Source organism: Polaribacter batillariae (genome assembly GCF_017498485.1).
In the GTDB taxonomy this organism is placed as follows: domain Bacteria; phylum Bacteroidota; class Bacteroidia; order Flavobacteriales; family Flavobacteriaceae; genus Polaribacter; species Polaribacter batillariae.
In genome coordinates this window covers 691660-749330 of the sequence record NZ_CP071795.1, presented here as the reverse complement: position 1 = coordinate 749330, position 57671 = coordinate 691660, and the positions used below count along the sequence as shown (strand labels likewise).

The 57671-nt window shown below is 31.9% G+C and carries 42 protein-coding genes and 1 pseudogene (2 of these 43 only partly in view); 16 read left to right on the top strand and 27 right to left on the bottom strand.

Annotation, left to right across the window (positions count from 1 at the left end; genetic code table 11):
- The 9 genes from JL193_RS03380 to JL193_RS03340 form a co-directional block, all read right to left on the bottom strand.
- Window positions 1-2 carry a 2-nt sliver of a DUF8202 domain-containing protein gene (locus tag JL193_RS03380; RefSeq protein ID WP_207972489.1) on the bottom strand. It extends 3823 nt beyond the left edge of the window, so just 2 of its 3825 coding nucleotides fall inside the window; the start codon is cut by the window's left edge — 2 of its three bases fall inside, at window positions 1-2; its stop codon lies off the left edge, out of view.
- A 266-nt stretch (window positions 3-268) separates the two neighbouring features.
- Window positions 269-4909: a beta strand repeat-containing protein gene (locus JL193_RS03375; RefSeq protein WP_207972488.1), complete on the bottom strand. Its 4641-nt coding sequence runs from the start codon at window positions 4907-4909 to the stop codon at window positions 269-271.
- 260 nt (window positions 4910-5169) lie between these two features.
- Entirely contained in the window at window positions 5170-5349 is a 180-nt protein-coding gene (locus tag JL193_RS03370; RefSeq protein ID WP_207972487.1) for a hypothetical protein, read from the bottom strand.
- A gap of 25 nt (window positions 5350-5374) precedes the next feature.
- A complete protein-coding gene (locus JL193_RS03365) occupies window positions 5375-7513 on the bottom strand; it encodes a T9SS type A sorting domain-containing protein (RefSeq protein ID WP_207972486.1) in 2139 nt (712 codons plus the stop codon).
- 16 nt (window positions 7514-7529) lie between these two features.
- Entirely contained in the window at window positions 7530-10421 is a 2892-nt protein-coding gene (locus tag JL193_RS03360; protein WP_207972485.1) for an alpha-amylase family glycosyl hydrolase, read from the bottom strand.
- Window positions 10422-10490: 69 nt separating this feature from the next.
- Complete coding sequence (locus JL193_RS03355) at window positions 10491-12323, bottom strand: SusE domain-containing protein (RefSeq protein WP_207972484.1); 1833 nt, start codon at window positions 12321-12323, stop codon at window positions 10491-10493.
- A gap of 28 nt (window positions 12324-12351) precedes the next feature.
- Complete coding sequence (locus tag JL193_RS03350) at window positions 12352-13449, bottom strand: SusE domain-containing protein (protein WP_207972483.1); 1098 nt, start codon at window positions 13447-13449, stop codon at window positions 12352-12354.
- A 21-nt stretch (window positions 13450-13470) separates the two neighbouring features.
- The gene (locus JL193_RS03345) at window positions 13471-15087 is read right to left on the bottom strand and encodes a RagB/SusD family nutrient uptake outer membrane protein (RefSeq protein ID WP_207972482.1); all 1617 of its coding nucleotides are present in this window, start codon (window positions 15085-15087) and stop codon (window positions 13471-13473) included.
- 11 nt (window positions 15088-15098) lie between these two features.
- A complete protein-coding gene (locus tag JL193_RS03340; RefSeq protein ID WP_207972481.1) occupies window positions 15099-18023 on the bottom strand; it encodes a SusC/RagA family TonB-linked outer membrane protein in 2925 nt (974 codons plus the stop codon).
- 199 nt (window positions 18024-18222) lie between these two features.
- Here JL193_RS03340 and JL193_RS03335 point away from each other — a divergent pair, with 199 nt between their 5' ends.
- The 8 genes from JL193_RS03335 (at window position 18223) to JL193_RS03300 (ending at window position 32093) form a co-directional block, all read left to right on the top strand.
- Window positions 18223-19245, top strand: coding sequence for a LacI family DNA-binding transcriptional regulator (locus tag JL193_RS03335; protein WP_207972480.1), 1023 nt, complete (start codon window positions 18223-18225; stop codon window positions 19243-19245).
- A 145-nt stretch (window positions 19246-19390) separates the two neighbouring features.
- Window positions 19391-20737, top strand: a complete 1347-nt coding sequence (locus JL193_RS03330; RefSeq protein ID WP_207972479.1) for an MFS transporter — start codon at window positions 19391-19393, stop codon at window positions 20735-20737.
- 6 nt (window positions 20738-20743) lie between these two features.
- The gene (gene pgmB / locus JL193_RS03325) at window positions 20744-21400 is read left to right on the top strand and encodes a beta-phosphoglucomutase (RefSeq protein WP_207972478.1); all 657 of its coding nucleotides are present in this window, start codon (window positions 20744-20746) and stop codon (window positions 21398-21400) included.
- Between the two features lie 146 nt (window positions 21401-21546).
- A complete protein-coding gene (locus JL193_RS03320) occupies window positions 21547-23853 on the top strand; it encodes a glycoside hydrolase family 65 protein (protein ID WP_207972477.1) in 2307 nt (768 codons plus the stop codon).
- Window positions 23854-23913: 60 nt separating this feature from the next.
- Entirely contained in the window at window positions 23914-25869 is a 1956-nt protein-coding gene (locus JL193_RS03315) for a glycoside hydrolase family 13 protein (RefSeq protein WP_207972476.1), read from the top strand.
- Window positions 25870-26069: 200 nt separating this feature from the next.
- A complete protein-coding gene (locus JL193_RS03310; protein WP_207972475.1) occupies window positions 26070-28490 on the top strand; it encodes a glycoside hydrolase family 31 protein in 2421 nt (806 codons plus the stop codon).
- 9 nt (window positions 28491-28499) lie between these two features.
- A complete protein-coding gene (locus JL193_RS03305; protein WP_207972474.1) occupies window positions 28500-30374 on the top strand; it encodes an alpha-amylase family glycosyl hydrolase in 1875 nt (624 codons plus the stop codon).
- A gap of 63 nt (window positions 30375-30437) precedes the next feature.
- Complete coding sequence (locus JL193_RS03300) at window positions 30438-32093, top strand: alpha-amylase family glycosyl hydrolase (protein WP_207972473.1); 1656 nt, start codon at window positions 30438-30440, stop codon at window positions 32091-32093.
- An 83-nt stretch (window positions 32094-32176) separates the two neighbouring features.
- On the opposite strand, the gene JL193_RS03295 is transcribed toward JL193_RS03300, so the two are convergent.
- The 7 genes from JL193_RS03295 to JL193_RS03265 form a co-directional block, all read right to left on the bottom strand.
- Window positions 32177-34390 (bottom strand): M1 family metallopeptidase, encoded by a 2214-nt coding sequence (locus tag JL193_RS03295; protein ID WP_207972472.1) that lies wholly within the window; start codon window positions 34388-34390, stop codon window positions 32177-32179.
- Between the two features lie 141 nt (window positions 34391-34531).
- Window positions 34532-36661, bottom strand: a complete 2130-nt coding sequence (locus JL193_RS03290) for a M1 family metallopeptidase (protein ID WP_207972471.1) — start codon at window positions 36659-36661, stop codon at window positions 34532-34534.
- A gap of 31 nt (window positions 36662-36692) precedes the next feature.
- Window positions 36693-37190, bottom strand: a complete 498-nt coding sequence (locus JL193_RS03285; RefSeq protein ID WP_207972470.1) for a DUF6702 family protein — start codon at window positions 37188-37190, stop codon at window positions 36693-36695.
- Between the two features lie 29 nt (window positions 37191-37219).
- Entirely contained in the window at window positions 37220-38026 is an 807-nt protein-coding gene (locus tag JL193_RS03280; RefSeq protein WP_207972469.1) for a peptidase associated/transthyretin-like domain-containing protein, read from the bottom strand.
- Window positions 38027-38119: 93 nt separating this feature from the next.
- Window positions 38120-38524 (bottom strand): hypothetical protein, encoded by a 405-nt coding sequence (locus tag JL193_RS03275; RefSeq protein WP_207972468.1) that lies wholly within the window; start codon window positions 38522-38524, stop codon window positions 38120-38122.
- Between the two features lie 119 nt (window positions 38525-38643).
- Window positions 38644-38916 (bottom strand): carboxypeptidase-like regulatory domain-containing protein, encoded by a 273-nt coding sequence (locus JL193_RS03270; protein ID WP_207972467.1) that lies wholly within the window; start codon window positions 38914-38916, stop codon window positions 38644-38646.
- 151 nt (window positions 38917-39067) lie between these two features.
- Window positions 39068-39610 carry a lipocalin-like domain-containing protein gene (locus JL193_RS03265; RefSeq protein ID WP_207972466.1) on the bottom strand — a complete coding sequence of 181 codons (543 nt, stop codon included), beginning with the start codon at window positions 39608-39610 and terminating at the stop codon, window positions 39068-39070.
- 66 nt (window positions 39611-39676) lie between these two features.
- Between JL193_RS03265 and pepE the strand changes: the two genes are divergently transcribed.
- Window positions 39677-40378, top strand: a complete 702-nt coding sequence (pepE, locus tag JL193_RS03260) for a dipeptidase PepE (protein ID WP_207972465.1) — start codon at window positions 39677-39679, stop codon at window positions 40376-40378.
- A 72-nt stretch (window positions 40379-40450) separates the two neighbouring features.
- Here the strand turns inward: pepE and ribB are convergent, their stop codons facing one another.
- From ribB to tpx, 6 genes are read right to left on the bottom strand one after another with little or no spacing between them, the layout of a single operon-like run.
- Window positions 40451-41596 (bottom strand): 3,4-dihydroxy-2-butanone-4-phosphate synthase, encoded by a 1146-nt coding sequence (gene ribB / locus JL193_RS03255; RefSeq protein ID WP_207972464.1) that lies wholly within the window; start codon window positions 41594-41596, stop codon window positions 40451-40453.
- On the bottom strand, window positions 41593-43044 hold the full coding sequence (locus tag JL193_RS03250; RefSeq protein ID WP_207972463.1) for an LptF/LptG family permease: 1452 nt from the start codon (window positions 43042-43044) through the stop codon (window positions 41593-41595). Before JL193_RS03250 ends, ribB begins: the two co-directional genes overlap by 4 nt.
- A gap of 60 nt (window positions 43045-43104) precedes the next feature.
- Window positions 43105-43761 (bottom strand): outer membrane lipoprotein periplasmic chaperone LolA1, encoded by a 657-nt coding sequence (gene lolA1 / locus JL193_RS03245; RefSeq protein WP_207972462.1) that lies wholly within the window; start codon window positions 43759-43761, stop codon window positions 43105-43107.
- A 29-nt stretch (window positions 43762-43790) separates the two neighbouring features.
- Window positions 43791-46250, bottom strand: a complete 2460-nt coding sequence (locus tag JL193_RS03240) for an FtsK/SpoIIIE family DNA translocase (RefSeq protein ID WP_207972461.1) — start codon at window positions 46248-46250, stop codon at window positions 43791-43793.
- 40 nt (window positions 46251-46290) lie between these two features.
- On the bottom strand, window positions 46291-46671 hold the full coding sequence (locus JL193_RS03235; protein ID WP_207972460.1) for a diacylglycerol kinase family protein: 381 nt from the start codon (window positions 46669-46671) through the stop codon (window positions 46291-46293).
- Between the two features lie 4 nt (window positions 46672-46675).
- Window positions 46676-47173: a thiol peroxidase gene (gene tpx, locus JL193_RS03230; protein WP_207973372.1), complete on the bottom strand. Its 498-nt coding sequence runs from the start codon at window positions 47171-47173 to the stop codon at window positions 46676-46678.
- 128 nt (window positions 47174-47301) lie between these two features.
- Here tpx and JL193_RS03225 point away from each other — a divergent pair, with 128 nt between their 5' ends.
- Window positions 47302-48684, top strand: a complete 1383-nt coding sequence (locus JL193_RS03225; RefSeq protein WP_207972459.1) for an MATE family efflux transporter — start codon at window positions 47302-47304, stop codon at window positions 48682-48684.
- Between the two features lie 53 nt (window positions 48685-48737).
- Window positions 48738-48962 (top strand): DUF8828 family protein, encoded by a 225-nt coding sequence (locus JL193_RS03220; protein WP_207972458.1) that lies wholly within the window; start codon window positions 48738-48740, stop codon window positions 48960-48962.
- Window positions 48963-49080: 118 nt separating this feature from the next.
- Here JL193_RS03220 and JL193_RS03215 read toward each other — a convergent pair whose 3' ends face one another.
- The 3 genes from JL193_RS03215 to JL193_RS03205 are packed head-to-tail and all read right to left on the bottom strand — an operon-like array spanning window position 49081 to window position 51171.
- A complete protein-coding gene (locus JL193_RS03215; protein WP_207972457.1) occupies window positions 49081-49638 on the bottom strand; it encodes an RsmD family RNA methyltransferase in 558 nt (185 codons plus the stop codon).
- Window positions 49635-50429: a DUF3822 family protein gene (locus JL193_RS03210; RefSeq protein ID WP_243456820.1), complete on the bottom strand. Its 795-nt coding sequence runs from the start codon at window positions 50427-50429 to the stop codon at window positions 49635-49637. The genes JL193_RS03215 and JL193_RS03210 overlap by 4 nt, the downstream gene beginning before the upstream one ends.
- A 10-nt stretch (window positions 50430-50439) precedes the next feature.
- Entirely contained in the window at window positions 50440-51171 is a 732-nt protein-coding gene (locus tag JL193_RS03205) for a hypothetical protein (RefSeq protein WP_207972455.1), read from the bottom strand.
- A gap of 103 nt (window positions 51172-51274) precedes the next feature.
- Between JL193_RS03205 and JL193_RS03200 the strand changes: the two are divergent.
- A pseudogene (locus JL193_RS03200) lies at window positions 51275-52700 on the top strand (ATP-dependent DNA helicase).
- Window positions 52701-52811: 111 nt separating this feature from the next.
- Here JL193_RS03200 and JL193_RS03195 read toward each other — a convergent pair.
- Window positions 52812-53762 (bottom strand): lipid A deacylase LpxR family protein, encoded by a 951-nt coding sequence (locus JL193_RS03195; protein ID WP_207972454.1) that lies wholly within the window; start codon window positions 53760-53762, stop codon window positions 52812-52814.
- A 105-nt stretch (window positions 53763-53867) separates the two neighbouring features.
- Here JL193_RS03195 and ppk2 (JL193_RS03190) point away from each other — a divergent pair, with 105 nt between their 5' ends.
- Window positions 53868-54725 carry a polyphosphate kinase 2 gene (gene ppk2 / locus JL193_RS03190; protein WP_207972453.1) on the top strand — a complete coding sequence of 286 codons (858 nt, stop codon included), beginning with the start codon at window positions 53868-53870 and terminating at the stop codon, window positions 54723-54725.
- Window positions 54726-54730: 5 nt separating this feature from the next.
- Complete coding sequence (gene ppk2, locus JL193_RS03185; RefSeq protein WP_207972452.1) at window positions 54731-55516, top strand: polyphosphate kinase 2; 786 nt, start codon at window positions 54731-54733, stop codon at window positions 55514-55516.
- Here the strand turns inward: ppk2 (JL193_RS03185) and JL193_RS03180 are convergent.
- Window positions 55513-56145: a low molecular weight phosphatase family protein gene (locus tag JL193_RS03180; protein ID WP_207972451.1), complete on the bottom strand. Its 633-nt coding sequence runs from the start codon at window positions 56143-56145 to the stop codon at window positions 55513-55515. The two genes, ppk2 (JL193_RS03185) and JL193_RS03180, sit on opposite strands and share 4 nt — an antisense overlap.
- Before the next feature lie 63 nt (window positions 56146-56208).
- Between JL193_RS03180 and JL193_RS03175 the strand changes: the two genes are divergently transcribed.
- On the top strand, window positions 56209-56757 hold the full coding sequence (locus JL193_RS03175; RefSeq protein WP_207972450.1) for a DUF8465 domain-containing protein: 549 nt from the start codon (window positions 56209-56211) through the stop codon (window positions 56755-56757).
- 23 nt (window positions 56758-56780) lie between these two features.
- Window positions 56781-57671, top strand: the 5' portion of a protein-coding gene (locus JL193_RS03170; protein ID WP_207972449.1) for a cysteine desulfurase family protein. Its footprint extends 243 nt past the window's final position; only the first 891 of its 1134 coding nucleotides appear in the window; the start codon lies at window positions 56781-56783; its stop codon lies off the right edge, out of view.

Sequence of the window (57671 nt, the reverse complement as noted above, 5' to 3'; positions counted from 1 at the left end):
ATTGCAGAGATGTCTGTTCCAACAGTGCTACTTGTACCACAAGGACTGCCTAGTGTACAATCTGTATCGTAAGCATCATTTAAACCATCGTTATCTGCATCGTTATCTATATCTGTTGAAGGCGCAACGTAACCTAATGTAGGTTGAGCTTCGACATTGTCTGGGATACCATCATTGTCTGCATCGATATCTAAATGGTTTGGTACGCCGTCACCATCGAAGTCATATACATCTGGAATGCCATCGCTATTTGAATCTGTATAGTTTGTTAAACTGCCGTCTCCACTATCTCCATCATCAGAATTATCTCTGTAGTTAGGAATTCCATCTCCATCTTCATCTCCATCAGGATTATTTCCCCACTTTCTGCAATATCTAAGATTCCATCGTTATCGTCATCGATATCTATATTGTTTGCTATACCATCATTATCTGTATCTACACCTACAACCGTATCTCTATAATCTAAATCTCCGCCAATGTTTACGTCTCCATCGCTATCTATAAAGTTGTCATTTACTGTATTGTCGAAACTACCATTTACATCGTTGTAAGCGTCTCCATTGTCTAAAGTATTTAATAGACCATTTGAACCAACAGGTCCTGTAGCCCTTCCTCCGGAGTTTGGTGTAATTGTTGTTAAACCAGATTCTAAAATATCGAAAACTCCATCTCCGTCTGAATCTAAATCTAAATAATCTGGAACTGTATCTGCGCCAGTAATGGCTGTTGCATCTGTGTTTTGAGGTGTTATTCCGGTTCCGTAGGCTAAGTCGATACCAGTACTGCTAAAACTACCTGTTGGTGCTATATAACCGTTAGTAGGTTGTGCTTCGAAGTTGTCTGGAATACCATCATTATCTGAGTCTAAGTCGATATAATCGAAAACTCCATCGTTGTCGCTATCTAAAGGTGTACAGAAATTTAAGTCTCCTAAAGCGATATCTTGGTGGCCTGTAATTATTCCTGTTCCAGTATTCTTATAAATAATTTGCATTTTTATAATCCAAGCAGGAATAGGGTTAATGGTTAGGTTAGATGTGGCACCAGTACCTGCTGTTGTTCCTACAAAATTTCTTGTAGCGGCGTTAAATGTATGTGTTGTACCTAAAGTGTAGTCGGCTGGTTGTAGTAAATACCTTGTTCCATCTTGTTTTGTTAAAAAGATTTCTACGTTGTCTATTGTTTGTGCGTTGTCTATATTTAAATCGTAAATTGTAAAAGTTAAATTATAAACAGGATCGCTAAAATCGAAGTAATTTCTCGACAAACCAGTAGCAATACCTTTTTGATGAAAGTTAAGAGAACTGTTTGTTGTTATGTTATCGTTTACTCTGTAATTACTATCACTAGAAACGTTTGAAGTTCTTGATAATGTAATATTTACATTGTTTACAGTTTTGGTAGGTACTGAGATTGGATCGTCTCCGTCTGTAACCAATGTTCCGTTTGGTGAAGTAACTTGGTATAGGTTTTCCCAAACATAGGCAGTGCTTCCAGGAAGTGTACAAGAACCAATTTCTATTGTGTCTAATATACCGTCGTTATCGTCGTCTAAATCTACTTGATCGCTGATACCATCTCCATCTTTGTCGTTTGTAAAAGTATCGTCTCTATAATCGACATCTCCTCCTGTAAAAACGTCACCATCTTCATCTGGAAAATTGTTTGTTTGTGAATTATCGAAACTTCCGTTTACATCTGCATAATTATCTCCATTATCGTAGTTGTTGTCTAAACCATTTGTGCCATAAATTCCAGATAAAAGAAGACCTGCTTCTGCAGTATCTAAAATACCATCGTTATCTGAATCGTTTTCTAGATAGTCTTTTAAACCATCTCCATCTGTATCTTGTGGTGTTAAGCCTCCTGTATAGGCTGTATCTACGCCATTCGCGTCAAAAACTCCATTTGGTATTACATAACCTACTGTAGATTGTGCTTCTATATTATCTGGAATTCCATCGTTGTCGGAATCGAGATCAAATGAGTTTGGAATGCCATCTCCATCTGTATCTTTTAATTGTGGTGAACATGAGATATCCATGGTGTATTCTAGGGCTAAATCTGCTGTGACTTGCCCTCCATCCTCATCACAAAAATTACCCACACCTGGTAAAGTAGTTGCTCTAACTCTAATTCCTGGTACTCCAGAACCAATATCTACTACTGCCAAGGTTTGGTTTACTGCTGGCGCGACAGCATTTAGTGTTCCGCTACACTGAATTCCTGCTGTTAGTAAAGTTGATGTGTTTATAGAGTTGTTGAATCTTAAAGTAAAGCCTTCATTATCAGGAGCAGAATCTATATCTCCTCTTGCTCTAACATTGCTTACGGTTATAAAGTCTCCAATAACCACCCCTAAAGACGAAAGGTTTATTTGTCTTGTTGTTTCTGAGCCACCACCATTTACAGTTAATCTACTTACTGCTGTTGTTATGCTTCCAGAACAACTATTTGCATTTTCTACTGTATCTAAAATACCATCGTTATCGTCGTCTAAATCTACAGAGTCTGGGATTCCGTCGTTATCGTTGTCTCTAAAGGAAGAATCTGCATCTCTGTAATCTACATCTCCACCCGTATTTACATCGCTATCTGCATCAGGAAAATTATCGGCTTGGGTGTTATCGAAAGTACCATTTATATCTGAATAATTGTCTGCTACTTCGTAATTTTCATCTAAACCGTTATTTCCAAAAACTCCACTAAGAGAGTTGTTTGCTTCAATTCTGTCTAATACGCCATCATTATCTGAGTCCGTATCTAAATAATCTGGAATGGTATCGTTTGCGCTATCTGTATTAATTAAACCTGTTCCTCCAGCACCACCTAAACCAGTTGCTCCTAAAGTGTCGTTATTTTCATAAATACTGTACAATCCGTTTGCTCCAACAGGTCCTGAAGGTGCAACATAACCTAATGTAGATTGTGCTTCTATATTGTCTGGAATCCCATCATTGTCTGAATCTAAATCGATAATATTAGGGATGCCATCTCCATCGCTATCGCATATTTCTGTAAAGCCTTGATAAAGAACATTGTCGATTTGTAATTCTCCACCACCTGCGCCTGCAAATTCTAAATTTATTCTTATATACCTTGCACTTGTAGAAAGTTTGTATTGTTTATTTTGTTCTGTGTTTATAGCCACCCAATTATAAACCTTAGGGTTGGTAAAACTAGTGGCAGTTGTAGTTAAAGATTGCTGCACTTTCATCACATGATCTATATTGTTGGTAACACGTGATTCTATTTCTATAATTGTATTTTTGGCAACAACTCTACCCAAATCTACAACTAAAACATCTGTTACAGCATTTAAACCAGCTCTAGAATTATTAGAGCCAATTGCAAATGTTGGGTTTGTAACGCCTACACTGCTTTGTATTGCAGAGGCATTGCTTGTGCTAACATTTGATGTTGCACATTCTACTGTATCTATAATACCATCGTTATCGTCGTCTATATCTACAGAGTCTGGTATGCCGTCTAAATCGGTATCTTTTCCAGAAGATGTTGTTGCGTCTCTCCAGTTAACATCATCTGGAGAATCTGCTACATTTGTATTTGGAAAGTTGTTTAATTGAGTATTGTCAAAGCTTCCATTGGGGTCTGTATAACTATCTGCATTGTCGTAAGCGTTATCTAAACCATTAATACCTACTTCTCCTGTAAGGGTTATATTGGCTTCCATAGTGTCTGAAACTCCATCTCCATCTGAATCTAAATCTAAATAGTCTGGATTTCCACTGCCCTCAAAATTAATGAGACCTGCGCCTCCAACACCGCCTAAACCATTTGCACTCGCTGTATCATCTCCACTTTCGTAAGCACTATCTAAACCATTTGCGCCAACCACTCCATTTGGAGCGATGTAACCAGTTGTAGATTGGGCTTCTATAATATCTGGAATTCCATCACCGTCTGCATCTAAATCTAAATGGTTTGGAATTCCATCATTATCAAAATCGAAAATATTGGGTATGCCATCTCCATTAATATCATCATAATTTGTGTTGCTTCCATCACCTGTGCCATTGTCGTCTTTACTATCTAAATAGTTTGGTAATTTATCTCCATCTTCATCGCCTAATGGATCGTAAGTAATGCCGCCTACAGTTGTTTCTACAGTATCTATAATTCCGTCATTATCATCATCTATATCTATTGTATCTGGAATACCATCTTTGTCTGTATCTACTTCATCTACTGCATTAACTCCTACCGCAATATTTACCACTTCTAATAACTCAGTGTTTAGGTTTGCAGCAGTGTAGCCTCCATCACTTCTTGGGTATAGTGTAATACTAACCTCTCCATTTGCATCTGGTGTACCAATAAAAAAAGTTTTTGCAACACCCCATTTTTCTTTAGAAATAGATGTAATTGTTTGTCTTGGATTAGTGTCTATCTGATAATCGAACTTATCCATATAAGTGCCGGCATAATATTGATTGTTACCAGGACCTCCATCTTGATTGGATAAGTTTGTCATTGCATAAATAGTAACTTCGTAATATTTGTTTGCGATTAAACCTCCTATTTTTGTTGTTACAGATTCTTCTGGGAAATCTGGACCAATATCTCTAAGTGTAATCCAAGTAGAGTGCCCTAATGGAGGAAGAGGAAGAGGTGCGTTTGCCCAAGTTGCTTGCCCACCAGTAGAACCTAAACCACCTGTTATAGTTCTGTTCGAAATATCTGGAGTACCTCCAGTATCGAACCAACCTGTAGGTGTACAATCTCCACAAGTTGTTGCAGAAGACCCAGTACTTGGAATGGTTTGCGATTGAATGTTAAAGCTTAAAAGAGTTAAAATGGCAAAAAAACAAATAGCTCTTGTGCTTTTTTTAAATGAGTTTTGAATTTCCCCAAATTCAAATACTGATAAAAAAGTATTTTTCATAATGAATGACTATTAATTTTATTAGGTTTTGGGGGAGATTGCAAAGATAATAATAAATTATTTAATACTTACAAGAATATAAACTCTCCCCAAAAAAATTAGAAACATATTTTACAGATTGGTCACATATTAAAAATAGTACAGATTTACTTGAAATATTTTTTGGTATTATTATTTTGAATGGGCACTAGTGATGCTATTTAACATAAAAACCCAAAAATGTGCATTTTTGGGTTTAAAATAAAATATGAACAATGTAACTAAAATCCTGTTCCTGGTGCTTCAGGACTTTGTGCCTGTGCCTTTTGTGGATTTAAAATCATATAAGTTCCAAGTGCAGTTAATGCTACGTATTTTCCGTAATTACCTATTTTTTTCAGAGCATCTTTACGAGAAATTTCTTGAGTATTTTCTACTTTATTTTTGATATTTTTTTTCATCTTTTAAAAATTTTAATTCTCGTATTTATTCTAAAATTATTTTTTTGTTTAGTTTACCATTTTCAGTTTCTAAGTTTACTAAATAAACTCCAGTAGCCAATTTTGGTAAATTCACCTCATTTGAGTCGCTAGAATTAAAAGTTGTATTTACTAACTTTTTACCTAGTAAATTATATAGTGATAAAGTAGTTTTTCCTTCAGGTAAACCAGAAATTTTTAATGTAGAATTATTCGTTTTAAAAATTTTAATAGAATTTAATAATAAATCATTATCTGTACTTAATACTGCTGATGTTTTTGTGTGTAAAAAGAACCTTCCTGTACCATCAACTTTTTCAGATAACGTTAATTTGTATTTAGAGTTTACTTCATCTAAACGAGTTATGGTATTTGTAGTTTTATCTTCTAAGTAAACTTTTAAACCTGTTGGTAAATTTAAAGCCTCTGCAGTAAATGTAATTTCTTTACCAGCTTCTGCAGTTACACCTACTGGAATAATCATAGATTCAAAATCTTTATTTGGTAATGCTTGACGAACGAAATTAATTCCATTATTACCTTCTAATAACTGTGTAAATACTGCTAGATTATTTTTGCCATTATTAGAAACTCCAGTAAAACTACCGATATCAAATCTACGATCTAAACCTTTTGTTTTGTTTGCAAAATAATTTATTTCGGTGTTTGCATTTTTAGTACCATCAGATATTTTTAAGTTGATAGAGGTATTAACGCTTTTGTAAAAAGTAACACCAGTTTGATGACTTTGCATTGCTTCTGTAATGCTAATGTTATCAGTTAAACTTATCACGTCAGAATTTACAAAAAAGGCTTGTCCAGGATGTATGTAGCCTGTTGTTAATGGTGCAAATGAAGTACCATTATAAACATAAATAGATTCATTTGGACCACTTAGTTGAGAGGCGTTTGCTGTTAAAAATGCATCAATATCAATATAAGAAGGATAAGGATTTCCAATTAAATTCCACTTGTTTGCTCCAGAAAAACCTTGAGTGATCGTTAAAGGAGTATCATCAGTTTTTAAAGTTCCTGTAAAAGTATAAGTACCAGAAGCGCTTCTTAACATAGAATATCCTAAACCTGATGCAAATGGTGTATCTGCACCACCAGTTGTATAATATACCCAATTTCCATTAGCATCAACATCATTATCGTAAGTAGAAATACCTCTGTTAGTTGCTACTGAAACACCTGAGGCTATTGAGTTTGAAGCTATCCAAGCATCATTATATTCTTCACCAATAACTGGAGAAGAAATTAAATGCCAATTTGTGTCTGCAATGTTTAAATTGTAAGAAATGTTTCCTGTTGATGTACCATTTACAATTAATGAAGCACCAGAGTTAATATTAAAAGAAGTTCCATTATTAACTAAATTATTTAAAATAGTAAGTGACTTATCAGAATCAATAATTACACTACCACCAGCAGCAATTGTTAACGATTTAATTGTTACATTTTCAGAAACTTGTAAACTACCATTAGCTCCAACACTTACATCACTGTTTGTTAAATCACCTTCTAATACTAGTTGTCCGTTATTTATGTTAGTAGCTCCAGAGTATGTATTGTCTGCTTTGTATATAAGAGAAATATTTACATTTTCTTTCGTAACTCCTCCTGTACCACTTATCACTCCATTAAATATAGTAGATGAAGCTGTTGCTGTACTTCCATTAATATCTAACCATCCTTGATTATTTATCGTTCCACCAAAAGTTAATCCACCAGTTCCATCAATTAAAACTTTTAAAGGATCTGTTGCATCTGGGTCACCAATAATAGCATTATTTATTATATGAGTTGCAGAAGATTGATTTAATATTTGTGGGTCATCTCCACTAAAATCAAAAAAACTTATTTGATTCCCTGTAAAAGTATGAGGATCTGAGGCTCCTGCTTTATATAGGAACCTCCAAGTGCTGATATCTGAAGAGTTAACTTGCTCAGGCAAATGATTGTTGTCCCATTCTTGTTGTCCAAATACAATAGGTGAAGGGTTTGGGAAATTCCACCAATTTACTGAGTTTTGCCATGAATTATCTCCTGTGCCAGAATCGTCTCTCCAAGTTTGAAATGTTTGAGCTTGGAAAGCATAGCAAAAAAGTACACTAGCAATTGTTAAAATATAATTTTTTTTCATGCTTTAAAATTTTAAGTTAGTTAATAATTAATTTTTTGGTAATAATTTTGTTTAAATCTTGTTTAATTCTAACAAAATAAATACCTGTATTTAAGTCATTTACTAAAAACACGTTTTTTTGAATCGTATTATTCGTAAATTCTTTTACTTTTTTGCCAGTAATATCAAAAATTGAAACATTTTCTACACTTTTTGATAAAGAGAATTTTTTACTGGTTGGATTTGGATATAAACGAACCAAATTATTTTCTAAACGATTGTCTTCAGTAGATAATGTTGCTAGTTGATTACCAAATATTTTAAATTCTCCAGGTTGCAATGTAATAGAACTAGCTGAATAGGTTGTGTTATTTGTTGGGTCCATTAAGTCAATCCAATCTCCAGCAAAAGGGAAATTTGTATTTATAGTTTGTACAACAACATCAAAATTTGCCAATATAACTACATTTCTTAGTGATGTTGTAGGAATACTTGTATCGAAGATATCAATTCTTGGTGTTAATGAACCAGAAGTAATTGTATAATCTCCTTCAAAAACAGGTTCGTTTATTTTTAGTGCATTCATTCTTGCCCAATCATCATAAATTTTCTTTCGATTTACGTTTGAAATCCAATTTTCAGACCATTGTGGTTGAGGTTTTGTGTCTAATTTACAGTCTCCATCTGTTCCTCCTGGTTCATTTACAATTCCGTTGTTACAAGTAAAAATTGAATTTTGCATTCCTAAATCTGCAAAATGCCATAACATTTTTGGTCCTGGAATTGTTATGCTAAAAGCACCAATTGCAGACATTCTAGATAACGCTGTATTTAAGTCTTTTACATTATGGCTAGATACTGCACTATTACCAAAGTTAACAGCTCTGTACATGATTCTTTCTTCGTCATGACTTTCAGGGTAGCCAATAAGTCTTGGTCCGTTAAATTGCGAACGAGATTTATGTCCAATTCCGCTAATGTTAGAGTTTGAGCTATAACCCATTAATAATTGACTGTAAGAGTCTGTCATTTTTCCCCACATCATAATTCCTTTTCCTTCTGCAAGACGATAATTTGCCCACTCTTTTTCTTCATTTTGTCCACCTAAATGTTCAAAAATAACATAATGTTCTGGGTCTAAAGACCATGAATAATCTGCATAAGATTTTAAGACATCTACACGATCTTGTTGATAAGCGTTTGTACAAGTTTCATCACTTCCTGAGCAGTTTTGTGTAAAACCTTTGGTAAGATCCCATCTAAAACCATCAATATTAAAATTTTCTATCCAGTGTTTTACCACTCTTTTTGTATATTCTTGTGTTAGAGCACTTTGATGATTAAAATCACTACCAACATTGTAGCTATGTCTTGCGGTTTCATTAAAATATGGGTTTTCACTACTTGGATCTCCCCAACCATCGTTATCTGGATCATTCATCCACATTCTAACTAATGGATTTCTACCAAATGCATGGTTTAAGGCAACGTCTAAAATAACTGCAATTCCGTTTTGATGACAAACATCAATAAATTCTTTAAACTTAGCTTCAGTTCCATAAAATTTATCCAATGCCATATGAAATGACGTATTATAACCCCAACTTTCATTTCCCTCATATTCCATTACTGGCATTAGTTGAATAGCATTGATGTTTAAATTCTTAAAATAATCGATTCTATCTATTAAATCTTGATAATTTCTGTTTGCATCAAAATCTCTAACTAAAACTTCGTAAATAATTAAATCTTCTTCTTTTGGCGCGTTAAAGTTAGTTACTTGCCAATTGTAAGGTGTTTGACCAGTTTGTAAAACAGTAACCTCTCTTTCTTGACCAGAAGGATAACTTGGTATGTTTGGATATGAATTTGAAGAAATTCCAGGGTCATCAAAAGGTGATAAAACTAAAGTTGAATATGGGTCTGCAGTTTTTACAATAGAAGGTGAATTTGCAATTGGTGTTTTGTCAAAAACCCAATATTGATAGGTTTCTATTTTTCCTGAAGTTAAACCGTTAATTTCTAACCAATATTTTCCTGTACTTGGATCTCTTTTCATTACATCTGCAGCAGTAGGAGCGTAGTTGTTAAAACTACCAGCGACTTGTACAAAATCTTTATTAGGTGCAGTTAAAACCAATGTTGCCTTTGTAGAATCTGAGTGATAGTTGATGCCATCTAATAGTCCACTCGGAATTGCTTCTTCAACAACAGTTGGAGCTACAATCACTTCAAAACTAGCCTCACCACTTTCTGTGGAGCTTGGTGCTGTACCTACAAATCTTACAGTACCGCTTTCTGTAATGTTTGTAATGGTTGCATTACATGCAGGAAAACCACATGTACCTGTAGCAACTGAAACGCTATTGTAAAATATTTCAAAAGTACCCTGAACAGTTGTTGAACCTTGAAAACTAATAGTTGCAGAAACTGTTAGGTTGTCTCCAGAGCTTACTAAAACTTGATTTTTTGTAGGGTTTGTAATGGAAATCTGTACTTTTCCTACAGGAAAAATAAAATCGTTACAACCTGATGCTTTTAATTCTTGAGAACCGTCTGCATTTCTAAAAACCATTCCTATTTGAGCAGCGTTATCTGCTTGAGCTTGTGTTAAGCTATAGTAGGTTTGTGGTGTAATTGTGATGCTATAAGTACCATCTCCATTAGATGTCATTTCGCCAATACCATCATCTTGCCCCCAGTTTCCAACAACACTAAATCCAAAAGCATTTGTTTTGTCTCCAATACCAGAATGCATGTATATTTTAGAAGGATTGCTTAAACCATTACAATTACTATCTGTACTATTAATATTTACAGTAATTGTAACAGGTTCATCAACCTCAATGGCACTAACATTAAGTGATACTTGAGCATTTAGGAAAAAAGAACTTATAAAAAAAGTGAAAAAAAGTAATTTTTTAATCATAATTATTGATTTTTATTTTTAAGAAAAAAAAGGCTATAAATATAAGTCTATAGCCTTTTTGAACTACTTTTAATTTAAAACGATTGTTTTGTTTACTGTATCTATAGTTAGTGTATAGTTTCCAGCGGTTCCAACAAACTTAAGGTTACTATCTCCATCATTAGCATTTTCAAAATTAACATCTATGGTATAGCCTTCATTTTCAAAATAAGGGAAATTATAGCTTGTAGAACTCCATTCTAAAGTTCTATCTGTAAAGAATCTAAACGCGTCATTTGCAAAAGTAACTTGACCAGAATAAATTCCTGCTCCTGTACAAGGTAATGCAACTGGAGAAGTCCATCCCCAACCAGCATCTGGAACACCAGCACCAACTAACCATAATTGATCAAATTCACATAATTTAATTGGATCACTTAAAGTAATTGTTTTGTTTACATCATCTATTGTTAAACCATATTGACCAGGAGTTCCGTTGAATTTAAAATTGCTGTCTCCGTCTAAAGCGTTTTCTAATCTAGGATCTATAGTATATCCTGCGTTTTCGTAGTAAGGATAATTGAAACTTGGTGAAGCCCACTCTAAAGTTCTGTCCGAGAAAAATCTAAAAGCATCGTTTGTTAAGTTGATGTTTCCTTCGTAAACACCAGTTCCAGTACAACTAATTTGTATTGGGTTGCTCCAACCCCAACCAGCATCCACTGCACCAGCACCAACTACCCAAAGTTGGTCAAAGTTGCAATTTGGACCAACTACTGCAGGACCTAATGTGATTGTTTCTGTTTCTGTATTAATTTCTAAGAAATATTCACCAGCGGTTCCTGTAAACAAGAAGTTAGAATCTCCATCATTTGCATTTTCGAAGTTGCTATCAATTGTGTATCCTCTATCAGAAAAATAAGGAAAATTATAACTTGGTGAAGCCCACTCTAAAGTTTTATCTGTAAAAAACCTGAAATTTCCACCATTATCTGGACTTAACTTTATGTTTCCAGAATATGTTTTTCCTTGTAAAAGTAATTCTACAGGAGAAGTCCATCCCCAACCAGCATCAACAGCACCAGCACCAACTACATAAAGAGCAGGAGGTAAGGCAACGTCATATGGAATTATTGTAAGTGTTATTGCATCTGAAGTTCTAAATAAATCACCAGCAGCAGTTTTTGCAGTTGCTTTTATTCTAAAGTCAAAATCAGATGCTGTTCCAGCTGTACCTCCGTTGTCTAAAACAAAAGTATTTAATTCACCATGTTTTAAATCTAAAGATAATTCAGAGGTGTTTCCTAAAATAATAGGATTGTTAAAACCAACTCCACTACTTACCATTTGTAATTCATAAGATATTTCAATGGAACTTGTGCTTGTAATTTCTGGATCTTCCCAAGTAATTGTAGTAGCTACTAAATCTGAATCTACATCAGATAATACAATACCTGTTGCTACATCAGGACCTGTAATTATAGGCATTTCTACAGCATATTTAGATACCTGAAATAAGATTACATTAGATAAAGCACTTCCAGTATTTAACCTAAGGAAAATAGCTGTTTGCAAAAATGATTTTACATTGGCATTGTTTAAAACAGTATTTAAATTATCTACAGTCATTGAGAAATTGTTTTTCTCAGTTGTTCCTAATAAAATTGGATTTGTAAAATCTGCATCCAAAGACATCTCTACATCGTAAGTTGCTCCGGCATTTATTTCATCATTCCAAGTAATGGTAAATGCGGGGTTATTCGGTAGAGCAAAATTTAGAAAAATATTGCTGATTCCTGGCGTATCTAAAACAAACTCGGCTTCTGGGCTTGTTATTGTTAAACTCTCTTCTGAATCACAAGCACTTAGTAAAAGTGTTAATGATAAAAACAAGTAGCTTAATCTTTTTATATAAATATTCATTTTTTATCTTTTATAAGTTATTTTGATATTATAAATTTAAAGGAATTAAGATATAACGACCTGTTAAATCATTAAACCATACATCGTAATTATCTTCCACAACAACAGGAATTGCGCCTCCACCGTCTGTAGCAATTCCAGAAAAAGAAGTAGAACTACCCCATTTAGCTCCAGCACCAGTTTCAAACTCTACATTTCCAGGAGTTAATTTTACGTCTTTAGCATACCAGATATGACCATCAAATGCCAAAGCGTTCATTGAGATATCTGTTGTGCTAGAACCTTTAAGTATTAAAGAAGCAGGACTTGTTTTTCCTGAAGCATCAAAAGCTTCAAAGGAAAAAGTATTGGTTGCAAAGTTTATCTCAAATGTATAAAAGCCTGCAGGAATTCCGTTTCCACCTCCATAAGGAAATCTTTCTGGGTCAGTTCCTCCACCTAAATTTGCACCTACAGTTGTGCCATCATCTGTACCATATTGCGGTTGCCATTCTCCAAGTGTTGATAATACTTTAAAGTGTCCGTTTTCTGCCCAAAAACCAGTGTAAAAATACCTGTTTGCATCATTAGGATCTCTAAAAAGTGCAGGGTTGTTATTGTTGTTGTTCCATCCAGGAGCTGTTGCATCTCCTACTAAATAATAATCATTAAAAGTATAGTTAAAGTAAGGGTAAACTTCTAATAGCAGCGAGTTCGATGCTATTTTTTGACTGTCTTGTGTTCCTAAACTAGCATTTACTCTAATGTAAATGTTTTCCCAATTAAAAGGATTTAAACCTGCATTTCCAGCAGCTGTATTTACTTCACTTACAGATAATGTTAGAGATGTTTTTCCAGTAACTGTCGTAGCTACAGTTGATTCAGCGAAATCTTCTGTTTTAGAAAATTCTATTGAATAATTTACAGATGCTTGTTGCCCGTAGTTTGCCTCAGCCCAGTTTAAAGTAACTGCTGGGTTGTTTGTGTTTACTGCATCTAACTCTAACCTCACAAAGTTTAGTTCTTGTAAAACTGGGGCATCTGGTGTTCCGATTTCAAATTTTTCAGAACTATCGTCACAAGAATTGAACACTAATAATACAAGTGCAATTGTTGTAATAATTGAAAATCTTTTTATATTTTTCATTGTTTCAAAATTGTTTTAGAATTAATATCCAGGATTTTGTTTTAACTCTGGGTTTGAGGCTAAACTAGCATTTGGTATTGGATATACTTTTAAATCAGCAGATATAGAAATGCCATTACTTCCATTACCTTTCCACGCCCAGTTATAATTTCCTCCAGTAAATTTTCCAAAACGTATTAAGTCTTGACGTCTTTTTGCTTCCCAATGCAGTTCTCTTGCTCTTTCGTCTAAAATAAAATTTAAGATTTCATTATTATTACTAAAATCACTCATAGATAAATTGTTTTGAGGATTGTTAGCTCTAGTTCGTAAAAGATTTATATAATTAAATGCTAGATCTGTATTGGTTCCACTTGCACCTCTAAAATGTGCTTCTGCATACATTAAGTAAACATCTGCAAGTCTAAATAGAGGAAAATCGGTATCTACAAAGGTTTGATCTGACCCAAAACCTCCTGTAGATTTTGCATTAGAATACTTTTCTAGAATATATCCTTGATCTTGATCTGAAATATCTCTTATTTCAATATCTCTGCTTCCAGATATTATGGTATTTCTTGCGTCTGTATTAAACACGCTTGCATCGAAAAGTTGTACAAACTCTCTTCTTAATCTTAAGGCTCCTCCCCAGCCACCAGCACCCACGCCAAGAGGAGTTCCATTTTGTTCTATACTTCCAACAGAACCATTTACCATAACTGTTGTTGGTCCAAAGTTTTGAGTTTCTATTCCATCTGAAATTAAAGGGAATATAATTTCATTTACTGCAGAATTGGTATTGTTATCTGCCATAAATAAGTCAGCATAATTTGTAGCTAATGTATAGCCACCGTTAATTATTTTGATACAATAATCTGCAGCTTCAGTATATTTGGCTTGTCCAATATAAACTTCCGCATTTAAATACATTTTAGCTAAAATCATCCATGCAACTGCTTTATCTGCTCTACCATGTTGGTTGGTCATTGGGTCTTTTAAATCTACTTCTATGGCAGTTAATTCAGACTCTATGTATGTAAATAATTGTTGTCTGTCTGCTTGTGGTGGATTAAAGTTTACTACTGGATCATTTTCATTTACAAGCGGAGCTTTACCAAACAAGTCCATTAAATGATAATAAGACAATGCTCTTAGCAATCTAGCTTCTGCTCTGTAATTTACAATATCTGCTCTTGTTGCTGCAGATACGTTTCTTGCGTCTAATTTTTCTGTAGTAGTTTCTCGTAAAAAGTTATTTGCAAAAGCAACTGATACAGAGGCTCTACTAAACATACCAAGAATAAGTGGGTTTTGAGCAGTCCAAATATTACGTTGAATTTCTCTTGTACCAGGATCATTTTCGTAAGACCAAATCATTTGATCTGCAGAAAGTGTTTGTAAGTACAATAAGACTCTACCATATTGGCTGGTACCTGGATCCAAACCTTGTATATTAGAACTACCAGCACCATCTGTGCCTGTTAGAGATAAGTTTGCATATATACCTGCTAAAACTTCTAAATAAGCAGTTTCGTTTTCAAAAAGCTTTTCACTAAGTGTCGTTTGGTCGTCTTCAGGTACAATGTTTAAATCTTTTGTACAAGAAGCAAAAACTGATATTAGCAATGTTAAGGCTAATAATTTTTTTATTGTTTTCATATAATATTTTATTAAAATTTAATATTAGCTCCAAATAAGAAATTTCTTGACCTTGGATAGATTAAATTATCAATTCCATTAAATACTTCTGGGTCTAAACCAGTATAGTTGGTCCACGTAAATACATTTTGTACACCAGCCCAAATTCTTAAACTGCTGTAAGAGAATTTTTTAATAGGATTATTAAAAGTGTATCCTAACGTAACGTTATCCATTCTTAGGAAAGAGGCATTCTCTACATAAATATCAGAATTAATTACATCTGCAGTTCTTACAAAGTTGGTATTTAGTACAGAGGTAGGTATGTTCCCTAAAACGGCATTGTCTCTTAAAAGTTCATATTGTGCTCTTGCAGAATTCACATTATTGTAAACGTGGTTGCCAATATTTGCTCTTAAGTTAAAAGCAAAATCAAGGTTTTTATAATTAAATGATGATTGGAAACCTAGCGCAATGTCTGCATTAGGGTTTTCTTTTAAGTATCTGTCATTATCATTTATTAAACCATCTCCATTTAAATCTACATAGGCTCCTTCTATAGGTTTACCAGCACTGTCGTATAATTGTTTAAATACGTGAAATGAATTTGGTGCAAAACCTACTCTGTAAAGTTGAATCGTATTACCTGTACCACCACCTGTGCCGCCAGTTCTAAACTCTTGGTTATTTAGTGTTTTTGTAATTTCTCTATCTAAATAAGTAGCATTAAATGTAAAATTCCAGTTATAATCGTCTGTTTTTAAAATATCTCCATTTATGGTAAATTCGATACCATTTATGGTTAACTCACCAATATTTTGAATAATAGCATTAGAAAAATTAATTCCGTCTGCTAAAGAGGCTTCATTAAAAAATAAATCTGAAGATACTTTATTAAAGTAATTTAAAGAACCAGAAAACTTATTATTAAATAAACCATAATCAACACCAAACTCGATAGTTTTTGTGTCTTCCCATTTTAAATTAGGATTTATGGCAGAAGGTATTGTAGATTGTATTACTTGATTTCCAAATATATATTGAGATCCCTGGTTGCCAAAACGATATCTGTCTAAATAAATATCATTTGATCCTGGGATATTTTGCTGACCAGTAACACCATAACTAGCTCTTAGTTTTAGGTTCGATATTACTTTGTTGTCTTTTAAAAAATCTTCTTCACTAATTTTCCAAGCAAGAGCTGCGCCACCAAAGTTACCCCATCTATTATTTTCTCCAAATCTAGAAGTACCATCTCTTCTGTAATTTAGAGTTAATAGATATTTTTCTGAAAAAGTTAAATTAGCTCTACCAAAGAAACCAATATTTACAACATCTGGGTCTGCAAACGTTGTAGCCACATTATTAGGGTTGTTTTTGTTTCCAGAATCAGTACCAAAATTTTCAAATCTTTGGTAAGAATATCCTGCTGTTACATCTAATTTAGTTTTATCAAATGTTTTTATGTAATTTAAATAACTATCAAATAATTGGTTACCTCTTTCTTGCGTTTTAAAAGCATTATTTCCACGAAATAAAGCATTAGATTGTGCAGGAGCTTTTGTTGAAGTAATGTCTGTGTTTTCTGATTTTATCTTATCAAAACCAACGTTTATAACTGCTTTTAGTTCAGGTAAAAAATGAAACTTATAGTCTAAATTTAAATTTCCATACTGTCTAAAAGCAAAACCAGTGTTGTTTCTTTGTAAAAGGGCAGCAACAGGGTTTGTGGTTCCATTTGCAGGTTCACCACTAACGATATGTTGGTAAAAACCACCAAATGGAGATGTTGGGTCATAAACAGGTTGTGTAGGATCATAACGTAAAGCAGATCCTATTTGCCCAGCATCACCAAAACGACTATCCTCAAAATTTCTATTGTAATTTAAGTTAATTTTTAAATGATCTTTAAATAAAGAAGGATTCATAGAAAGCGATATGGTTTTTCTATCAAACTCAGATGTTAATACAGAGCCTTCCTGATTTGCGAACCCTAGAGACAATCTCGTAGGAATTGCTCCAAAGATTTGTCCTCTGGCTGTTAAATTGTATAAAGAAGAAACAGTGTTTCGTAATATCTCATTTTGCCAATTTGTATTAGAGTTTCCTAACAAAGCTGCATCTCCAGGTCTTATTTGGTTTATGATATTTCTAAAATCATCAGCAGAAAATACTTGTACCCTATCCAGTACTTCACCAAAAGTGTACTGCATATCAAAATCTAGACTGTATTCTGTTCTCCCTTTTTTAGTATTAATAATAATAACACCGTTTGCAGCTCTAGACCCATAAATAGCAGTTGCAGAAGCATCTTTTAAAACAGAGAAAGATTCGATATCATTTGGGTTTATATTTGCTAATAAACCTCTAGAACCAGAAACTGAAGCATCACTATTTTCTATCGGTAATCCATCAATAATAATTAATGGACTATTAGATGCACCAATAGAAGAACCACCTCTAATTGTAATTTGTGAACCAGAACCTGGAGCACCACTAGTAGTAATATTAACTCCAGAAACACGACCGCTTAATAAATTCTCTGGAGTAACAATGTTACCTTTTGTAAAATCTTTAGCGGTAATAGCTTCTACAGAACCTGTAGCGTCTTTAACGGTTGTGGTTCCATACCCTACCACAACAATTTCATCTAATTGTTGTGCAGCTTCTGCTAGTTCAACTGTAAAGTTAAAGTTTGTTCCTATAGTAATTTCTTTATTTGCATATCCCAAATATCTAAAAACCAAAACGTCTCCGGTTTTTACATTAGTGATACTAAAGTTACCGTCAAAGTCGGTTTCAGTACCTCTTTGTGTACCTTTTACTACCACACTAACACCTGGCAAAGGTTCGCCAGATGACTTTTCTTTTACCACACCTTTTACTGTTTGTTGAGCAAACATGCTAAAAGATGTAGTTAAAAGAATTCCAATTAACAATAATTTAAATTTTTTCATGTATAATTTGTTAAATAATAACTGTAAATTTGATTTTGATTTAACAATAAATTTACATTCCACATTGTAAATATATACATAGAATCTTTGTTTTCAATAGAATAAAATCTACGAAATCGGTTTCGTGTTGACAACTTTTTCTCGTAATTTGTCATTAAATTAGCAGAATAAAGCATCAAAATTCATTATTTAATAAAAAATGAAGCAAAAAATTACCATTAAAACAATCGCAAAAGAATTAGGAGTATCTACATCAACCGTTTCTAAAGCATTAAAAGATAGTCACGAGATTAGTAAAGAAACTAAAGACAAGATTCAGGCATATGCCAATCTTTACAACTATAAACCTAACAATTTAGCATTGCAACTTCGCAACCAAAAAACCAAAGTAATTGGTGTAATTTTGCCTAAAATAGTGCATCATTTTTTCTCTACAGTTATTATGGGAATAGAAGATGGTGCCAATGCAAAAGGCTATAACATTATGGTTTGTTTCTCTAATGAGTCTTACAAAAAAGAAGTAGAAACGTTAAAAGTTTTATCGAATGGAAGTGTAGATGGTTTAATTATTTCCATAGCAAGTGAAACCCTTGAAAATAAAGATTTTAACCATATAAAAGGCTTGGTCTCAGAAGAAATTCCACTAGTATTATTTGATAGAGTGGTAGACGAAATATCTTGCGATAAAGTAGTGGTAGATGATGTTGGTGCAGGCTATAAAGCAACCAAATACTTAGTAGAAAACGGCTGTAAAAACATAGCATTAATAACAACACCAAACCACGTAAATGTTGGGGCTTTAAGAAGGCAAGGTTACGAAAAAGCTTTAATTGAATCGTACATTAAAACAAATAAAAATTTAATTGCAGAGGTAGATGAAAGTAAAGAGATAAAGCCTCAAATAGAAAAAGTATTTAGTGAAAATATTGATGCTGTTTTCGCTGTAAATGAAATTTATGCAGCAAATGCGATGCGAATAGCCAAAGAGAAAGGGTTTACAGTGCCAAAAGACATGTCTATAATAGGTTTTACAGATGGTTTAATATCCGAATATTCTTCGCCATCTATTACTACAATTGCGCAACATGGTTTTACAATGGGTAAACAAGCAGTGGAATTATTAATTGATAGAATCGAAAATGAAACTGAAATTTTTAAACCTAAAAAAATTGTAATTTCTAGCGATTTAAAATTACGAGAATCTACGAAACCGTCGTCGTAACTTTTTTGGTTATTTTTTATCAATTTCACAAAATAAATATATCTTTGTTGCATTATTAAGGTTTATCAGTAAATTACATTCCACAAAATTTATTAATTGATAAGTCGAAAAAACTTATCGTAATATTCATTTATAATATTCGATAATGGAAAAGCGTAAATTAAGCTTCTGGCAAATCTGGAACATGAGTTTTGGATTTCTAGGAATACAAATGGGGTTCGCCCTACAAAACGCAAACGCAAGTAGAATTTTACAAATTTTTGGAGCAGATGTCCACGAACTTTCTTGGTTTTGGATAATTGCCCCTCTAATGGGACTGATTGTACAGCCAATTATAGGTCATTACAGTGATAAAACTTGGGGAAAATTTGGTAGAAGAAAACCGTACTTTTTAGTTGGAGCTATTTTAGCCTCCATTGGTTTAGTATTAATGCCACAAGCAGATATTTTTATCGCTTTTTTACCTGCACTATGGGTAGGAGCTGGCTTTTTAATGATTATGGATGCTTCTTTTAACATTGCCATGGAGCCTTTTAGAGCTTTAGTGGGCGACAATTTAAGAACAGATCAAAGAACTTTAGGTTTTAGCGTTCAAACAGCTTTAATAGGTTTTGGTGCTGTAGTTGGTTCTTGGTTGCCTTATGCGTTAACAAATTGGTTTGGTGTTTCAAACGAAACTTTAGCAGGAGTCGTGCCAGCAAACTTAATTTGGTCGTTTATAATTGGAGCAGTTATTTTAATCATTTCAATTTTAGTTACGGTTACTACAACCAAAGAATATTCTCCTGAAGAACTAGCAAATTTTGATAATGATACAGAAGAAGTTTCTGAAGAAGAGAGTTCTAGTTTGATGGATATTTTTGAAGATTTCAAAAAAATGCCCACCACAATGCGTCAATTAAGTTGGGTGCAGTTCTTTTCTTGGTTTGGTTTATTTGGAATGTGGGTTTTTGCCACACCAGCAATTGCACAACATATTTATGGTTTACCACACACAGATAGTAGTAGTACAACCTATCAAAATGCTGGAGATTGGGTTGGAATTCTTTTTGGAATTTACAATTTAGTATCTGCATTTTATGCTTTTGCTTTACCATATATTGCCAAACAACTGGGCAGAAAAAAAACGCATTCTATATCTTTAATTATTGGTGGTTTAGGACTTTTATCAATTTACGTTATGCCAAATGAAAATTGGCTAATAGTTTCTATGATTGGAGTTGGAATTGCTTGGGCAAGTATTTTAGCAATGCCATATGCCATTTTAGCAGGTTCAATTTCTGCTAAAAAAATGGGAGTTTATATGGGTATTTTCAATTTCTTTATTGTAGTTCCGCAAATTATCAATGCGTTAATTGGTGGACCATTAGTAAAATACGCTTATAATAATGAAGCAATTTTTGCTTTAATGATTAGTGGATTTAGTTTTTTAATTGCTGCAGCTTTAGTTTACAAAGTAAAAGATGTCGATGATGTAGTAAAAATAGTTTAATTTAAAATGAAAAAAGCATTTATATTCGATTTAGATGGTGTTATTGTAGATACTGCCAAATATCATTATTTAGCTTGGAAAAAATTAGCCAACGAATTAGGTTTCGAATTTACCAAAGAACAAAACGAATTGTTTAAAGGCGTTAGTAGAAAACGTTGTTTAGAAATTCTATTAGAAATCGGTAAAATAGAAGCAACACAAGAACAATTTGATACTTGGATGATTGAGAAAAATGTCGATTATTTAAAGTACATAGAAACTATGGACGCTTCTGAAATTCTACCAGACGTACCCAAAATATTAGATTACTTAAAAAATAGAAAATACCGAATTGCATTAGGCTCTGCCAGTAAAAATGCACAACCTATTTTAGAAAAAGTGGGTTTAATTTCTTATTTTGATGCAATTATAGACGGAAACAACGTAACAAAAGCCAAGCCAAACCCAGAAGTATTTCTTTTGGCCGCAAAACAATTAGGCGTAAATTCAAGCGATTGTGTGGTTTTTGAAGACGCTGTAGCAGGTGTGCAAGCCGCAAACAGTGCAAAAATGATTAGTATAGGAATTGGAGATGCTAAGGTTTTATCGGAAGCAAAATATAATTTCAACGATTTTACAGAAATCGATACCAATTTTATACAAGATTTAATCAATAGAAACTAGTAATATTTCTAGCATCTTCTGCAAGGTTTTTAAAACTTTGTAGGTATAAAATAAAGTACGGGTTTTAATAACCACATAAATATTAAGATAATTATATAAATACCTACAAGGTCTTTGAGATCTTGCAGGAAAATAAAAAACATAAAATGAATCAAGATTATATCATACCCAATGATTGGTCCATTATCGAAGAAGGTTTTAATCCAGAAATGGTAAAATCGTCAGAAAGCCTATTCAGTATTGGAAATGGTGCTATGGGACAACGTGCTAATTTCGAAGAAAATTACTCAGGTAAAACTTTTCAAGGAAGCTATATTGCGGGTGTTTATTATCCAGATAAAACAAGAGTTGGCTGGTGGAAAAACGGCTATCCAGAATATTTTGCAAAAGTATTAAATGCACCCAATTGGATAGGAATTAATGTTACAATTAATGATGAAAATTTAGATTTAAATCAATGCAAATCTGTTTCAAAATTTAAAAGAGAGCTAAACATGAAAGAAGGTTGGTTGTCTCGAAGTTTTGAAGCCGAATTACAAAACGGAATTAAAATCAAGGTTGATACAAAACGTTTTTTAAGTTTAGAATTAGATGAAGTTGGTGCCATAAGTTATGCAGTAACTCCTTTAAACACAAATGCTACAATTACTTTTTCACCTTATTTAGATGCAGGTATTACAAACGAAGACACCAATTGGGATGATCAATTTTGGGATGTTTTAGAGGTCGCACAAAACAATCAGCAATCTTTTATACAAGCAAGAACCATGAAAACGCACTTTTACACCTGTACCTTTATGGAATCTCGTTTGTTTATAGATACTGCCGAGGTTATAACAGATTGCAACCATTCTAAAACAGGCAAAAGAGCAACTTGTTCATATACCCAAGAAATTCAAAAGAACAAAACCTATACAATTCATAAATTTGGTGGATATGTAGTGGATAGAAACCATAATAAAAACGAATTAGTTGCTACAGCAAAAGATGTTTTAGACAAAGCTGTAAGTTTTGGTTTCGATGCTTTGTTAGAAATGCAAAAACAATCTTGGGCGCAGATTTGGAACATGTCAGATATTACTATAAAAGGTGATGTAAAAGCGCAACAAGGTATCCGTTTTAATATTTTTCAACTAAATCAAACGTATTTAGGTACAGATGCGACTTTAAATATTGGCCCCAAAGGATTCACTGGCGAAAAATATGGAGGAAGCACCTATTGGGATACAGAAGCCTATTGCATTCCATTTTATATGGCAACCAAAGACCAATCTGTTGCAAAAAAGTTATTAGAATACAGATACAATCATTTAGAAAAAGCGATTGAAAATGCAGCAAAACTCGGTTTTAAAAACGGAGCAGCATTGTATCCAATGGTAACTATGAATGGTGAAGAATGCCATAACGAATGGGAAATTACTTTTGAAGAAATTCATAGAAATGGCGCCATTGCATTTGCAATTTTTAATTATCATCGTTTTACAGACGATTATTCTTACATTCCAGAAAAAGGCTTGGAAGTTTTAATAGGAATTGCTCGTTTTTGGCATCAAAGAGTAAATTTTTCTACAGATAAAAACAAATACGTAATGTTAGGCGTAACAGGCCCTAACGAATACGAAAACAACGTAAACAATAACTGGTACACCAATTATATTGCAAAATGGTGTATTGAGTATGCTTTAGAGAATATTGAAATTGTAAAAACAAATCATACTTCAGACTATATCAGAATTAAAGAAAAAGTTGCTTTTACGGATGATGAATTAATGGGATGGAAAAAAGTAGCAGACAATATGTATTTTCCGTATTCAGAAGAACACAACGTTTTCTTGCAACAAGACGGTTTCTTAGATAAGGAATTAATAACAGTTGCCAATTTAGACAAAAGCCAAAGACCCATTAATCAAAAATGGAGTTGGGACAGGATTTTACGTTCACCATACATCAAACAAGCAGATGTTTTACAAGGTTTTTACTTTTTTGAAAATGATTTTTCTACGGAAGAATTAGAACGTCACTTCGATTTTTACGAACCATTTACAGTACACGAAAGTTCATTATCTCCTTGTGTACATAGCATACAAGCAGCAAAATTAAATAGAATGGAACAAGCATATGCATTCTACTTAAGAACTTCAAGATTAGATTTAGATGATTATAATCACGAAGTAGAAGAAGGCTTACACATAACTTCCATGGCAGGCACTTGGATGAGTATTGTAGAAGGTTTTGGTGGCATGAGAATATTAAATAACACACTTTCTTTTGCGCCAAAAATTCCTAAAGAATGGAAATCGTATTCATTTAAAGTAAATTTTAGAAATCAAATTATTACGGTTAATGTTTCTCAAAACGGTTCCGTTTTTGAAATTGATGGAAACAACGAAATAAACATTTTGGTCAACGGAAAATTAATTACAGTTTCCCCTAATAATTTAGTAACTGTTTAATCAGAATTTAAATAAAGACCTTTTAGTTTTTCAAAACTGAAAGGTCTAAATACACAATTGATGAGAAACTTAATCTTCTTTTTTTTATTAATCGGTTTAATTTCTTGTAACAACGAAAAAACCAAAGAAAACATTTCTAAAGTTTCTATTTCAAACACAACTTTAGAAAGAGTTGAGCCACTAAATTGGTTTATTGGTTTTAAAGACACTTCACTTCAATTATTAGTAAAAGAACCTAGTATTGGTAATTTTACACCTTCAATTTCTTATAAAGGAGTTTCCATTGAAAAAGTGCATACTGCAAAAAGTGAAAATTATTTATTTATCGATTTAAATATTGATTCATCTACAAAACCAGGCAAATTTGATATTGTTTTTACTAATAAAAACGGAACAAAAAAAACACATACTTACGAACTAAAATCAAGAGAAAAATCTGCTGAAGAATATGTGGGTTTTAATAGTTCAGATGTTTTGTATTTAATTACGCCAGATCGTTTTGCAAATGGAGATTCGTCAAACGATATTGGTTCTAAAACTTCAAAAATTAATGAAACTGGAGAATCTGTTCAATTTTTAAAAGAAAATAGTATTAACAGAAATGATGATTATGCACGTCATGGAGGAGATATCAAAGGAATTACCAATCATTTAGATTATATTAATACAATGGGGTTTACTGCAATTTGGTCATCTCCGTTGTTAACAAATGACATGCCAAAACAGTCGTATCATGGCTATGCAATTACAGATTTATATGAGATAGATCCAAGATTTGGAACTCTTGCAGATTATAGAGAACTGGCAGATAAAGCCAGAGAAAAAGGTATTAAATTAATAATGGACCAAGTTGCCAATCATTGTGGTAGCGAACATTGGTGGATGAAAGATTTGCCTTTTAAAGATTGGGTAAATTATCAAGAAAATTTCGAAAATAATGGCAATTTAATTACCTCAAATCATAGAAGAACTACCAATGAAGATTTGTATGCTTCAAAAATTGATAAAAAGCAAAATACTGATGGTTGGTTTGTTTCAACGATGCCAGATTTGAATCAAAAAAATCCATTTATGGCAAAATACATCATTCAAAATAGTATTTGGTGGATAGAAACTATTGGTTTAGGAGGAATTAGACAAGACACATATCCATATCCAGACAAACAATTTATGAGTGATTGGGCAGGAGCAATTATGAATGAATATCCTAATTTTTCTATTGTTGGCGAAGAATGGAGTTACAATCCGTTATTGATAGGTTATTGGCAAAAAGGTGCAAATAATAGAGATGGTTACGAATCTAATTTAACTTCTACAATGGATTTTGCAATGCAAAGAAAAGTAGTAGAAGCGTTAAATGAGGAAGAATCTTGGGACAAAGGTTTGGTAAAAATTTATGAAGGTTTGGCAAATGATTTTCATTATGCATCACCAAAAGATATTATGGTTTTTCCAGACAATCATGATATGAGTAGAATTTATACACAATTAAATGGCGATTTTGCAAATACACAAATGGCACTAACTACCTACTTAATAATGCCTAGAACCCCGCAAATTTATTACGGAACAGAAATTTTAATGGACGATTTTAAAAAACCTGGTGATCATGGTCTAATTCGTACAGATTTTCCAGGTGGCTGGCAAGGAGATACTGTAAATGCATTTTCAGGCAAAGGTTTAACTTCTCAGCAAAAAGAAATGCAATCTTTTTTAAAGAAATTTTTAAATTATAGAAAAGATTCAAAGGCAATTCATGAAGGAAAAACCGTTCATTTTGCACCCTTCATGGGAACATATTTTTTGTTCAGAATTTTAAATGATGAAGTTGTTGTAAACATTATCAATAAAAATGAAAAACCAATTACTATTGATTTAAAACGCTATGTAGAAATTGGTTTAGAAGGTAAAACACTTAAAAATATTATTACTGGCGAACAATTTATTTGGGGGGATGATATTGAATTAAAACAAAAAGGAAGCATTCTTTTAACCACAAAAAGTAAGTTTGATTAAAAGCCTGTCAGTTCGGGTAATTTTCGATTTTTTATTGAAACTATATCGAGAACATTTTAAAATGATAACATAAAAAAACGGATATTAACTATTTCTCTTACTTTTTTATTGAAAAAAATAACAAAGACCGTCAGTTCGAGTGAATTTATGAGGAACGAATAAATTTGTATCGAGAACATCTAAAAGTTTCAAAATTAATTATGAAAAACATCAAAATTCTTTTTTTACTACTTTTTGTATCTACTTTTTTATTTTCACAAAACTCTAAAAGAGTTTTAGAAAATTTAAAACAAGATGGAAATACAATAACAATTCAAGTGAACGATGGTCGTTATTTAATCGAATTTTATTCATCCGAAATTGTAGAAACTTCATTCCTACCAAAAGGAGAAGTTCAATCAAATACATCTCATGCAGTTGTTTTAAAGCCTAAAAAAACTCACATTATTATAAATCAGTTAAAAAATAAAGTAATTTATAAATCTGATGGAATAGAAGTTCAAATTCAAAAAGAGCCTTTTAAAATCTCATACTTTTATAAAGGAGAAGAAGTTATCTCAGAAAAAAGAGGCTACTATAAATCGAAACACAATGCTTTAGAAACTGTAAAAGACAATATTATTGCTAAAGAAACCGAGAAAATCGAATTCAATTTAACAGAAAACGAAGTTTTATACGGAGCAGGAGCAAGGGCTTTAGGAATGAACAGGCGTGGCAATCGTTTGGCGTTATTTAACAGAGCCCATTATGGTTACGAAACACATTCAGCGCTGATGAATTTTACCTTGCCCATTGTAATTTCATCAAAAAAATACATGCTTCATTTTGATAATGCTCCAGTGGGTTATTTAGATTTAGATAGTAAAAAAAACAATTCTTTAACCTATGAAACCATTTCTGGGCGAAAAACCTACCAAGTTATTGTTGGAGATTCATGGGAAAAATTAATAGAAAATTACACCCAATTAACAGGCAAACAACCTTTGCCACCAAGATGGGCTTTAGGAAATTTTTCAAGCAGATTTGGTTATCATTCTCAAAAAGAAACAGAAAAAACCATTGCAAAATTTAAAGACGAAGAAATTCCTGTTGACGCAGTTATTTTAGACTTGTATTGGTTTGGGAAAGACATTCAAGGAACCATGGGTAATTTAGAGGTTTACAAAGACTCTTTCCCAGATATAAAACGCATGATTTCTAATTTTAAAGAAAAAGGCGTAAAAACCGTTTTAATTACAGAACCATTTATTTTAACAAACTCAAATAAATGGAACGAAGCTGTAGCAAAAGATGTTTTAGCAAAAGATTCTGTTGGAAATCCTGCAAAATACGATTTCTATTTTGGAAATACAGGAATTGTAGATATCTATAAAAAAGAAGGAAAAGACTGGTTTTGGAACATTTATAAAGAGATTTTAGCCTTAGGCGTTAAAGGTTTATGGGGCGATTTAGGCGAGCCAGAAGTGCATCCAACTTGGGTACAACATGCCATAGGTTCAGCAAATGAAGTGCACAATACTTATGGTCACGATTGGGCAAAACTAATTTTTGAAGGGTATAAAACCGATTTTCCAAACGAAAGACCGTTTATTTTAATGCGTGCAGGTTATTCAGGTTCGCAACGTTTTGGTATGATTCCTTGGTCTGGAGATGTAAACAGAAGTTGGGGTGGTTTGCAATCGCAACCAGAAATTGCGTTACAAATGGGCATGCAAGGTTTGGGCTATATGCATTCAGACTTAGGCGGTTTTGCAGGGGCCAATTTAAATGATAATTTATATGTAAGATGGTTGCAATATGGTGTCTTTCAGCCAATTTTTAGACCACATGCACAAGAAGATGTTGCAAGCGAACCTGTTTTTAGAAGCGATTTTGCAAAAAAACATGCTAAAAAAGCCATAGAATTGCGTTACAAATTATTGCCTTACAATTACAATTTAGCCTTCGAAAATAACCAAAAAGGTACCCCCTTAATGCGTCCGATTTTTTTTGAAGAGAATGATGATAAATTAATGGCAAATTCAGAAACGTATTTATGGGGAAAAGATTTTTTAATCACACCCATTTTAAAAGATTCTCTAAAAACCAAAGAAATTTATTTTCCAAAAACGGCCAATTGGTTTCATTTTTATTCTGATGAAAAAATAGAAGGAGGGCAAACAAAATTGGTAAAAGTAAAACAAAAATCCATTCCTACTTACGTGAGAGGTGGCGCTTTTGTTTTAATGACCAATGTTGTACAAACCACAGATAATTACAAAGGCAACAAATTAGAGCTACATTATTATTACGATGCTTCTGTAAAAGAAAGCGAAAGAACTTTTTATAATGACGATGGAATTACAGCAAATGCCTTCGAAAAAGGAAACTACGAATTGTTAAAGTTTGAAGCAGAACTCTCAAAAAGATGGTTAGAAATTGATTTGGAAGCCGAATTCGGAAACCATTGGAAAACATCAGAAAAAGAAATAGCATTGGTTGTTCATAATATTAATTGGAACCCGAGAAAGATAAAAATAGGTAAAAAAAGAGTTAAAATATCACCTCAAAATAATACACTTCGCCTGATGTTAAAGTGGAATCCTACAAAAGAATTAAAGATTAAAATAACCACAAAATAAACCTGATTTATGAGAAAAATACAAATTTTAAGTATGCTGTTCATTACAATAATTGCGGGTTGCAAAACAGAGCATAAAGTAGAAAAAAGAATCATGCAAGAGAATTCAACAAGTAAAAAGAAGGTTGTTTATCAGGTTTTTACACGTTTGTTTGGCAATACAAATACCACCAACAAACCTTGGGGAACTATCGAAGAAAATGGGGTTGGAAAGTTCAACGATTTTACAGACAAAGCATTGGCAGAAATTAAAAATTTAGGGGTTACACATATTTGGTACACAGGCGTTCCACATCATGACGTAATTCGAGATTATACAAAATACGGAATTTCAAATGACGATCCAGATGTCGTAAAAGGTAGAGCAGGTTCACCTTATGCCGTAAAAGATTATTACAATGTAAATCCAGATTTGGCAGAAAATGTGGCAAATCGTTTGCAAGAATTCGAAGCGTTAATAGAACGTTCTCATAAAAATGAGTTAAAGGTAATTATAGACATTGTTCCCAATCATGTTGCGAGAAATTACCAAAGTTTATCAAACCCTAAAGGTACTAAAGACTTTGGGGCAGAAGATGATACAACTGTGGCATATCATGTAAACAATAATTTTTATTATGTACCCAATACACCTTTTGAAGTGCCCAATTTTTTAAATGGATATTTGCCTTTAGGTGGCGAAAAACATCCACTTTCGGATGGTAAATTTGATGAAAACCCTGCAAAATGGACAGGAAATGGTGCACGTTCTCCAAAACCTAGTTTTTACGATTGGTACGAAACCGTAAAAGTAAATTATGGAATTTCTCCTGATGGTAAAAAAGATTTTGACGAATTGCCAAAAGGTTTCGAAAACGAAGATTACAAAAAACATTTCGAGTTTTGGAAAGATAAAAAAGTGCCCAATTCTTGGATAAAGTTTAAAGACATTGCTTTGTACTGGATTGCCAAAGGAGTAGATGGTTTTAGATACGATATGGCAGAAATGGTACCAGTAGAATTTTGGAGTTATTTAAATTCAAATATCAAAATGAAAAATCCAAATGCTTTTTTATTAGCAGAAGTTTATCAACCTCATTTATATAGAGATTATATAAAGAAAGGAAAAATGGATTTTTTGTACGACAAAGTACAATTGTATGACACCATCAAAAACATAATGCAAGGAAGAGGTTTAACAGACAATATACCGCCAATTTTAGAAGATCTAAAAGACATAGAACAGCATATGTTGCATTTTTTAGAAAATCATGACGAGCAGAGAATTGCGAGTCCAGAATTTGCAGGAAATGCGTTAAAAGGAAAACCAGCAATGGTCGTTTCTACAACCATTTCTACGACACCAACCATGGTTTATTTTGGGCAAGAATTGGGTGAAGATGGCTCAGAGAATGCAGGTTTTGGTAGTCCTTCTAGAACATCAATTTTCGATTATGTAGGAGTTCCAGCATTACAAAGATGGGTAAATCATAAAAATTTCGATGGAGGAAAATCTACCAAAGAAGAACTCGAATTAAGAGATTTTTACAAGCGTTTGCTAAATTTTACAATTTCTTCTGATGCTTTAATGGGCGAATATGCAGATTTGCATCAATATAACAGAAAAAATACCGAGAATTACGATACAAAAGTATTGTCTTTTGTGCGTTTTTCTAAGGATGAAAAATTAGTAGTTGTTTCTAATTTTGATGATAAAAAGTCCTATCAATTTAAATTGAAAATTCCTTCAGAAATCATCAAAAAATGGAATTTAACAAGTAATAAATATCAGCTTAAAGATCAATTATACAACACAAAAACTTTCGATTTAGAAATTAAAAACGGAGTAGGAGTTGTTAAAATGAATATGAATCATTTAGAGTCATTTGTTTTAAAGATGATGTAAGAAAAAAATCAAAGACCTTTTAGGTTGTTAAAAGTTAAAAGGCCCAATTTAAAATATTATAGGATGAAAAAAACGATACTACTTTTTACATTAACAATTCTGTTAAGTTGTAATGCATCGCAAGAAAATAAATCAGCAGAAAAAGAAGTTGCAAAAAAAGAATTTGTTTGGGAAGGTGCAAACTTATATTTTCTGTTAACAGATCGTTTTAATAATGGCGATCCTTCTAACGATATTCATTTCGATAGAACCCAAAAAGCTGGAAAATTAAGAGGTTTCGAAGGTGGAGACCTCAAAGGAATTACACAAAAGATTGAAGAAGGTTATTTTGCAGATTTAGGCATTAATGCCATTTGGATGACGCCAATTGTAGAACAAATTCATGGCGCAACAGATGAAGGAACAGGACTTTCTTATGGTTTTCATGGTTATTGGGCCAAAGATTGGACCAAAATCGACCCAAATTACGGGACAAAAGAAGATTTAAAAGAGCTGGTAGAAGTTGCACACAAAAATGGAATCAGAATTTTGTTAGATGCTGTTATCAATCATACAGGTCCTGTTACAGAAAAAGATCCTGTTTGGCCAAATGATTGGGTTCGAACAGAACCACAATGTACATATGACAATTACGAACATACAGTTTCTTGTACTTTGGTAAAAAATTTACCAGATATTAAAACCGAAAGCAACGAAAACGTTGCATTGCCCCCACAATTAGTCGCAAAATGGAAAACAGAAGGTCGTTATGAGCAAGAGGTAGCAGAATTAGATGCATTTTTCGAAAGAACAAAATACCCAAGAGCGCCAAGATTTTATATCATAAAATGGTTAACAGATTATATTACAGAATTCGGAATTGATGGTTACAGAGTAGATACAGTAAAGCATACAGAAGAATTTGTTTGGCAAGAATTTAGAACCGAATGCGATTTCGCTTTTGCAGCTTACAAAAAAAATAATGCAAACAAAGTTTTAGACAACAATGGTTTTTATTTGGTAGGAGAAGTATATAATTATGGAATTTCTCATGGAAAAGCTTTTGATTTTGGAGACAAAAAAGTTAATTATTTTGATAAAGCTTTCAATAGTTTAATCAATTTTGAAATGAAATGGGATGTAAAACAAATGAAGGCAAAAGAGCTTTTTAATAAATACGATTCTATTTTAAATGGTCATTTAAAAAACTACGGAGTTATGAATTATATGACCTCTCATGATGATGGAAATCCGTTTGATAAAGAAAGAGACATGCCTTTTAAAACAGCAACAATGTTGTTATTAACCCAAGGAACTTCACAGGTTTATTATGGCGATGAATCTGCCAGAGATTTAACAATTGAGGGTACAGTTGGCGATGCAACATTGCGTTCTTTTATGAATTGGGAAGACATCAACAAGAATAAAGAAACACAGAAAATTTTAACACATTGGCAAAAATTAGGTCAGTTTAGGAAGAAACACCCTGCAATTGGAGCAGGAAAGCATACTTTAATATCAGATGATAAAAATGGTTTGACTTTTTCGAGAGTTAGAAACGATGATAAAGTGGTTATTGGTATAAATATGCTTGAAAATAAAATTGATATAAAAGTGTCTTCAATATTTAAAAATGGAGACGAATTAAGAGATGCTTATTCAAATCAAAAAGTAAAAGTAAAAGATGGTAAGGTGCGTTTCGTATCTAAATTTAATATTGTATTATTAGAAAAAATATAGTTTTAAATATAAGTACTAAAAGCCAAAAGCCCTCATTTGAAATTTCAAATGAGGGCTTTTTTTTATTATTTTAAAAAGAATTATTAATTCTTATTTTTTTGTTTCATCTCGTCGAACTTATCGCCTTCTTTTTTAGGCCAGCTGTTGTTTGATGTATCTACATCTGCGGTTTCGAAATCTGGATCTACAACAATACTTGTAATTTCTTGCGTAGAAGCAAAAACTCTTGTTACTTTATTGTCGTCTCTCATCCAAATTTGGGCAGGAAAAGTTTCTCTTTTTGTGCTGCCATCTGCATAGGTTAATTCTACAATAATTGGCATTACCAAACCTCCTGGTTTTTCGAACTCTACAGAATATATGTAAGAAGGTACTTCTTGGCCATCTACATATTTATTCATTGCATCTGGTTTTGCATCTTCTTTTTTATCGGTAATATATACCAAATCTCCTAATCCTTCGAAATATGCTTTTGCTCTTGGGTTTGAAGCGATAATGTTTTTAATTCTTTCTCCTGGTTTATCTGTTAAATATAAAGGCTTTACTTTGCTAATACCAATGTCATTAACATCTGTAGTGTAAAACCATCCTCTAAAGAACCAGTCTAAATCCATACCAGAGGCGTCTTCCATTGTTCTAAAGAAATCTTCTGGAGTAGGGTGTTTAAACATCCATCTTTGCGCATAGGTTCTAAATGCGTAATCAAATAATTCTGGTCCCATAATTGTTTTTCTTAGCATGTATAAACCAGCTGCTGGTTTTGTATATGCATTGGGGCCAAATTGTTTTACATAATCTCCTTGAGACATAATAGGAGATAGGTTCGATTGGTCTCCTGCCATATATCTTGTAATTTCTTTAGCAGGATTTTTAGCAAATAAATCGTAGTCGTATTTAAATTCTGCCAAAATTTCTACGAAAGAGTTTAAGCCTTCGTCCATCCAAGTCCATTGTCTTTCGTCGGAATTTACAATCATTGGAAAGAAATTGTGCCCAACTTCGTGTACAATTACTCCAATCATTCCTCTTTTAGTTCTGTCGGAATAAGTTCCATCTGGGTTTGGTCTTCCAAAGTTAAAACAAATCATAGGGTATTCCATTCCTTGTCTTTCTGAGTGTACAGAAACTGCTTTTGGGTAAGGATAATCGAAGGTTAATTTAGAGTATTCGATTAAGGTAGTTGCTATGGCTCTTGTAGAGTGTTCTTCCCACAAAGGGTTTCCTTCTTTAGGGTATAAAGAAGTTGCCATTACAGTTTTACCATTAATGTTTACAGCCATGGCATCCCAAATATATTTTCTTGAAGTTGCAAAAGCAAAATCTCTTACTTTATTCGCTTTAAATTTCCAAGTTTTAGTTTTGGTAGCTCTTCCTTTTTCGTTTTTTTCAGCTTCAGCTTGTGTTACAATCATTACTGGATTGTCGAAAGATTTTCTAGCTTTTTCGAAACGTTTTCTTTGTTCTTTCGATAACACGTCTTTTTCGTTTTGTAAAGAACCAGTAGCTTCTACAATATGATCTGCAGGAACTGTTAAGTTAACTTCGTAGTCTCCAAACTCTAAAGCGAATTCACTACGTCCCCAAAACTGCATGTTTTGCCATCCTTCTACATTGTTATACACAGCCAATCTTGGAAAAAACTGTGCAATGGTATAGTTGTTGTTTCCATCAGGAAAAGTTTCTAAACCAGAGCGTCCACCATCTTTGTTTATATCGTTGATTTTATAGTTCCATTTAATTCTAAATTTAAAAGTTTCTCCAGATTGTAATGGTTTGGATAAATTTATTCTCATCATTGTTCTATTAATGGTATGAGATAATGGTTTTCCATCCGATTCTACAAGTTCGATATGGTAACCAAAGCCTTTTTTAGCACCCATATACGTTTTCTTGAAATTGCCTGGAGTAATAAATTCGGAAGCTCCTGTAGATCTTGCTAAAGGAGTTTTAGAATCGTCTGCCCTCATATTTTGGTCTAATTGTACCCATAAATATTCTAAGGCATCTTTAGAGTTGTTGTGATAGGTAATGTGCTCATCACCATAGATTTTATTGGTACTTTCGTCTAAACGAATGTCCATTTTATAATCTACTTTTTGTTGTGTGTATTGGTGTCCTGGAGCACCAGAAGCAGTATGTTGGTCATTTGGAGTCGCCAAAACATCTTTCATTTGTCTGAATTTGTTTTGATCTGTATGCCCTTGCTGAACTTTCTTTTCGTCTTTTTTAGTTTCTTGGGCAATTGCCGAAAAACTAATAAAGAAAAGAGAAAATAAGAATAATGATAGTTTTTTCATCTTGTTTTATTTGTTTTATAAAAGTGACGTCTAAATTAAGAATATAACTGCGATTTAGTTGTAAAATGTTAAAATTTTAACAAATCTTTATCAAAAAAAAAGCAACGCATTGTTGCATTGCTTTTTTCGGATTTTTAAAAATTAATTTTTTAGTTTGCTTTTAAATTTATCGAACTTGTCTTTTTGTTGTTTTGGGTAACTGTTGTTAGATAAATCTACATCTGCAGTTTCTAAATCTGGATCTACCACAATTTTTACAATTTGTTTATTAGAATGCACAGCTTTGGTAACTTCAGCATCGTTATATCGCCAAATTTGTGCTGGATATGTTTTTTTCATTTTTGTACCATCTTCATAGGTATATTCTACAATAATTGGCATTACCAAACCCCCAGGTTTGTTAAATGTAATTTCATAGAAAAATTTCGAGTTGGCTTTATTGGGGTTGCTAAATAGCAAGCCTTCGCTTTGGTCTTCGATAAAGTTTACTGTATTGCTATTTGCATCTTCTGCATAAAATTTCTTTACATTTTTAATTCCAATATCTGTAACATCTGTGGTATAAAACCAACCTCTCCAAAACCAATCTAAGTCTATACCAGAGGCATCTTCCATAGTTCTAAAGAAATCTGCAGGTGTTGGGTGTTTAAATTTCCAACGTTGTGCGTAGGTTTTAAAAGCGTGGTCGAATAATTCTTTTCCCATAATGGTTTCGCGCAACATCCATAAACCTGTTGCTGGTTTTCCATAAGCGTTGTTTCCAAAACTATACACATTGTCTCCTTTAGACATAATTGGTGCAATTCTAGATTGGTCTCCACTCATATAAGCCACAATGTTTTTAGGATAACCTCTAACAATTGGAAAGTTAGGGTCGTAATCTTTTTCTGCCAACATTTCCATAAAAGAGTTTAAACCTTCGTCCATCCAAGTCCATTGTCTTTCGTCGGAATTTACTATCATTGGAAAGAAATTGTGCCCAACTTCGTGAATGGTTACTTTAATCATCCTATATTTTACTCTATCGGAATAGGTTCCATCTGGGTTGGGTCTTCCTGGGTTGAAACAAATTTGTGGGTATTCCATTCCCATTTGTCCATCTACAGAAATTGCTTTGTGGTAAGGATAATCGAAAGTGTATTTAGAATATGTTTTTAAGGTTTGTGCTACTGCTCTTGTAGAATGGTCTCCATACAAAGGATTTGCTTCTTTAGAATATAAAGATTCTGCCATTACAGTTTTGCCATTAATGTTTACGGCCATGGCATCAAAAATAAATTTTCTCGATGTTGCAAAAGCATAATCTCTTACGTTTTCTGCATAAAATTTCCAGGTTTTGGTTTTTTTAGATCGGCTTTTTTCAATTTTTTCTGCTTCTTTTTGTGTTCTAATAATTACAGGATTGTCGAAAGTTTTTCTTGCTTTTTCGAGTCTTTTTAATTCTTTCTTAGAGTAAACCTCTTTTGGGTTTTGTAAAATACCAGTTGCACCTAACATGTGGTCTGCTGGAGTGGTAATATTTACCGTAAAATCTCCAAACTCTAATGCAAATTCGCTTCTTCCCCAAAATTGGTCGTTTTGCCAGCCTTCTACATTATCATATACACATAATCTTGGATAAAATTGTGCAATTACGTAGTTGTTGTTTCCATCTTCGGGAAAATGTTCGTAACCCGATCTTCCACCTTGTGTTCTATGGTTGTTAATGTTATACCACCATTTAATTTTAAATTGAAATTTTTCTCCAGAAGCCAAAGGTTTTGGTAAGTTAATACGCATCATGGTTTGATTTATAGTATGCGATAATGGAGTACCATTTTTATTTGTAACGCTTTCAATTTTAAAACCACCATCAAAAGGCTCTTTTACATAAGCATTGTTGAACCTCGTTTTAGAGGTTTTGCTAGGAATGGTTGTTGGCTGAATGTCTGGTGTTTTAGAGTCTGCAGCTCTCATATTTTGGTCTAATTGCACCCATAAATATGTTAAAGTATCTTCTGAATTGTTATGATAGGTTATGGTCTCGTTTCCGTAAATTCTTTGGTTATCGTCCTCTAAAACGATATCCATGGTATAATCTACTTTTTGTTGTGTGTAGCGAACTCCTGGGGCTCCAGAAGCGGTTCTTTGTAGATTTGGTGTGGGTAATAATTCTTTTAATTGCCTAAATTTATTTTGGTTGGTATGCCCTTGTTTTGTGATTTTTTCTTGTGCAAATGATATTGTAGAAATAAACAGATAAGAAAGTATTAGAAGTCCTATTTTTTTCATAATGTGTGTTTTAATTGTAGTTTGTAAATAGTTAGTAGGTTAAAGTTGCGTGTGTTTCTTCTTTTGATAATAAAACACTTTTGTGTTTATTACCAACTTTAGATTTTATTAAGTTTTGTTGTTCTGGAAAATGATGAATTAATATTTTATTAGAAATTTCTATTTTAGAAACTTTTGCAATGTTTTCGATTTCTAAATAAAAGAAAACCAAATCACCTTCATATTCTTTTCCAATATAATTAAATTTTCGAATTTTATTATCGACCTTAAATTCAAGTTTGTCTTTTAAATATTTTTCGAAATAAACATCGTTATTTTTAAGCTCTTTTTTAGAAGTAAGTTGTAAATCGATATTGTAATCTTTATTTAATGCTGTTTCTATATCGTCCATAAAAACATTAATAATTATTTGTAACGATTTTGCTTCGCTTTTATATTTTATCTGCGTTAAACTTAGATAGTACTTGTGAGCAGAAAAAGAGAGAAGTGGTATTATTGCTAATATTAGCAGTGTTTTTTTAAATTTCATATTTTATTAAAAACAATTATCGCGCCAAGTTACTCTTTGTTTATTATTTTTAAATACAATTTACTCTCTCTTTGAAAAATCTTAATAATATCTAAAATTTTTCCGTCTTTATATAACTTTTCCACCCCTAAAGGATTGCAATATTCTAAAAAATGAAAATAGTTTTCGACAGGAATTTTTAGTTTTTCGAAGAAGAATTTTTCGCCTAATTCCGACATAATTTTATAAGGGAATTCTTTCTTAATAGCAAGCTCTTTTCTTAGTGCCCAAAGTTTTTCTGAATGTTTAAAAGGAATAATAGCTTTCGCACTAGCTCCAACAAAATTAGCGGTTGGATCTGTATTATTCATAGGAGGTTTTACCCTTTTGTCGATGTGATCTGGAGCTTCTACTACTTTCATATCTACTTTCGAAAAGTCCATAACTTCTCTTAAAAGAGAGTCTTTTTTATTTTTTGGAACGCTTTTAGAATCGATGCCTAGTCTGCCAGATAAATTATTTCTTTTCAATTCGAATTCATCTAACACAATTGTATTAAACTTTACTCGAATGTTAATTTTTTTTCGTTTGATATTCTCTTTGCTTACAACAACAACTTTTGTAATGTGTTGTACAGAAGAAACTCGTAAAGAATCGCCTTCTCTTACGAAAATTCTAAACTCTCCATCATCCGAAGAAAATGTACCTTGGTTGGTTTTTAAGTTGATAATATTTGCGTTTCTAACAGTACTTAACGAGTCTGTAACCTTACCATTTACAATAAATCTTCTTTCCTGAGAAAAAGAAATGATAGTAAAAAGACAAAAAAGTGAAGAAAAGAGTATTTTATTTAACATTTATTATAGTTTGGTTATTTGCAAATTTCGTTATTTGAATCACTAAATTTATAAATTTCTATGATAAATTGCTGTTAAAATATATTTTAATTCCTATTCTTTTTTTAATGTTTTTAAATATTGAATACTTTCTGATTTTAAAAGCCGAATTATCTTTAGTGTTTCTTTTTTCTTATGAAGCTCAAAAAGCCCCTTGTAAGAACAATAGGTTATAAAATGATGGTATTTTTCTTTCGGAATTTTTAATTCGGTAAAGAAAAAATAGTCGCCAAATTCTTTTAATATTACTTCAGGTATGTTTTTCTTTTTTTCTAATTTTCTTTTCTGAAGATTGGTTTTGGCGCTTCCACCTCCAAAACGCAAGCCAAAACCTTCAAAATAATTGGGCAATTTTACGATAGCAGGCTTCGATAAAGAAATTTCATTTAATTCTACGGGCATTTTAGAAATGGCATTATAATCTATCTTTTTAATATCGGTAATAAGTTTTTGAACCAAATTTGCCTTACGATCTTTAGGAACACTTTTTAAATCTAAAGATAAAAAACCAGATAAATTGTGGCGTTTTAAAGTAAATTCATCTAAAGTATATACCTCTTTTTTAAGAGTAATAAAGTTTATTTTTCTCTAAAATGCAATTTTTTTACTTTTATTTTTTGGGTTTTAAAACCTATCGAAGAAATTTGTAAACTGTCGTTTTCTGAAGCCAAAATTTCAAACAAACCACGATCATTAGAAAACGTACCTCTTTTTGTGTTTAGGTTGATAATGTGTGCGTTTTTTACAACGGTTGAAGAATCTATAATTTTTCCGAAGAACAGCGTTTTGTTTTTTTGAGAAAAGCAGGCAAACGAAATGCTAATAAAAAGTATGGACAAAGTTCTTTTCATATATGTATGGTAACAAAGAAAAGCACGATGGTTCTTAAAAATGTGCCAACAAATTTATAAACTTGTGTTAAAAGGATTCGTAAAAACGAGGTATAAAAAAAAGCATCATTTATTTTATAAATGATGCTTTTAAAATTTTTAATACTAATTTTTATTGCTTTTCTAAGGTAATGAATACATCAGCTTTAATATCAAAATCTGCTCCACTAACTGTAGGTAAAATAGCATCTTGATCTATAGAGGCCTTTAACTTCATATTTTTACCTGAAAACTCAATTACTTCAACTACATTTGAAGTTCCATCTGGATTATTAAAAGTAATGGAGTTTTTATTAAGTTTCCACTTACCAGAACCTAAACCATTTATTGCTGTTGCTTCTGCTTCTTGAGCCCCTGTAGATTTACCATTTGCAATACTTGTTGTAACAATGGTAAATTTTCCTTTTGCAGAAATTAAGTTCGGGTTTTCATCAAAAGTATAGGTAATATTAAAATTTTTACCAACACTATTTGATGTAAAATCTACATCAATGCCTTTGGAACTAATTTTACCACTAGCATCTGAACTAAATGCGATAAGATTCCAAGTTCCTACAATATCTGAATTTGATAATGAAATATCTACATTGTCGTTAGATTTGCATGCTAATAATAATGTAGTTGTTACGAATACTAATAAAATTTTTTTAATCATAGCTTTTGTTTTAAATTTTAGATAAAGATACATGAATAAACTGGAAAAAAACGTTAAATTTATGTTATGAAAAAAATGATAATTGCAAGCACATCTACAATACACGGAAGTGCATATTTAGAATATTTGTTACCTACATTAACGACGTTTTTTAAAAATATAAAAACATTACTTTTTATTCCTTATGCAAGGGCAGGAGGCATTTCTTACGATGCTTACACAGCAATTGCCCAAAAAGCTTTTAAAAAAATAGATATTAATGTACAAGGAATTCACGAATACAAAAATGCAAGCGAAGCCATTTTTAATGCTGAAGGAATTTTTACTGGTGGTGGAAATACGTTTGAGTTGGTACATCAAATTTATAAAAATGATATTTTAATTGATTTAAAAAAGGTAATAGAAAATGGCACACCGTATTTAGGAACCAGTGCAGGTAGCAATATTTGCGGAGCTACTATGATGAATACGAATGATATGCCCATAGTATATCCGCCAAGTTTTAAAACTTTGGGGTGCATACCTTTTAATATCAATGCCCATTATTTAGACCCGATAGAAGGCTCTACACACATGGGAGAAACACGTGAAACGAGAATTAAAGAGTTTCATGTTTTTAATGAAACTCCTGTTTTAGGTTTGCGTGAAGGCAGTTGGCTTTCTGTTAAAAACGATACCATTGTACTTCAAGGAAAATACACCGCAAGATTATTTCTTAAAGATAAAAAACCGATTGAGCTAGAAAGTGGAGTAGAGGTTCTTGTTTAGATTTACTACTTACACAAAGTTTTTTAATTTTGCTAATTGCTAATTGCTAATTGCTAATTGCTAACAGAAATACTAATAATTTACATAATCTACAATCTCTAACCCATAGCCAATCATTCCTACTCTTTTTGATTGTTGAGAGTTGGTAATTAACTTTAATTTGCTAATGTTTAAATCGTGCAGAATTTGAGCTCCAATACCAAAGTCTTTGTTATCCATTTTAATGGCTGGTGCTTTTAATTCGTTATTGGCTTGGTTTTCTTTAAGAACTTGCAATCTGCTTAATAAGTTTTGCGATTGGTTTTGCTGATTTACAAAAATAATAGCTCCTTTTCCTTCTTCGTTAATCACTTGAAACATTTGGTCTAGTTTTTTATCGGCATTATTGGTAAGCGTTCCTAAAATGTCGTTGTTTACTAATGTTGAATTTACTCTGGTTAAAATTCCTTCATCTTTAGACCAAGAACCTTTTGTAAGTGCTATATGAACTTGCTTATTGGTGGTTTGTTGGTAAGCTCTTAACCTAAATTCTCCAAAACGAGTTTTAATATCGAAGTCTTCTTTTTTCTCAATTAAAGAATCGTGTTCCATTCTGTATGCCACCAAATCTTCAATAGAAACAATTTTAATATCGAACTTTTTAGCAACTTCTAAAAGTTGAGGCAAACGCGCCATGGTGCCATCTTCGTTCATAATCTCTACGATTACCCCTGCTGGTTGAAAGCCTGCCAAACGTGCAAAATCAATTGCGGCTTCTGTATGCCCAGTTCTTCTTAAAACACCACCATCTTTTGCTCTCAAAGGAAAAATATGTCCTGGTCTTGCTAAATCGTATGGTTTTGTGTCTTTTTCGATCAACGCTTTTATTGTTAAAGCTCTGTCTGATGCAGAAATTCCAGTGGTAACTCCCTTTCCACGTAAATCTACAGAAACTGTAAATGCAGTTTCCATAGGATCTGTATTGTTATAAACCATCATTCCTAAATCTAGTTCTTTACAGCGTTTTTCAGTTAATGGTGCACAAATTAATCCACGACCATGTGTTGCCATAAAATTAATCATCTCTGGAGTTACTTTTTCTGCTGCAGCAAGAAAATCGCCTTCATTTTCTCTGTTTTCATCATCTACAACGATAATAACTTTTCCGTTTCTAATATCTTCAATCGCTTCAGAAATGCTGTTTAATTTTGTGTTTTTTGTGGTGGTTTTAGTGGTCATATACGAGTGTCTTTTTTAGACGTAAATTTTTTAAAGAAATTTTTAATTGGTGCAAGAATGGCATCTACATTAAAAATGCCTTTATCTTTTGTGGCTCTTCTTGTAAGAATAATACCTAAAGGAAGCATTACCATTGTAGCAATCCAAGAACCTAAGAGAGAAGAAACCGAACTTTCTTCCGCTAGGTTTTTGCCTAAGGTGTTTCCAAAGAAGTAAATAACATAAATGGCAATTGCTAAAATCATTGGCAAACCAAAACCACCTTTTCGAATGATAGATCCTAATGGCGCTCCAATAAAAAATAAGATCAAACAAGAAAAAGAAAGTGCTATTCTACCATAAAATTCCGAATCGTAAAAATTTAAACTTTTACGTTTGTATTTTATACTATCGGAATTATTTTTAACATTCGTAAACGCGCTATTCATTTTAGAGACAGAGGTGTTTAGAATGGTAATTTTATTTTGAATATCGAAATTGTCTAAAATATTTTCTTTATTTTTTACGTTGGGTTTTAAAGAGTCGTTATATGAATGTAATTCTTTGGCATTTGCAATGTTAAAAATGGTTTTTGCTCTGGATAGTAACATATCATCATATGTAGATTTTAATACAGGAATCGTATCTTTTAGCTGATGTAACGTTCTCATATTATAGCTATTCTTAAACTTTTCTTCATCTAATTTTCCATCTCCTACAACATCAGAAATATCTATATTAAACTCGTATTCTTTAAAAGTAGCTTGCGATGCAGGCATTTTTAATCTTTTTCTTGGTGTTTTTGCAGATTTTGAATAATCTTCGTAATAATTGCCATTGTATAAAATAAAGGTCATGTAACGACTGCCTTCTTCTGAAATAATTTTGCCTCTTTCTGCGGTAATTACTTTTTGATTTCCGTAATTATTTATTTGATAAATAAGTACTTTTTTTAGTAAATTTTGTTCTTCGCCATATTTTTCATCAAATTTAATTTGATATCCAGGTAAATCGCTATTAAAACTTCCTGGAACTAAGGCTAAAGCGGGTTTTTTCTTTTTTATATTGTAATATAAATTACGTTGTTTTAGAGTTGCGTACGGAAAAATGTTATTTAAGAATAGAAAATTAATGCCACTTAAAATTACCGTTAAAATAATTAAAGGCCTTACCAATCTTTGTAAAGAAATTCCTACAGATTTGGCTGCCGCAAATTCGTAGTTTTCTCCTAAACTTCCTAAAGCCATTATCGAAGAAAGCAATACTCCAATGGGTAAAGCTTGTGGTACAATACCTAAAGTGGTATAGTATAAAAATTTTAGAATAAAGGGCAAGCTAATTCCTTTGCCAGCTATATTTTCGAAAACTTGCCAAAGCACTTGCATTACTAAGACAAATAATACAATAAGAAATGTAGCTACAAAAGGAACTAAAAATGTTTTTAAGATGTATTTATCTAAAATTTTCATTGTAGCAAAAGTAGTTGCTTAAATATAAATATGCTACTAATTTTCTGTTAATTGAAAAAATTAGTCAATCGTATAATTTTGACTTAAAAATTTTGCTTTATTGAATTTGAAAAAGTTGTTAGATAAATCTTCGTTTTTCTTAAATTTATTAATGGTAAAGGTTGTTTTAGAACCGTTAGAACCTGTTTGAATTAATTTGTAGATGTGTTTTGATTTTGCATCTATCCCTAACTCTACCTTTACAATGTCAGAATTACTATCAATAGGAGTTAAAGTTACGTATTGTATGTGTCTTCCTTTTGTGTTTTCTAATTTTCCCATTGTATAGTTATAGCCTTCTTTGTAAAAAGTTAGTAATTTAGAAGGATAAATAAAACCATCATCTCCTTCTAAATCTCCTTCTGTAATAGAAATTTCTTTTTCGTCGTGATTAATTACGTATAGTTTTTGCCCATCGTAAATAAATTGATTTCCTAAATAATTTAAGATGTATTTTTCGCCTTTTAATTTAATTTCTCCTCTAATTGGGGGTTCGTCTCCTTCTTTAATTCCTGCGGCTTCGTTGCTTAAAGTTTGACTAAAACCAATGGACATGTTTTTGTAAGCCCCCATTTTTGTAGAAACTTCATCTAATAAAGATTTTGCTTTTTCTGCATTTTGAGAGAAAGTAATTGTTGTTAAAAAGATACTTAAAAATAATAATGTTATTTTTTTCATAATTTAAATTTTGTACTTTTTAAAAGTATTTATAGGTTTTTTTCATTTTCTAAAAGTTCTTCTAAGGCTACTAAATCTGTTACTAAAACTTGCCTTGCTTTACTGCCTTCAAAACCACCCACAATACCAGCAGCTTCTAATTGATCTATTAATCTTCCTGCTCTATTATAGCCTAATTTTAATTTTCTTTGTAAAAGCGAAGCAGAACCTTGTTGTGCTGTTACAATAATTTCTGCGGCATCTTTAAAGAGTTTATCTCTTTCTGAAATATCAACATCAATACTTGTGCCACTTTCTTCTCCAACATATTCTGGAAGTAAGTATGCTTCTGGGTATGCTTTTTGTGAGCCTATAAAATCGGTTATTTTTTCGACTTCTGGCGTATCTACAAAAGCACATTGTATTCTATTAATATCGTTTCCAGCAGTGTATAACAAATCTCCTCTACCAACTAATTGATCTGCACCACCAGTATCTAAAATGGTTCTAGAATCTGTTTTAGAGGTTACTCTAAAGGCAATTCGTGCAGGGAAATTCGCTTTAATAATTCCTGTAATTACGTTTACAGAAGGTCTTTGTGTTGCTACAATTAAGTGAATTCCAATGGCTCTTGCCAATTGTGCCAAACGTGCAATTGGTGTTTCTACTTCTTTTCCAGCCGTCATTATTAAATCTGCAAATTCATCAATAACTAAAACAATATAAGGTAAAAATTGATGCCCTTCATTAGGGTTTAATTTCCGTTTTTTAAATTTTGCATTGTATTCTTTAATGTTACGTACCATCGCTACTTTTAGCAAATCGTAACGATTGTCCATCTCTATACACAAAGAGTTTAGGGTGTGTACAACTTTGGTGGTGTCTGTAATAATCGCTTCTTCTTCACCTGGTAATTTTGCTAAATAATGGCGCTCTATTTTATTAAAAAGTGTTAATTCTACTTTTTTGGGATCTACTAAGATAAACTTAACTTCTGCAGGGTGTTTTTTATATAAAAGTGAAGTTAAAACAGCATTTAACCCAACAGATTTTCCTTGGCCAGTTGCTCCAGCCATTAAAAGATGAGGCATTTTAGCCAAATCGATTACAAAGGTTTCGTTAGAAATTGTTTTTCCTAATGCGATTGGCAATTCCATTGGCGAGTCTTGAAACTTCTTAGAAGAAATTACAGAATGCATAGAAACAATGGTCGATTTTTTATTTGGAACTTCAATACCAATGGTGCCTTTTCCTGGAATTGGTGCAATAATACGAATTCCTAAAGCAGATAAAGACAATGCAATATCGTCTTCTAAATTTTTAATTTTCGAAATACGAATGCCTGCATCTGGTACAATTTCGTATAAAGTAATGGTAGGGCCAACAGTTGCTTTAATTTCTGCAATACCAATTTTGTAGTTTTTTAAAGTTTCTACAATTTTATCTTTATTCGCCTCTAATTCGTCTGGGTCTATGGAAATAGTTTCGTTGTATTGTTTTAATAAGTTGAAGGTTGGAAACTTAAAGTTAGACAATTCTAAGGTTGGGTCGAATTCACCAAAATCTTTTACCAATTTGTCTGATAAATTTTCTATTTCGTGTTCTTCTTCTTCAACGGTTTCAACATCAATTTCTACTTCTTTTTCTTCGGCATTCGAAACTGTTGTTTTTAAAATGGGTTCTAAATCCTCTTCGTTTTTAGTTATTTGTAGAGAAAGGTCTTCTTTTTTGGTATCGACATTCGAATGTTTCGCAATAGTGGGTTTTAAATTTTCTACGGAAAGCTCGAATTCCGATTTTTCTTTTTTTTCTAAAGTTGAATGGTTTGTTTTTAAATCTTCATCATTAGATGTATTAAAAGCCATGGCATCATGCTCGATTTCTTCTAATTTCTTTTGTTCTCTTTCTGCTCTTTTTTGTTTTAATCTTTCTAAGAATAAATCGAAAGTTAGTTTGTATCGTAAAACTAAGTAAGTAACAAATGCGAACGCTAAAATAATAATGAGTCCTGTTTTTCCTAAAAATGTTTGTAGGTACTCATTTATCTCAAAACCAATGGTTCCAGATAATAAAGCAAATTTACCTGCAACAAAGCCTAAAGTTACAGAAAGCCATAGCATTGCAATTAATGCCCAGTTCCAAGAAATAATAATTTTAGAAAATTTTCTTTGAAATAGTACGTACAAGCCAGTTATAAAAATCTGAAAATCGATTATAAATGCGCCAATTCCAAATCCTTTATAAATAAAAAAATGACTTAAATTAGCGCCAATTTTACCTAATAAATTACGGCTTTTTATAGTTTTATCTCCTAATTTAGCTAAAGTACTTTGGTCTTCTTGCCAACTAAAGAAAAAAGAAATAAAGGCAATACACAAAAATAACGCGAAAAACACCAAGAAAAACCCAAGAATAGTTTGAAATTGTTTGGTTTTTAAAAATGCAAAAACTGAAGGTTTTTTTTCAGTAGAAGAAATTGTTTTTTTTGTGTCTGTTTTTTTTTTAGCCATTAAGTATTTAATAATTTAAAGATAATTTTACGAGTTGTTGCTAAAATAATAAATTGATTTTTGGAATGTAAATAAAACCAGCGATTATTAAAGAAGTAATGGCAGCAAATGTTGGTGCACCTGCTGCGATGTCTTTAATTAAACCAATTTTTACATGAAAATCTGGATGAATAAAATCGGCAATTTCTTCAATGGCAGTATTTACAGCTTCTGCAACTAAAACAAGGCCTATTACAATGCATTGTAACATCCATTCTGTACTAGAAATGTTAAAATAAAAACCTAAAACAGTGGCAAAAGCAGCAACGCAAAGTTGTGCTTTTATACTATCTTCTTTTGTAATAAGCCTCCAAACACCTCTAAATGCAAATTTTAAACTTCGCAACCTGCCTCTAAGAAAACCATCATTCGGATTCTTCATAAAATTAGATAGCCTTTAATGCAGCCTCGTAATTAGGTTCATCTACAATTTCAGAAACCTGTTCTGTATATGCTACTTTACCATCTTTATCGACAATAACCACAGCTCTAGAAAGCAAATGGGCTAAAGGGCCGTTTTTAATTTCTAGCTGATAATCTTTACCAAAATCGCCAGTTGCAAAGTCAGATAACATTTCTACATTATCAATGCCCTCTGCACCACAAAAACGTGCTTGTGCAAATGGTAAATCTTTAGAAATACATAAAACAACCGTATTTTCTAAATGGGTAGCTTTTTTGTTGAATTCGCGAACAGAAGTTGCACAAGTTCCAGTATCTATCGACGGAAAAATATTCAAAACCACATTTTTACCAGCAAAATCCGATAATTTTTTATGTCCCAATTCAACCGTTGTTAAAGTAAAATCTGGAGCTTTTTCTCCAATTTTAGGTAAATTTCCAATTGTGTTTATTGCGTTTCCTTTTAAAGTAATATCTGCCATTTTTATGAGTTTTAATTTTTTCAAAAATAACCATTTTTATTGTAATTATTCAATCAAAATTACAGAAGTTGTTATGCAAAAAATCTTTGTGTAATACGTATCTTCGCAGTCCAAAAAAATATCGAAAATTGAATATTTCTCAATACACATCTGAGTTTAAATACAATTGGAAACTTGCAGCACCTGTAATGTTGGGCATGTTAGGGCATACATTTGTGAGTTTTATCGATAATATTATGGTTGGGCAAATAGGAACTGCAGAATTGGCAGCAGTTTCTCTAGGAAACAGTTTTATGTTTATTGCAATGTCTATTGGAATTGGTTTTTCTACCGCAATTACGCCATTAATTGCAGAGGCAGATTCGTCTAATAATCTTAAGCAAGCAAGATCTACTTACAAACACGGACTATTTTTATGCACTACTTTAGGTATTTTACTTTTTTTATTAGTGTTTTTTTCTAAACCGTTAATGCATTTAATGCAACAACCAGAAGAAGTAGTGGCTTTGGCAATACCGTATTTAAATTGGGTTGCTTTTTCGTTAATTCCTTTGATTATTTTTCAAGCAATTAAACAGTTTAGTGATGGCATGTCTTTAACCAAATACCCTATGTATGCAACGCTTTTGGCAAACATAATTAATGTTGTTTTAAATTATATATTAATTTTTGGAAAATTAGGTTTTCCAGAAATGGGCATTGTTGGTGCAGCTTATGGAACCTTAGTTTCTAGACTAATAATGGTAATTTATTTGTGGTTGGTTTTACGTTTTAAAGAACGTTCTGGACGAATCGTAAAAGACATTAAGTTTTTTGTTTTAGATCTTTTAATGATTAAAAGAATAATTAACCTAGGGTCTTTAAGTGCCATGCAAATGTTTTTTGAAGTTGCTATTTTTACAGCCGCAATATGGTTGAGTGGTTTGTTAGGTAAAAACCCACAAGCAGCCAACCAAATTGCACTAAATTTATCTTCGATGACCTTTATGGTGGCAATGGGTTTAAGTGTTGCTTCTATGATTCGTGTTGGAAATCAAAAAGGATTGCAAAATTTTAAAGAATTAAGAAGAATCGCTTTTTCATTATTTCTTCTTGGAACATTATTTGCCATTTTCTTTGCCTTCATCTTTTTTATTTTTCATAAAAGTTTACCCAATATTTATGTCGATTTAAGTGATGCTGAAAATTATTTAGATAATATGGAGGTATTGTCAATCGCCTCTAAATTATTATTAGCAGCTGCTTTTTTTCAAATTTCTGACAGCATTCAGGTAGTGGTTTTAGGAGCTTTAAGAGGTTTGCAAGATGTAAAAATACCAACGATTATTACATTTATATCTTATTGGGTGGTTGGTTTTCCTGTTTCTTATTTCTTAGGAAAAGAAGAAATGTATGGAAGTTTTGGAATTTGGTTAGGTTTATTAGCGGGTTTAACAACGGCCTCTATTTTATTATTTATAAGATTTAATTCCTTAACTTTAAAGTTGATAAAAGAAAAACAAATATCATAAATAAATACAAATAACAAGGGGTAAAAACCCTTTGCTTCATAAAAAAGAATCAAATGAATTTACCAAAATTTTTATTAGCAGATAACAGTAATTTTCCTGAAGATATTTTTGTATTGCATACAGAATTTCCTCGTTTTATTATCAATTTAAAAGATGATGAAATTGAGTGGTTCGAAGATTTAACAGGAGAAAATGAAGAAGATATTGCTACAGAATTAGCCGATTTAATGGATAAAGCTGGGGCTTTTTATGATGAAGAAATGAAGCAATATGAGTAGGAGCATTAATGTTGGATAAAAATACCTACAAATAGAATTTACCGTAATAAAACACCCTTTTTCGTTTACTATTTCAAAATAAAAAGGCATCAATGCAATGTCTTATTTTTCTTTAAGATTAAATTTCTTTTGCTGTTGTTTCGTTTTCGAAGAAACTAAACACGTTACCACCATAACGTTTATCGTAATGGTGTTTTTCGTGTTTAGACAAATCTGTATGTTTCGAATGTTCTACAATTAAAATTCCACCTTCATTTAACATTTCTTTTTCGAAAACAAGCTCAACTATTTTTAAAAACTGTGCTTCTTTAAAATCGTAAGGTGGGTCTGCGAAAATTACATCGGCTTTTAAAGATGTTTTTTCGAGAAATTTATAAACATCACTTTTAAAGGTATTGATCTCTAAATCAAGAGCTTTTGCGGTTTCATTAATAAATTTAATACAACCAAAATATGCATCAATAGCATAAATGGTTTTGGTACCTCTAGAGGCAAATTCGTAGCTAATATTTCCTGTACCAGCAAATAAATCGATTACAGAAATGGCATCGAAATAGTACCTGTTGTTTATAATGTTAAACAACGATTCTTTGGCCATATCTGTTGTGGGTCTAACAGGTAAGTTTTTAGGCGCAGATAGACGTCTTGATTTTAATTTCCCAGAAATAATTCTCATTCGCCTAATAGTATAAAATTCGTGTGTGTTTCTAAATTTAATTCTTTAAAAATAGGGTTTTTACTCTCTAAAAAGTAGATGTTTTTAACATACTTATAAATTAATTTGTACAATGTAGAATTTAAAGAAATACGCCCCATTAAATACAAAGGAAATTCGTTTGTGTCTAATTGTAACTGTTCTGCAACAAAAAGAATATAATATAAAAAATCTTCTTCGGAAGTATATGTAAAAGAATTGTAGAGCAGTAACTTTTTATTTTCTAAAACCACAATATCAAAAGTGGTTTTAGAAACATTTACATACATTGTTTTGGTTTCGCTTTTACTTTGTTGTATCAATTTGTCTATAAGTACAGTGCTGTGGTGTTTGTAATTGAACTCTCCGAAATTGTTAAATAGGTAATTATTAATATTTACGTAAGGCACATATACATTTTTTGCCTCTATAGAATCGATTTCGTCGAAAGTTATAAAATCTGTTGCCAGTGTTTTTATATTAAAATTTAAATAAGAAGCTAACTGATTTTTATTAAAATATTCGTTTGGTACTAATGTAACAAGGTTATTTTGATGAATTACAATCACACTAGAAAAATCTTGTTGTAAATGTGTATCTTTTTTAAAAATATCTTCAATTTTTAACAATAGACTTTCTGGAGTTGCTTGTGTTTCTGGAAAAGTATATTTGCAGAAATACATATCCTTTTTAGACAATGTGTCTTGGATAGAAAAAGAAAATCCATCCAAATGAAATTGGATGGATAAATTTTTATCTTTTGTGTTTTTCAAAGTAAAATAGCTATTCTCTTTTTTCACCTTTTTTATCGTAAGATGTAGGCCAGTTACCTCCAGTAGTTACTTCATCTAAAGAACCTACAGAAATATATTCTCCTTTAATTTGATCGGTTGCAATGGCTTCTAATTCTTGCTTAATTAAAGATTCGTTTTCTCCTTTTAAAAGATCTGCCTTAGGTGTTTTTGCCATAAATGTAGGTACAACTAAGCCAGGTACTTTTTCTACGGTTCCAACCTCTAATTCAAATTCTTTACCATCTAAACCAGGAACTTTAAACATATTTTTATAATCTCTACCTTTAAAATACTTTAAAACAGGCTCATAGCCAATTGTATCTGTAACTCTTTTTTCTACATCAACAATAACACCACCACCTCTATTTTCTTTTTCGACAACTGTTCTTGTGTTAGTTAATGCTAATTTAGCAGTATCTATAAAACTTATTAAGGCTTTTTTATTATCTGTGTATTTTCCAGTTGCTTCGTAGTGTTTTACCTCTGCATCTCTAATTATTTTAAGATTTTCTACAACTTTAGCATATTTTTTAACTTTAGCTTTGTTAAAATTTATGGGTTCCATAATTCCATCGTAAATTTTGGTTCCTAAAAATATTGCGGCAAAAAGCAATAATAAAGAAGCTAACCAACGTAACTTTAAAGGTAAAAACTTAACTATAACAATAGCTAAAAGCACAGCCACTAATACTGCTGCTAAAATCATTCCAATTAATCCCATTTTTAATATTTTTTTAATAGTCTTATCGCAAATCTACAATTTTTTTTTAATGATAAAAACTTTTATTTACAAATCGACGTATCTTTGATGTTTTAAATGCTTTATGATAGAAAAACCAAGCGAATTTAACAGCGAGCTTCTTCGAAAATTTCCGCACGAACCTACTTTTAAACAAGAAAAATTATTAAACCTATTAAGCGATTTTATTTTTAATAAAGATAAAGACGCTTTGTTTTTGTTAAAAGGATATGCAGGAACAGGAAAAACAACCACCATAAGTACTTTTGTGAACTGTTTGTGGTCTGTAAGAAAAAAATCGGTTTTATTAGCACCAACAGGAAGGGCTGCAAAAGTAATTGCACTATATTCTAAAAGACCCGCATTTACAATTCATAAAAAAATATATTTTCCCAAAAAACAGGCAAATGGTTCTATAGATTTTGTTTTGCAAACCAATAAGCATACAAATACTATTTTTATCGTAGATGAGGCTTCTATGATTGCAGATGGTAAACAGAATCAGAATTTTTTTTGAAGCTAAATCTTTATTAAGTGATTTAATATCTTATGTATATTCTGGTAAAAATTGCAAACTTATTTTTATAGGAGATACAGCGCAGTTGCCACCTGTAAAGTTAAATGTGAGTCCTGCTTTAGAACAAGATACACTAATGTACGATTATCAGAAAAATGTTTCAGAAATAGAGTTAGACGAAGTAATGCGTCAACACGAAAATTCAGGAATTTTAGCCAACGCCACAAATTTAAGGCTTTTGTTACAAAATGAAGGCGATTCTTTTCAGTTTGATGTAAATTTTCCAGACATTAAAAGATTAGAAGATGGTTACGATATAGAAGATGCCATTGTAAATGCTTACGAAAATGAAGGTGTAGAAGATACTGCATTTATAGTACGTTCTAATAAAAGGGCCAATCAATACAACCAGCAAATACGTTACAATATAAGAGGACAAGAAAATGAAATTTCTGCTGGAGATTATATAATGGTTGTAAAAAACAATTATTATTGGTTAAACGAAACTTCGAAAGCTGGTTTTATTGCGAATGGCGATATTTGCAGAGTTTTAAAAATATTTTCTATTAAAGAATTGTATGGTTTTAAATTTGCAGAAGTAGAAATAAAAATGATCGATTATCCAGACATGCCCCCTTTTGAAACCGTGTTGCTTTTAGATACACTCACTAGCGAAAGTCCGTCTTTAAAATACGAAGAATCTAACAAATTATATGAAGCTGTAAAAGAAGATTACGCACATGAAAAATCGAAATACAAACAATTTTTAGCCATTAAAAAGAATAAGTATTTTAACGCTTTGCAGGTAAAATTTTCTTATGCAATAACTTGTCATAAATCTCAAGGAGGACAATGGAAAACCGTTTTTATAGAACAACCATATTTACCTGATGGTGTTTCAAAAGAATACTTTAGATGGTTGTACACAGCAATAACAAGAGCGCAAGAAAAGCTATATTTAATTGGTTTTAAAGACGATTTTTTTGCTGAATAATCTTCAGGTCAGAGTTTCAAGTTTCAAGGTTTTCTCTCGAAGTCGCAGATTCGCAACGTTTTGGTTTTTTTGAAGTCGCAGCGTTTTTTTTTATTTTAAACTTCCAATTTCTTATTTTAACAAATATCCAATCTGTATAGAGCCGTATTTATGGCCGTTATCAAATCGTAAATTTTTCGATTTGTTCGAGTTGTAATTAAAAGTATATCCAAAACGAAATCTGTTTGCGGTAAATTTTAATCCGATTTCTAAATTAAAAACAAGTGGCACAAGTTCGTTGGTAACTTCACTCTTTTTATTTAAAAAACTTCCTTGTAATGTAGCATCGTAAAGCGCATATCTTAAAGTTGGTTTTATAAACATAAAAGATTCTACCTCTCTAAAATAACGGGTATTGTTATTATTGATATTAGAATTAAAAGCAATTGAATTTACTAAGTTTTGTAAAGGTTTAAAGCCAATTCTTCCATAAAAGCCAGTAGAAATATTTGTAAAAACGGTTCCTGCGTTTGCAGAATTTACCCAAGAAACATCAAAATAATTCGTATTATTTTTTAGTAGCAGTTTGTTAAATTCAACATTAAAATTTAATGCCAAAGCGTTTTTTACTTGATATTTCCAGCCCACAGCTTCTTTAAAACCATAAATGTTATGGATAAAATTTTGTAATTCTTTTCCATAAGCATAAGCACCAATAATACCTAACTGAATAGAAGTTTTAAAAGTTTGGTTGTTTTTATAAATTCTATCAATACCAAAACCACCATATAAATAAGCCGCAAAAGGCCTGTCGTGGTCTTCTTTAAAAACAGCAATTGACCTGTAAGGCGAATACATTTCGTGCCCAACACTCCATTCTAGAATTCGTTTTTCTAAATTTTCTTTTTTGTATTTAGAAAGGTATCTATAAGATAAAAATGCTCCGTTTGTATAATAACGATCGTCGTTTATAGAAACGTATAAATCGTTTTCTGTAATAAAACTAATTTCTTTCGATAATTTCTGTTGAGAAAAAATAGTTAAAGTTGCTAAAGCAAATAAAATGAAGCTAATTTTTTTCATAAAACGCAAATATATAAGAATGTTCTAAAACTTCTGTAAATTGATGTTTTTTTAACTCTCTAAATAAAAAAAAGTAGTTATTTTTAGACCAATTAAACAAGATAGATGAATAAGAAGCAAGTACTAACATCAGAAGATTTTGAGAGCGTTAATACAAATAAAGAATTATTAACACTCATAAAAAATAAAAGCGAGTTATATAATAAGGTAAATAAAACACTTTCATATACTCAAGAACTTAGACTACTTCAAATAGAATTGGTAAAATTACAAAGGTGGATTTCTAAAGAAAACAAGCGTGTTGCTGTTATTTTTGAAGGAAGAGACGCTGCAGGAAAAGGTGGAAACATTAGACGGTTTATGGAGCATTTAAACCCTAGATCTAGCAGGTTAGTCGCTTTAAATAAACCCACAGAAGTAGAAAAAGGGCAGTGGTATTTTCAAAGATATATTAAAGAGTTGCCCAACCCAGGTGAAATTGTTTTTTTTGATAGAAGTTGGTATAATAGGGCTGTTGTAGAGCCTGTTATGGGATTTTGTACAGAACAACAATACAAAGAATTTCTAGTACAAGTACCAGAATTCGAACACATGATGTACGAAGACGGTTTAATTATTATTAAATTTTGGTTATCAATTTCTAAAGACGAGCAATTAAGACGTTTCGAAGAACGTAAAGAAAATCCTTTAAAACGTTGGAAATTTAGTCCTGTCGATAAACAAGGACAAATTCTTTGGGACAAATACACACACTACAAAGCAGAAATGTTTTCTAAAACCCACACATCTTACAGTCCTTGGATGATGGTAAAAACAAACGATAAAAAAGTGGCAAGATTAGAGGCCATTAGGCATGTAATTTCTCAATTTGATTATGATGGAAAAAAAGATGCAAAAACGGTAATAACGCCAGACCCAAATGTAGTAATGAGGTACTATCGTTCTAATAGTAATTTAGATTAAAAAAAATGGGAAACAAACTAACAACAAAACAAGTAAATAAATTAAACACAAAAAAAGGGCTATTAGCACTTTTGTCTAAAGAGCCTTTAAATATAGAAAGAGGTTTGCGTTATGTAAATTATCAAAAAAAATTAAAAAAACTTCAAGTAGAATTAATTCGTTTGCAAAAATGGGCAATTCATAACAACGAACGTATAATTATTGTTTTTCAAGGAAGAGACGCAGCAGGAAAAGGTGGGGCCATAAGAAGGTTAACAGAACGTATAAACCCACGTCATATGCGAATTGTAGCACTTTCTAAACCTACAGAAGACGAGAAAACGCAATGGTATTTTCAAAGATATGTAGAACAGTTTCCAAAAGCAGGAGAAATTGTTTTTTTTGATAGAAGTTGGTATAATAGAGCTGTTTTAGAGCCAGTTAATGGGTTTTGTACCCAAAAAGAATATGATGTTTTTATGAATCAGGTAAACGATTTCGAAAGAATGATTTTAGAATCTGGAATTCATTTGGTAAAAATATACATGTCTATATCTAAAAAAGAACAAGCCAAGCGCTTCGCAGAAATTAAAAGCAATCCATTAAAACAATGGAAAATGACAAAATTAGATGAGCGAGCACAAGATTTATGGGACCAATATACAGAGTACAAAAATGTAATGTTTCAAAAAACAAATACAAAGAACTCTCCTTGGAAAATTATAAGAGCAAATAGGAAAACCGAAGCCAGAATAAACGTTATAAATCACGTTTTAAAAAGCATTCCTTACGATAGAGATATAGAAGTTTAAGAAATTAATTTTTTAACTTTACTAAAGATAAAGTATATCTCTGCTGCAATTTTACGATTCGTTTTTAAGTAAGTTTCTCTTCTTTCTGAAGTATTGTCAGAAACTTTTGGATCGACAAAAGGCAAATGAAATCTTTCGATAGCAGTAGGTATAAAAGGGCAATTTTTATCAGCATTATTACAGGTTGTAATGGCAATAAAAGGCTCTTTATTATCTGGATGATCGAATCTTTTAGAAAACCCAAGAATGGTTTTTCTATTGCCAGAAAACGAAATTAAATATTTAGGATTTTGGTGTGAAAAATCGGAAACTTGAAAATCGAAACCCGCTTTTTGTAATGTTTTTACAGTATTTCTATGAAAAGCAGTAACCTCTGTACCACCAGAAAAAGATTGAACATTTAATTTAAAATAATCTGCAGCGTAAAAACCCCAAACTTGCCCAAGCTGACTTCTTCTTGAATTATGCGTGCAGATAAAATTAAGGTTTACAACACCACTTTTAAAGTATTCTTTTGCAATTGCTTCCGAAATTTTAAAAAGTAAATTTTTTCTATCTTCAGTTAAATGCACATTCTTTTCTGCATTTCTAAAGAAATTTTCTACGGAAACAGAAGAAGTACTTATCATATGATTATTTTTGTAACAAAAATAAAACTTATTAAACGGGTTTAATTTAATAAAAAGTTAAGAATGTGTTTAGAAATTGGAAATAAAGTAGCTGTTTTAGACGATGTTTTAAAAGGAAAAGTGGTTGCTATAAATAAACATACAATTTCTGTAGAAACAGAAGATGGTATGGTTTTTAATTTTGATGAAAAAGAACTCGTTAAAATCGATGTAGAACAATACAATTTATCGAAGTTTTCCGATATCAATCATCCTATTTTACAAGAGAAAATAGCCGAAGTAAAAAAGAAAACAAACCTGTTTAAAAAAGAAAAAAAAGAAGTAATTATGGAGGTAGATTTGCATATAAATCAACTTGTTAAATCTACCAAAGGTTTAGATAATTACGATATGCTAAATCTTCAATTAGATACCGCAAAACGAAAAATAGAATACGCAATTAAAAAACGAATTTCTAAAATTATTTTTATTCATGGAGTTGGAGAAGGAGTTTTAAAATCGGAATTGCAATCGCTTTTAAATAAATATCCAGTAAAATATTACGATGCTTCTTATAAAATATATGGTTTAGGAGCGACAGAAGTTTATGTTTTTCAAAATGTAAATCAGTAAAATAGAAAACGTATTTTTGTAAGATGAAAACAGTCTATTTAGACAATGCTGCAACAACACCCATCGCCAAAGAAGTCATAGAAGTTATGCGAAATTCTATGGTAGAAAATTTCGGAAACCCTTCTTCTACACATCAGTTTGGCAGAAAGGCAAAATCTGCAGTAGAAACCGCCCGAAAAAATATCGCCAAACACTTTAATGTTACTGCGAGTGAAATTGTTTTTACTTCTAGTGGCACAGAAGCCGACAATTTAATTTTACAAAACGCTGTTTTAAATTTAGGCGTGCGTCGTATCATAACTTCTAAAATAGAACACCATGCAGTTTTGCATACTTGCAAATATTTACAGAAAACCCATAACATTTCTCTAGAGTTTGTAAATGTTAACGAATTTGGAACTATAGAAATAGCGCATTTAGAAGGTATTTTACAATCTTCTAAAGAAAAGACATTGGTTAGTTTAATGCTAATAAATAACGAGATTGGCAATATACTTCCTCTTGAAGAAATTGGTAGTTTATGTAAAACCAACAATGCATTATTTCATACAGATGCTGTGCAAGCAGTGGGGCATTATCATTTAGATTTGCAAAAAATAAACCTAGATTTTTTAGCTGCAAGTGCGCACAAATTTCATGGACCCAAAGGGGTTGGTTTTGCTTTTTTTAAAAAAGGATTTGGCATTTTACCAATGCTTCATGGTGGAGATCAAGAAAGAGGTGCAAGATCGAGTACCGAAAATGTGCACTCTATCTTAGGAATGGAAAAAGCACTAGATATGGCTATTTCTTCTTTAAATAAAGATAAAAATTATATAGAAGGTTTAAAAGTTTACTTTATTTCCGAACTTAAAAAAGTATCAGAAAATATTCGATTTAACGGGCTTTCTTCAGATTTAGACAACAGCAGTTAC

Bases quoted from the DNA above. Each gene is read 5' to 3' on its own strand.
- JL193_RS03265 (WP_207972466.1), bottom strand. From the start codon at position 39,610: ATGATTAAAAAAATTTTATTAGTATTCGTAACAACTACATTATTATTA.
- JL193_RS03365 (WP_207972486.1), bottom strand. From the start codon at position 7,513: ATGAAAAAAAATTATATTTTAACAATTGCTAGTGTACTTTTTTGCTAT.
- JL193_RS03290 (WP_207972471.1), bottom strand. From the start codon at position 36,661: ATGAAAAAAATAGGACTTCTAATACTTTCTTATCTGTTTATTTCTACA.
- JL193_RS03350 (WP_207972483.1), bottom strand. From the start codon at position 13,449: ATGAAAAATATAAAAAGATTTTCAATTATTACAACAATTGCACTTGTA.
- JL193_RS03370 (WP_207972487.1), bottom strand. From the start codon at position 5,349: ATGAAAAAAAATATCAAAAATAAAGTAGAAAATACTCAAGAAATTTCT.
- JL193_RS03235 (WP_207972460.1), bottom strand. From the start codon at position 46,671: ATGAAGAATCCGAATGATGGTTTTCTTAGAGGCAGGTTGCGAAGTTTA.
- pgmB (WP_207972478.1), top strand. From the start codon at position 20,744: ATGAAAAAAGCATTTATATTCGATTTAGATGGTGTTATTGTAGATACT.
- JL193_RS03220 (WP_207972458.1), top strand. From the start codon at position 48,738: ATGAATTTACCAAAATTTTTATTAGCAGATAACAGTAATTTTCCTGAA.
- JL193_RS03375 (WP_207972488.1), bottom strand. From the start codon at position 4,909: ATGAAAAATACTTTTTTATCAGTATTTGAATTTGGGGAAATTCAAAAC.
- JL193_RS03355 (WP_207972484.1), bottom strand. From the start codon at position 12,323: ATGAATATTTATATAAAAAGATTAAGCTACTTGTTTTTATCATTAACA.
- JL193_RS03335 (WP_207972480.1), top strand. From the start codon at position 18,223: ATGAAGCAAAAAATTACCATTAAAACAATCGCAAAAGAATTAGGAGTA.
- JL193_RS03330 (WP_207972479.1), top strand. From the start codon at position 19,391: ATGGAAAAGCGTAAATTAAGCTTCTGGCAAATCTGGAACATGAGTTTT.
- JL193_RS03240 (WP_207972461.1), bottom strand. From the start codon at position 46,250: ATGGCTAAAAAAAAAACAGACACAAAAAAAACAATTTCTTCTACTGAA.
- JL193_RS03285 (WP_207972470.1), bottom strand. From the start codon at position 37,190: ATGAAATTTAAAAAAACACTGCTAATATTAGCAATAATACCACTTCTC.
- JL193_RS03205 (WP_207972455.1), bottom strand. From the start codon at position 51,171: ATGGGATTAATTGGAATGATTTTAGCAGCAGTATTAGTGGCTGTGCTT.
- JL193_RS03195 (WP_207972454.1), bottom strand. From the start codon at position 53,762: ATGAAAAAAATTAGCTTCATTTTATTTGCTTTAGCAACTTTAACTATT.
- lolA1 (WP_207972462.1), bottom strand. From the start codon at position 43,761: ATGAAAAAAATAACATTATTATTTTTAAGTATCTTTTTAACAACAATT.
- ribB (WP_207972464.1), bottom strand. From the start codon at position 41,596: ATGACCACTAAAACCACCACAAAAAACACAAAATTAAACAGCATTTCT.
- JL193_RS03320 (WP_207972477.1), top strand. From the start codon at position 21,547: ATGAATCAAGATTATATCATACCCAATGATTGGTCCATTATCGAAGAA.
- tpx (WP_207973372.1), bottom strand. From the start codon at position 47,173: ATGGCAGATATTACTTTAAAAGGAAACGCAATAAACACAATTGGAAAT.
- JL193_RS03250 (WP_207972463.1), bottom strand. From the start codon at position 43,044: ATGAAAATTTTAGATAAATACATCTTAAAAACATTTTTAGTTCCTTTT.
- JL193_RS03270 (WP_207972467.1), bottom strand. From the start codon at position 38,916: ATGAAAAGAACTTTGTCCATACTTTTTATTAGCATTTCGTTTGCCTGC.
- JL193_RS03180 (WP_207972451.1), bottom strand. From the start codon at position 56,145: ATGATAAGTACTTCTTCTGTTTCCGTAGAAAATTTCTTTAGAAATGCA.
- JL193_RS03360 (WP_207972485.1), bottom strand. From the start codon at position 10,421: ATGATTAAAAAATTACTTTTTTTCACTTTTTTTATAAGTTCTTTTTTC.
- JL193_RS03215 (WP_207972457.1), bottom strand. From the start codon at position 49,638: ATGAGAATTATTTCTGGGAAATTAAAATCAAGACGTCTATCTGCGCCT.
- JL193_RS03295 (WP_207972472.1), bottom strand. From the start codon at position 34,390: ATGAAAAAACTATCATTATTCTTATTTTCTCTTTTCTTTATTAGTTTT.
- JL193_RS03300 (WP_207972473.1), top strand. From the start codon at position 30,438: ATGAAAAAAACGATACTACTTTTTACATTAACAATTCTGTTAAGTTGT.
- ppk2 (WP_207972453.1), top strand. From the start codon at position 53,868: ATGAATAAGAAGCAAGTACTAACATCAGAAGATTTTGAGAGCGTTAAT.
- JL193_RS03175 (WP_207972450.1), top strand. From the start codon at position 56,209: ATGTGTTTAGAAATTGGAAATAAAGTAGCTGTTTTAGACGATGTTTTA.
- JL193_RS03345 (WP_207972482.1), bottom strand. From the start codon at position 15,087: ATGAAAACAATAAAAAAATTATTAGCCTTAACATTGCTAATATCAGTT.
- JL193_RS03340 (WP_207972481.1), bottom strand. From the start codon at position 18,023: ATGAAAAAATTTAAATTATTGTTAATTGGAATTCTTTTAACTACATCT.
- JL193_RS03310 (WP_207972475.1), top strand. From the start codon at position 26,070: ATGAAAAACATCAAAATTCTTTTTTTACTACTTTTTGTATCTACTTTT.
- pepE (WP_207972465.1), top strand. From the start codon at position 39,677: ATGAAAAAAATGATAATTGCAAGCACATCTACAATACACGGAAGTGCA.
- JL193_RS03315 (WP_207972476.1), top strand. From the start codon at position 23,914: ATGAGAAACTTAATCTTCTTTTTTTTATTAATCGGTTTAATTTCTTGT.
- ppk2 (WP_207972452.1), top strand. From the start codon at position 54,731: ATGGGAAACAAACTAACAACAAAACAAGTAAATAAATTAAACACAAAA.
- JL193_RS03305 (WP_207972474.1), top strand. From the start codon at position 28,500: ATGAGAAAAATACAAATTTTAAGTATGCTGTTCATTACAATAATTGCG.
- JL193_RS03280 (WP_207972469.1), bottom strand. From the start codon at position 38,026: ATGTTAAATAAAATACTCTTTTCTTCACTTTTTTGTCTTTTTACTATC.